At 69.8% G+C, this 56,166-nt stretch carries 53 protein-coding genes and 1 pseudogene (2 of these 54 running past the window's edge); 27 read left to right on the forward strand and 27 right to left on the reverse strand.

Annotated elements, in window-relative coordinates:
* On the reverse strand, window positions 1–175 hold the start of the coding sequence (locus tag NOCA_RS00965; protein WP_158305610.1) for a hypothetical protein. It extends 449 nt beyond the left edge of the window; only the first 175 of its 624 coding nucleotides appear in the window; it begins with the start codon at window positions 173–175; its stop codon lies off the left edge, out of view.
* Window positions 176–384: 209 nt separating this feature from the next.
* On the opposite strand from NOCA_RS00965, the gene NOCA_RS25320 reads away from it, so the two are divergent.
* Both NOCA_RS25320 and NOCA_RS00975 read left to right on the forward strand, forming a co-directional pair.
* Entirely contained in the window at window positions 385–1,533 is a 1,149-nt protein-coding gene (locus tag NOCA_RS25320; protein WP_049774168.1) for a sensor histidine kinase, read from the forward strand.
* Window positions 1,530–2,177 (forward strand): response regulator, encoded by a 648-nt coding sequence (locus tag NOCA_RS00975; RefSeq protein WP_011751603.1) that lies wholly within the window; start codon window positions 1,530–1,532, stop codon window positions 2,175–2,177. Before NOCA_RS25320 ends, NOCA_RS00975 begins: the two co-directional genes overlap by 4 nt.
* Before the next feature lie 478 nt (window positions 2,178–2,655).
* On the opposite strand, the gene NOCA_RS00980 is transcribed toward NOCA_RS00975, so the two are convergent.
* The 4 genes from NOCA_RS00980 to NOCA_RS25330 all read right to left on the reverse strand — a co-directional run bounded on the left by NOCA_RS00980 (window position 2,656) and on the right by NOCA_RS25330 (window position 6,215).
* Window positions 2,656–3,300: a response regulator gene (locus NOCA_RS00980; protein WP_011751604.1), complete on the reverse strand. Its 645-nt coding sequence runs from the start codon at window positions 3,298–3,300 to the stop codon at window positions 2,656–2,658.
* Window positions 3,293–4,768, reverse strand: a complete 1,476-nt coding sequence (locus NOCA_RS25325) for a sensor histidine kinase (RefSeq protein ID WP_011751605.1) — start codon at window positions 4,766–4,768, stop codon at window positions 3,293–3,295. Before NOCA_RS25325 ends, NOCA_RS00980 begins: the two co-directional genes overlap by 8 nt.
* 4 nt (window positions 4,769–4,772) lie before the next feature.
* Window positions 4,773–5,450, reverse strand: a complete 678-nt coding sequence (locus NOCA_RS00990) for a hypothetical protein (protein WP_011751606.1) — start codon at window positions 5,448–5,450, stop codon at window positions 4,773–4,775.
* Between the two features lie 297 nt (window positions 5,451–5,747).
* Entirely contained in the window at window positions 5,748–6,215 is a 468-nt protein-coding gene (locus NOCA_RS25330; protein WP_011751607.1) for a hypothetical protein, read from the reverse strand.
* 160 nt (window positions 6,216–6,375) lie between these two features.
* On the opposite strand from NOCA_RS25330, the gene NOCA_RS01000 reads away from it, so the two are divergent.
* Window positions 6,376–7,527, forward strand: coding sequence for a sensor histidine kinase (locus NOCA_RS01000; protein ID WP_011751608.1), 1,152 nt, complete (start codon window positions 6,376–6,378; stop codon window positions 7,525–7,527).
* Window positions 7,524–8,174, forward strand: coding sequence for a response regulator (locus tag NOCA_RS01005; RefSeq protein WP_011751609.1), 651 nt, complete (start codon window positions 7,524–7,526; stop codon window positions 8,172–8,174). Before NOCA_RS01000 ends, NOCA_RS01005 begins: the two co-directional genes overlap by 4 nt.
* A gap of 268 nt (window positions 8,175–8,442) precedes the next feature.
* On the opposite strand, the gene NOCA_RS01010 is transcribed toward NOCA_RS01005, so the two are convergent.
* The gene (locus NOCA_RS01010) at window positions 8,443–9,486 is read right to left on the reverse strand and encodes a hypothetical protein (protein WP_011751610.1); all 1,044 of its coding nucleotides are present in this window, start codon (window positions 9,484–9,486) and stop codon (window positions 8,443–8,445) included.
* A gap of 380 nt (window positions 9,487–9,866) precedes the next feature.
* Window positions 9,867–10,523 (reverse strand): hypothetical protein, encoded by a 657-nt coding sequence (locus NOCA_RS01015; RefSeq protein ID WP_011751611.1) that lies wholly within the window; start codon window positions 10,521–10,523, stop codon window positions 9,867–9,869.
* 165 nt (window positions 10,524–10,688) lie between these two features.
* Here NOCA_RS01015 and NOCA_RS25335 point away from each other — a divergent pair, with 165 nt between their 5' ends.
* Window positions 10,689–12,125 (forward strand): sensor histidine kinase, encoded by a 1,437-nt coding sequence (locus NOCA_RS25335; RefSeq protein ID WP_158305611.1) that lies wholly within the window; start codon window positions 10,689–10,691, stop codon window positions 12,123–12,125.
* Complete coding sequence (locus NOCA_RS01025) at window positions 12,122–12,739, forward strand: response regulator (RefSeq protein ID WP_011751613.1); 618 nt, start codon at window positions 12,122–12,124, stop codon at window positions 12,737–12,739. The genes NOCA_RS25335 and NOCA_RS01025 overlap by 4 nt, the downstream gene beginning before the upstream one ends.
* 425 nt (window positions 12,740–13,164) lie before the next feature.
* Here NOCA_RS01025 and NOCA_RS01030 read toward each other — a convergent pair.
* Window positions 13,165–13,774, reverse strand: a pseudogene (locus NOCA_RS01030) (recombinase family protein).
* A gap of 291 nt (window positions 13,775–14,065) precedes the next feature.
* Here NOCA_RS01030 and NOCA_RS01035 point away from each other — a divergent pair.
* Both NOCA_RS01035 and NOCA_RS01040 read left to right on the forward strand, forming a co-directional pair.
* A complete protein-coding gene (locus NOCA_RS01035; RefSeq protein WP_011751614.1) occupies window positions 14,066–14,668 on the forward strand; it encodes a DUF1326 domain-containing protein in 603 nt (200 codons plus the stop codon).
* A 4-nt stretch (window positions 14,669–14,672) separates the two neighbouring features.
* Entirely contained in the window at window positions 14,673–15,488 is an 816-nt protein-coding gene (locus tag NOCA_RS01040) for a DUF2182 domain-containing protein (protein ID WP_011751615.1), read from the forward strand.
* Window positions 15,489–15,767: 279 nt separating this feature from the next.
* Here the strand turns inward: NOCA_RS01040 and NOCA_RS01045 are convergent, their stop codons facing one another.
* On the reverse strand, window positions 15,768–17,165 hold the full coding sequence (locus NOCA_RS01045) for an FAD-binding oxidoreductase (RefSeq protein WP_011751616.1): 1,398 nt from the start codon (window positions 17,163–17,165) through the stop codon (window positions 15,768–15,770).
* Window positions 17,166–17,297: 132 nt separating this feature from the next.
* Here NOCA_RS01045 and NOCA_RS01050 point away from each other — a divergent pair, with 132 nt between their 5' ends.
* The 6 genes from NOCA_RS01050 (at window position 17,298) to NOCA_RS01075 (ending at window position 22,567) form a co-directional block, all read left to right on the forward strand.
* Window positions 17,298–17,999, forward strand: coding sequence for a winged helix-turn-helix transcriptional regulator (locus NOCA_RS01050; RefSeq protein WP_011751617.1), 702 nt, complete (start codon window positions 17,298–17,300; stop codon window positions 17,997–17,999).
* 261 nt (window positions 18,000–18,260) lie between these two features.
* Entirely contained in the window at window positions 18,261–19,964 is a 1,704-nt protein-coding gene (locus NOCA_RS01055) for a response regulator transcription factor (protein WP_011751618.1), read from the forward strand.
* 76 nt (window positions 19,965–20,040) lie between these two features.
* A complete protein-coding gene (locus NOCA_RS25340; protein WP_011751619.1) occupies window positions 20,041–20,454 on the forward strand; it encodes an ester cyclase in 414 nt (137 codons plus the stop codon).
* 16 nt (window positions 20,455–20,470) lie between these two features.
* On the forward strand, window positions 20,471–20,746 hold the full coding sequence (locus NOCA_RS01065; protein ID WP_238383330.1) for a hypothetical protein: 276 nt from the start codon (window positions 20,471–20,473) through the stop codon (window positions 20,744–20,746).
* Window positions 20,747–20,918: 172 nt separating this feature from the next.
* Window positions 20,919–21,752 carry an alpha/beta fold hydrolase gene (locus NOCA_RS01070; RefSeq protein WP_011751621.1) on the forward strand — a complete coding sequence of 278 codons (834 nt, stop codon included), beginning with the start codon at window positions 20,919–20,921 and terminating at the stop codon, window positions 21,750–21,752.
* 95 nt (window positions 21,753–21,847) lie between these two features.
* Complete coding sequence (locus NOCA_RS01075) at window positions 21,848–22,567, forward strand: alpha/beta fold hydrolase (protein WP_140404151.1); 720 nt, start codon at window positions 21,848–21,850, stop codon at window positions 22,565–22,567.
* A 21-nt stretch (window positions 22,568–22,588) separates the two neighbouring features.
* Here NOCA_RS01075 and NOCA_RS01080 read toward each other — a convergent pair whose 3' ends face one another.
* Entirely contained in the window at window positions 22,589–24,070 is a 1,482-nt protein-coding gene (locus NOCA_RS01080; protein ID WP_238383331.1) for an HD domain-containing phosphohydrolase, read from the reverse strand.
* Window positions 24,071–24,201: 131 nt separating this feature from the next.
* Window positions 24,202–24,996 (reverse strand): class I SAM-dependent methyltransferase, encoded by a 795-nt coding sequence (locus tag NOCA_RS01085; protein WP_041545939.1) that lies wholly within the window; start codon window positions 24,994–24,996, stop codon window positions 24,202–24,204.
* 111 nt (window positions 24,997–25,107) lie between these two features.
* Here NOCA_RS01085 and NOCA_RS01090 point away from each other — a divergent pair, with 111 nt between their 5' ends.
* The 3 genes from NOCA_RS01090 (at window position 25,108) to NOCA_RS01100 (ending at window position 28,584) form a co-directional block, all read left to right on the forward strand.
* The gene (locus NOCA_RS01090) at window positions 25,108–26,745 is read left to right on the forward strand and encodes a helix-turn-helix transcriptional regulator (protein WP_011751625.1); all 1,638 of its coding nucleotides are present in this window, start codon (window positions 25,108–25,110) and stop codon (window positions 26,743–26,745) included.
* A gap of 464 nt (window positions 26,746–27,209) precedes the next feature.
* The gene (locus NOCA_RS01095; RefSeq protein WP_041545940.1) at window positions 27,210–27,617 is read left to right on the forward strand and encodes a hypothetical protein; all 408 of its coding nucleotides are present in this window, start codon (window positions 27,210–27,212) and stop codon (window positions 27,615–27,617) included.
* A gap of 244 nt (window positions 27,618–27,861) precedes the next feature.
* Window positions 27,862–28,584, forward strand: coding sequence for an alpha/beta hydrolase (locus NOCA_RS01100; RefSeq protein ID WP_041545941.1), 723 nt, complete (start codon window positions 27,862–27,864; stop codon window positions 28,582–28,584).
* 90 nt (window positions 28,585–28,674) lie between these two features.
* On the opposite strand, the gene NOCA_RS27350 is transcribed toward NOCA_RS01100, so the two are convergent.
* Window positions 28,675–28,824: a hypothetical protein gene (locus NOCA_RS27350; RefSeq protein WP_158305612.1), complete on the reverse strand. Its 150-nt coding sequence runs from the start codon at window positions 28,822–28,824 to the stop codon at window positions 28,675–28,677.
* Window positions 28,825–29,131: 307 nt separating this feature from the next.
* Between NOCA_RS27350 and NOCA_RS25345 the strand changes: the two genes are divergently transcribed.
* Window positions 29,132–29,590 (forward strand): hypothetical protein, encoded by a 459-nt coding sequence (locus NOCA_RS25345; protein ID WP_049774171.1) that lies wholly within the window; start codon window positions 29,132–29,134, stop codon window positions 29,588–29,590.
* A gap of 92 nt (window positions 29,591–29,682) precedes the next feature.
* On the opposite strand, the gene NOCA_RS01110 is transcribed toward NOCA_RS25345, so the two are convergent.
* The 5 genes from NOCA_RS01110 to NOCA_RS01130 all read right to left on the reverse strand — a co-directional run bounded on the left by NOCA_RS01110 (window position 29,683) and on the right by NOCA_RS01130 (window position 36,423).
* Window positions 29,683–29,961, reverse strand: a complete 279-nt coding sequence (locus NOCA_RS01110; RefSeq protein ID WP_041545942.1) for a hypothetical protein — start codon at window positions 29,959–29,961, stop codon at window positions 29,683–29,685.
* A 16-nt stretch (window positions 29,962–29,977) separates the two neighbouring features.
* Window positions 29,978–30,391, reverse strand: a complete 414-nt coding sequence (locus NOCA_RS01115) for an ester cyclase (protein ID WP_011751630.1) — start codon at window positions 30,389–30,391, stop codon at window positions 29,978–29,980.
* Window positions 30,392–30,468: 77 nt separating this feature from the next.
* On the reverse strand, window positions 30,469–32,172 hold the full coding sequence (locus NOCA_RS01120; protein WP_049774172.1) for a helix-turn-helix transcriptional regulator: 1,704 nt from the start codon (window positions 32,170–32,172) through the stop codon (window positions 30,469–30,471).
* 464 nt (window positions 32,173–32,636) lie between these two features.
* On the reverse strand, window positions 32,637–33,062 hold the full coding sequence (locus NOCA_RS01125) for an SRPBCC family protein (RefSeq protein ID WP_011751632.1): 426 nt from the start codon (window positions 33,060–33,062) through the stop codon (window positions 32,637–32,639).
* A 10-nt stretch (window positions 33,063–33,072) separates the two neighbouring features.
* The gene (locus tag NOCA_RS01130; protein ID WP_148217929.1) at window positions 33,073–36,423 is read right to left on the reverse strand and encodes an AAA family ATPase; all 3,351 of its coding nucleotides are present in this window, start codon (window positions 36,421–36,423) and stop codon (window positions 33,073–33,075) included.
* A gap of 28 nt (window positions 36,424–36,451) precedes the next feature.
* On the opposite strand from NOCA_RS01130, the gene NOCA_RS01135 reads away from it, so the two are divergent.
* The 4 genes from NOCA_RS01135 to NOCA_RS01150 all read left to right on the forward strand — a co-directional run bounded on the left by NOCA_RS01135 (window position 36,452) and on the right by NOCA_RS01150 (window position 39,358).
* Window positions 36,452–37,225, forward strand: coding sequence for an SDR family NAD(P)-dependent oxidoreductase (locus NOCA_RS01135; protein WP_041546007.1), 774 nt, complete (start codon window positions 36,452–36,454; stop codon window positions 37,223–37,225).
* A 62-nt stretch (window positions 37,226–37,287) separates the two neighbouring features.
* The gene (locus NOCA_RS01140; RefSeq protein WP_011751635.1) at window positions 37,288–37,944 is read left to right on the forward strand and encodes a DUF1326 domain-containing protein; all 657 of its coding nucleotides are present in this window, start codon (window positions 37,288–37,290) and stop codon (window positions 37,942–37,944) included.
* Between the two features lie 41 nt (window positions 37,945–37,985).
* Window positions 37,986–38,726 carry a DUF2182 domain-containing protein gene (locus tag NOCA_RS01145; RefSeq protein ID WP_238383332.1) on the forward strand — a complete coding sequence of 247 codons (741 nt, stop codon included), beginning with the start codon at window positions 37,986–37,988 and terminating at the stop codon, window positions 38,724–38,726.
* An 83-nt stretch (window positions 38,727–38,809) separates the two neighbouring features.
* The gene (locus NOCA_RS01150) at window positions 38,810–39,358 is read left to right on the forward strand and encodes a dihydrofolate reductase family protein (RefSeq protein ID WP_011751637.1); all 549 of its coding nucleotides are present in this window, start codon (window positions 38,810–38,812) and stop codon (window positions 39,356–39,358) included.
* A 296-nt stretch (window positions 39,359–39,654) separates the two neighbouring features.
* Here the strand turns inward: NOCA_RS01150 and NOCA_RS01155 are convergent, their stop codons facing one another.
* Genes NOCA_RS01155 through NOCA_RS01170 form a run of 4 tightly spaced genes read right to left on the reverse strand, consistent with a single transcriptional unit; the run spans window position 39,655 to window position 41,445 of the window.
* Window positions 39,655–39,903, reverse strand: a complete 249-nt coding sequence (locus NOCA_RS01155) for a hypothetical protein (protein WP_011751638.1) — start codon at window positions 39,901–39,903, stop codon at window positions 39,655–39,657.
* Entirely contained in the window at window positions 39,900–40,673 is a 774-nt protein-coding gene (locus tag NOCA_RS01160) for a hypothetical protein (protein ID WP_011751639.1), read from the reverse strand. Before NOCA_RS01160 ends, NOCA_RS01155 begins: the two co-directional genes overlap by 4 nt.
* On the reverse strand, window positions 40,670–41,053 hold the full coding sequence (locus tag NOCA_RS01165; protein WP_041545943.1) for a hypothetical protein: 384 nt from the start codon (window positions 41,051–41,053) through the stop codon (window positions 40,670–40,672). Before NOCA_RS01165 ends, NOCA_RS01160 begins: the two co-directional genes overlap by 4 nt.
* Window positions 41,053–41,445, reverse strand: a complete 393-nt coding sequence (locus tag NOCA_RS01170; protein ID WP_011751640.1) for a hypothetical protein — start codon at window positions 41,443–41,445, stop codon at window positions 41,053–41,055. Before NOCA_RS01170 ends, NOCA_RS01165 begins: the two co-directional genes overlap by 1 nt.
* Before the next feature lie 251 nt (window positions 41,446–41,696).
* Here NOCA_RS01170 and mobF point away from each other — a divergent pair, with 251 nt between their 5' ends.
* The gene (mobF, locus tag NOCA_RS01175) at window positions 41,697–47,639 is read left to right on the forward strand and encodes a MobF family relaxase (protein ID WP_011751641.1); all 5,943 of its coding nucleotides are present in this window, start codon (window positions 41,697–41,699) and stop codon (window positions 47,637–47,639) included.
* A gap of 739 nt (window positions 47,640–48,378) precedes the next feature.
* On the opposite strand, the gene NOCA_RS01180 is transcribed toward mobF, so the two are convergent.
* Window positions 48,379–49,047: a TetR/AcrR family transcriptional regulator gene (locus NOCA_RS01180; protein WP_011751642.1), complete on the reverse strand. Its 669-nt coding sequence runs from the start codon at window positions 49,045–49,047 to the stop codon at window positions 48,379–48,381.
* 64 nt (window positions 49,048–49,111) lie between these two features.
* On the opposite strand from NOCA_RS01180, the gene NOCA_RS01185 reads away from it, so the two are divergent.
* Genes NOCA_RS01185 through NOCA_RS01195 form a run of 3 tightly spaced genes read left to right on the forward strand, consistent with a single transcriptional unit; the run spans window position 49,112 to window position 51,806 of the window.
* A complete protein-coding gene (locus tag NOCA_RS01185) occupies window positions 49,112–50,116 on the forward strand; it encodes an ABC transporter ATP-binding protein (RefSeq protein ID WP_011751643.1) in 1,005 nt (334 codons plus the stop codon).
* The gene (locus NOCA_RS01190; RefSeq protein ID WP_011751644.1) at window positions 50,113–50,940 is read left to right on the forward strand and encodes an ABC transporter permease; all 828 of its coding nucleotides are present in this window, start codon (window positions 50,113–50,115) and stop codon (window positions 50,938–50,940) included. Before NOCA_RS01185 ends, NOCA_RS01190 begins: the two co-directional genes overlap by 4 nt.
* Window positions 50,937–51,806 carry an ABC transporter permease gene (locus NOCA_RS01195; protein WP_011751645.1) on the forward strand — a complete coding sequence of 290 codons (870 nt, stop codon included), beginning with the start codon at window positions 50,937–50,939 and terminating at the stop codon, window positions 51,804–51,806. Before NOCA_RS01190 ends, NOCA_RS01195 begins: the two co-directional genes overlap by 4 nt.
* Before the next feature lie 68 nt (window positions 51,807–51,874).
* Here the strand turns inward: NOCA_RS01195 and merB are convergent, their stop codons facing one another.
* From merB to merA, 5 genes are all read right to left on the reverse strand, one after another.
* Window positions 51,875–52,573: an organomercurial lyase gene (gene merB / locus NOCA_RS01200; protein ID WP_011751646.1), complete on the reverse strand. Its 699-nt coding sequence runs from the start codon at window positions 52,571–52,573 to the stop codon at window positions 51,875–51,877.
* Window positions 52,570–52,881 (reverse strand): hypothetical protein, encoded by a 312-nt coding sequence (locus tag NOCA_RS01205; RefSeq protein ID WP_011751647.1) that lies wholly within the window; start codon window positions 52,879–52,881, stop codon window positions 52,570–52,572. Before NOCA_RS01205 ends, merB begins: the two co-directional genes overlap by 4 nt.
* The gene (locus tag NOCA_RS26910; protein WP_041545945.1) at window positions 52,878–53,165 is read right to left on the reverse strand and encodes a hypothetical protein; all 288 of its coding nucleotides are present in this window, start codon (window positions 53,163–53,165) and stop codon (window positions 52,878–52,880) included. The genes NOCA_RS01205 and NOCA_RS26910 overlap by 4 nt, the downstream gene beginning before the upstream one ends.
* 358 nt (window positions 53,166–53,523) lie before the next feature.
* Window positions 53,524–53,937, reverse strand: coding sequence for a MerR family transcriptional regulator (locus NOCA_RS01215; protein ID WP_140403932.1), 414 nt, complete (start codon window positions 53,935–53,937; stop codon window positions 53,524–53,526).
* A 349-nt stretch (window positions 53,938–54,286) separates the two neighbouring features.
* A complete protein-coding gene (gene merA, locus NOCA_RS01220) occupies window positions 54,287–55,717 on the reverse strand; it encodes a mercury(II) reductase (protein ID WP_011751650.1) in 1,431 nt (476 codons plus the stop codon).
* 97 nt (window positions 55,718–55,814) lie between these two features.
* Here merA and NOCA_RS01225 point away from each other — a divergent pair, with 97 nt between their 5' ends.
* A protein-coding gene (locus NOCA_RS01225; protein ID WP_011751651.1) for a heavy metal-responsive transcriptional regulator crosses the window boundary here: on the forward strand, window positions 55,815–56,166 show its 5' portion. It continues 38 nt past the right edge of the window; the window shows 352 of its 390 coding nt (coding positions 1–352); the start codon lies at window positions 55,815–55,817; its stop codon lies off the right edge, out of view.

Genomic DNA, 56,166 nt, shown 5'->3' on the forward strand with positions numbered 1-56,166 from the left:
CACGCTGGAGGCGCACTGCGACGGCGGAGGCAAACACGATGAGCGCGAAGGTCATCAGGGCAGCCAGATAGAGACCGAGCCGGATCCCCAAGGAGTGCTCCTGGGTTCCGCTTGCGATCACGTCGATCGACTCGCTCGGGATCGGAATCGCCGGAGTGAAGCCGATGATCGCCACAAAGAGGGCCACGTGAGCGATGCCGCAAACGGCGCCCACGCGACTGAGAGTGAGTCTGCCTGCCGGAGTTCGCATGATGTCTCCTCGGATCGGACCGGTTTCGTTCGACGGTAGGAGCCGAATCCGGCGTACGCGTCTCCCGTCTGGGCGAAATCGACCTCTGCCATTCGGCAGATGACGGAGTCCCGACAACGGCAGTACCGTGAATCGTGAAGTGGCTGATGACGGTCCGGCGGCTGCCGCGCGACCACCCTCGCGTGGTCGACCTGGTGATCGCCGGTGGCTGTCTGCTGATCCTCACCGTCGCGCTGCTCACGGACGACGGGTACCTCTCCGGTCCGCGCTGGGCCTACCTCACCACATCGTGCTTGATGACAACCCCGCTGGCCTGGCGGCGGAACGCGCCGCTGACGTCACTCACCATCGTGATGACAGGGCTGGCGGTGCAGGAGCTACTCGTCGACCCGGCACCGACGATGGACGACGCGCTCATCCCGTTACTGATCTCTGCCTTCTCGGTGGCTGCATACGGCACCCGAACGACCGCCGGTCTGGGCCTTGGCATCAGTCTCGGCGCCGGAGCGATATGGGTGGGCATCGATGACATCTTCTTTCCCGTGGTCGCGTTCAGCGGAGCGTGGCTGGCCGGTCGCCTGGTTCACCATCTGCAACAGCAGTCACTGATGGCACGGAACTATGCGGAGGCACTCGAGCGCGAGCGGGCAGCGACCACCCGAGCCGCCCTGGCCGAGGAACGCACGCGCATAGCCCGCGAGCTGCACGACGTCGTGTCCCACACCCTTGGCGTCATGGTCGTCCAGGCGGGTGGCGAACGGCTACACGCTGCGCCCGGGTCCGGCGCCCACACGGCGCTGGCATCGATCGAGGAGTCGGGGCGCCTGGCCATGGAACAGATGCGCAGGCTCCTGTCCATGCTGCGCGAGGAGGCCGACACGAGGTCCCTCGTGCCACAACCGGGTCTCACCCAGCTCGACGAGCTGACCGAGAGTGTGCGCGCCACCGGTCTCGACGTGAGCCTCCTGGTGACGGGAGATCCGCACCCGATCGGCCCCGACCTCGACGTCTCAGCCTTCCGGATCGTGCAGGAGGCCCTGACCAACACCGTGCGACACAGCGGAGCGACCCGCGCCGAGATCCACCTGGACTGGGCATCCAACTCGTTACGGATCGAGGTGAGCGACAACGGGCGCGGACCCTCGCCCACCCCGACACCGGAGGGCCATGGCCTGCTCGGTATGCGCGAGCGGGTCAACCTCTTCGGAGGTGTGCTCAGCACCGGCCGGAGCAACCTCGGCGGCTACCGGCTCATGGCCCAACTCCCGACCCCGACGCCATGAGCGTCCTCCGCGTGGTTGTCGTCGACGACCAGCCCCTGGTTCGAGCAGGTCTGGCCCGGATCATCGAGGCGGACCCGAGCATCGAGCTCGTCGGCGAGGCCGGGGACGGGCAGACTGCGATGGCGCTGGTACTCAGGCTTGAGCCAGAAATCGTCCTGATGGATGTCCGGATGCCCCTCCTCGACGGGATCGCCGCGACGCGGAAGCTCCACGAGGCGCAGAGCTCAGCGCGCATCATCGTGCTCACCACGTTCGGGCTCGACGACTACGTCATCGGCGCCCTGAGAGCCGGAGCGCATGGGTTCGTGCTCAAGGACGCGCCGCCCGAGCGGCTGTTGGAGGCCATCCACGAGGTCGGCGCCGGGCGAGGAGTCATCGACCCAGCAGTCACACTCCCGGTGATCAGGGCGCTGGGCACCAGAGAACTGCGCCCCGAGGTCGCCGCCCGACTGGCCGACCTGACCAGCAGGGAGCGCGACGTGCTGGTTCTTCTCGCGCAGGGGCACTCGAACGCCGAGATCGCCGCGAGACTCGTCGTGGGTGAAGGGACTGTGAAGACCCACGTCGCGCACGTGCTGGCCAAGCTCGGGGTCCGCGACCGGCTCCAAGCCGTCGTCTCGGCGTTCAACGCCGGCGTCGTCTGAGCCGCGGCGCCTGGTTCGATGACCTCGCACAAGGTGAATCACTCCGCGTGCCGAACTGCGTCCTGGCAACCAGCACCCAACTTGAAGTCGCCACTTCAACCATCGTTGTGACCTGCGCCAGTCTTCGGTAGACCTGTATCCGACGAGGCGCCCGGAGGTACTCGCTTACGCAGCGAGTGCTCCCGAGAACCTCGTCGATTCGTGTGCACGACGTGCGGTCTTTCCGCCGGGTATGACTGTCAAGCGCGGGCCGCCCCTGCGCTCGACGCTCTACTCCATTCCGTCCGCAAACGGATCCCCCATTGGTGAAGAACGTGTTGTCGACGGCTGCGAGGCCCGGGCGCAGATCCACCACCGTAGACGGTTCGGCTTGCGGAACGATTCGATGCAGGCGACCCGAAGCCCCGCTGCACTTCGGCCCAGAATGACGCTGCGTTCAGCCCCACATGACTAGCATTCAGCGACGTCGACGAGGCGCTCAATCTCGGCCGAGGCCGGCGTCGCGGGCGCGGGCCACGGCCTCAGTGCGGGTGCAGCCGAGCTTGGTGAGGATGCTCGAGACGTGGTTCTTGGCGGTCTTCGGCGATACGACAAGTGATGCGGCGATCTCGGCGTTCGACCGACCCGCGGCGATGAGGTCGAGCACCTCCACCTCGCGAGCGGAGAGCAGCGGGAACGCCGACACGGAGGCGACGGTGGTACGCCGGCCGGCCTGGGCGAGCACGGCGGCCGCGACCTGCTCGCCGAAGACGACCTGACCGCGGGCAACCGCACGCAACGCGCGCTCGATGTCCTCCGGCTCCGAGCCCTTGACCAGATAGCCCGACGCGCCGGCGCGAACGGCTGCGGTGAGCACCGGCGTCTCCTCCGACATGGTCAGCACGAGGATGGCCAACGAAGGGTTCGCTGACTTGAACAGCCCGGTGGCCTCGATGCCGTCGACACCGGGCAGGCCGAGATCGAGCACGACGAGGTCGGCCGAGGTGACGTGGGGCAGCGCCGCCTCCGCGTCGGCGTACGACCCGATCACCTGCCACCCCTCCATCCCGTCGACCAGGGAGGTGACCGCCTGCCGGTAGAGCGGATGGTCCTCGACGACCAGCGCGCGCACGGGCTCAGTCATGGTCGGCCGCCGGGAGCCAGGCGTGGACGGATGTGCCGGTCGGGACCGCCGCGCTCACCATGAGTCGGCCGCCGACCTCGTCGGCACGGTCCGACATGCCGCGCAGACCGACTCCGGGAACACGGTCTTCGGCGATACCCCGGCCGTCATCAGTCACCTGCGCCGTGACGCCGTCGGCGTACCCGAGGTTGACCTGGACGTGCTGGGCATCGGCGTGGCGTACGGCGTTCGTGACCGCCTCCATCACGATCCGGAACGCGGCGACCTCGACTGCCGGGCTCAGTCGTGGAAGCTCTTCGATGATGAGGGTGATCCGTGGGCCGAAGCGCTGCAAGGGCTCGATCGACTCTGTCAGCGCGCCGGCCAGGCCGAGCTCGTTGAGAGCTGCGGGGCGCAGGCCGTCGCAGATCCGGCGTACCTCCGCGACGGCGCGTTGGACCTCGTCGGCCATCTCGCGTACGCCGTCGCCGCCGCCGGTCTTCTGCTCCAGCTGCCGTAGCCCCAGACCGATGGCGGCAAGTGAGGGGCCGAGCCCATCGTGGAGGTCCCGCCGCAGCGCGACCCGCTCCTTCTCGCGCTCGTTGACGATGAGCCGGCGCGAGGTCGAGAGGTCCCGGACCCGCCGGTTGAGCTTCTCGACGTCGGCGCGCTGGTCGAGAAGGGAGTGGCGGATGACGGCGGTGCCGACCGTGACGGGCAGGGCGGTCACGGTGACCAGCCCGAGCAGCGTGATGCCCAGGTCGTCGGTTTCAGGGATGGAAGCGACAACGACGATCAGCGAACCAGCCAGCATGAAGCCACCGATCTGGCCGCGGATGTCACTGCCGGCCGGAGCTCGCCGGAACTTGACGACCAGCGCGGCCACGCCGAGTGCCGCGCCCGACATGAGGAGCACGAAGCCGACACCCCCGGCCGCATCCCAGAAGCCCCGGTTCCCGAAGCCGGCCGGGTTGTCGAACCTCGGGTGGTCCTCGAGCGCACCCGGTCTGAGCGCCGCGGACGCGGTGAGCGCCGCCATACCGGTGAGGCCGATCCCGGCAGCGGGCCACCACCGGGCACCGGGCAGGCGGCCGTCAGGATAGAGCAGCAGCCCGATCCCCAGGAGCGGCGCAGCACCGAGCGACCACACCCAGTTCGAGACCCAGGCCGCAAGCGCATCGCCGGCGACGTCGCTGCGGGCCCAGCCGTGGGCCGGGAGCGCACACGCGGCACCGAGCCCGACCACGGTGTAGAGCACAGCGAGACGGCGTAGGCCAACGGGGTGCGGGCGAGTCGACCAGATCCCGGCCGCGACCGTGGTGAACCCGAAGGCCAGCGGAACGGTTGTCCAGGCCTCACCCTTGATCCAGTTGCCGTCGGGGTCTGTCAGGCCGAGGGCCAGGCCGGCGCCGACGAGGCCCGTCGACAGAGCGGGCAGCGCGAGCCACGGCCACCAGGCGGCGACCGCGGCTCCACGCGTGGTGCTCACCGACTCATTGTCTGGCAGCGGTGCGGCTGTGGTCGGTGTATGCGACATTCGCCGGTGCGATGCTCGTAGGACGCATCGCACTCGCAATGGCCAGGGGAATCGGCCAGAGGACACAGAGCAGGAAGGGGATCGGCAGGTACGCCTCGGGACGCATGATTCCGATGATGCCCGCTGGGATTCCCAGGGCGCCGGCGACGGTTGCCCACCACGCGAGCCAGCGGGGGAACTCGGTGGCGAGCAGCCCGACTCCGGCTGCCAGGAACGCGAGGCCCATCAGGAACCCGGAGACGACGAAGGCCATGTCGTTGAGGAGGATGAGAGTGTGGGCGGTGGCCGCGTCCATGGTGTCGGCCTCGTAGAGCACGACCATCCAGGGCGCCGCCGACCCGACCTTGACGGCGAGCATCGTCGAGCCGGCGGTGGCCGTGGTCATCGCCGCGACGGGTGCGGCGGAGGACAAGCGGACCACGAGGCAGCTGAAGAACACGGCCAGTGCAGCGAAGCTGAGCAGCTCGAGGGGGAACGATACGTAGCCGATGGCGGGGAGTCCGTCATGGAACTCCTTGATGATCGCGTCGCCATCGCTGGAGTCGGCTCCGGCGTACAGGCCGCTACCGACCATCGAGCCCAGGGCATAGACGAGCCCGGAGATGACGAGAGTGTGGTTGCGTGGTGAGTTCATGCCTTCGACGGTCGTCCCCCGGGACGTCCCGGCGCATGAGCGTGCGGTCCCGTCTTGCCGGGACGCCAGCGATGGTCCAGAGGCGACCCCGCAGGAGGTGCCCCATCGCGGCCGCCGACTGTAACGGCGACTTAGCCGCGAAGCGCGCAGCACATCGCCGCGTATCGACGATGATGCTTGTGCGACTACCGCCTGAAGGCGCAGTCGGAAGCTGCGAGGTTCGCTTCCGTCCACCTTCGCGCACTCGAAAGAACGAATGCTCCGAGGCACTTCTCGGGAGCATTCTTGGGCTGTGGGTCATATGTTGGCGATCCAGATCGCGGCCCCGACGAGTACGCCGACAATGCCGAGCGCGGTGCCGGTGAGGGCGAGCCCGCGGCGGTGCTGATCAGGTGTCCGCCGCAGTCCCTCGGTCCCGAGCGTGAGTGCGAGACCACCGAAGATGATCGGCGCGCTGATCCAGAAAGCGACGATGCCAAGCACCGCGAGCACCCCGCAGACCACGCTCACCGTGGCCGGCCGGTTGCGCGGTGCCCGCCAGGCCAGCCGGCCGACAGTCGCGAAGAGGACCACTACGAAAAGCACGATCAGGGGAATGAGGATCGCCGCCTCGCGGTCGAGCTGCCAGATCTTCTGGTCCTCGTGGAGGACCGCGTTGAGCCGGGGGAACAGCACGGCGGCGAACGCGGTCAGTCCGGCGCCCTTCCACACCGTTGATGTGTCGCCTGCCTCACTCGACCGGGTTCGATTGGTGGTGGTGATCATGATGACTCCTCGGGTTCGGATCGGATCCACCCAGAATCGGCTGTCTGGCACGAGGCACGCATCGGTGTTGAGAGTGGATTCACTCGCGCTTGAGAGCGATTCGCCGCGTCGCTCCCGAGAGGGATGCCGCGGCCGTTCAACGGCATTAGCGTGAGCGGGTATGGATGCGTCCGCGATCGCCGGGAGGTACCGCGACCAGATTCTGGCCGCGGGCCTCGCAGCGTTCTACGCGCTCGAGGTGCTGTTCAGTAGCGAAGTCGAGCACCACCGGGGCTCAGCAGCCGCCGTCGCGGTGCTGATGGCCGTCAGCCTCGTCGTACGCCTCACGATGCCCCTGCTGCCGCTGGTGGCCGTGATCGCCGTCATCCAGCTCAACCACACCGTCCTCCCCGGCTTGGCCGAGGGAGGCGCGTTCATGATCGCCTTGATCGTCACGATTTTCTCCGCCGGCCACTACCTGCACGGGCGGATGCTGGCCCTGGGCGGCGTGATCGTCGCGGGCATCATCCCGCTGGCGGCGCTCGACCCCCGCCAGCCGCCAGCGGTCGGCGACTGGATCTTCTTCATCGTGTATCTCGGTACGCCATTCGTGGCGGGAGTCGTGTTCCGCCGCCGCCGCGAACGCGACCGGGAGATGACCGAGATGGCCCGGCGCGCAGAGGAGGAGGGCGAGACGCGGGCCGGTGAGGCTGTCGCCGCGGAGCGCGCCCGAATCGCTCGGGAACTGCACGACGTGGTTGCTCACGCGATCAGCGTCATCGTGGTCCAGGCTCGCGGCGGACGTCGGGTCCTGGCCGACGACACCGGAGGGGCGCGGAGTGCGTTCGACGTCATCGAGCACGCCGGGGAGCAGGCACTGACCGAGATGCGGCGATTGCTGGCGCTCTTACGAGAGACGGAGCCGGAGGCAGCGGCGTTACAGCCGCAGCCGAGCCTGGGCCGCATCGACGTGCTCGCCACCGAAGTGGCGGCGTCCGGTTTGCCGGTTGAGGTCGTCCGCGAGGGCGACCCGGTCGAACTGCCGCCCGGGGTGGATCTCTCGGCGTACCGGATCGTGCAGGAAGCACTGACCAACGCCCTCAAGCACGCCGGGCCGGCTCGCGCCCGAGTGGTGCTGCGCTACCTGCCGCGGGCATTCGAGGTGGAGGTGCTCGACGACGGTCACGGGACCGGCGCGGGCGGCGGTTCGGGGCACGGGCTGACCGGCGTCCGCGAGCGCGTCGAGGTCTACGGCGGTCAGCTCTCGGCGGGCACTCGGCCCGAGGGTGGGTTTGCCGTGCGAGCGCGGCTGCCGATCGAGATACCGTCATGATCCGGGTCCTCCTCGCCGACGACCAGTCCCTGCTACGCACAGGGTTCCGGATGATCCTCGGCGCTGAGCCGGACGTCGAGGTAGTCGGCGAAGCCCGGGACGGTGAAGAAGCGGTCGCGCTCGTCGACGAGCTGCTCCCCGACGTCGTGCTGATGGACCTGCGGATGCCGAACATGGACGGCATCGAGGCCACCCGCCGCATCACCGCGGCACACGAAGCTGTCCGGGTGGTGGTACTGACGACCTTCGACCTCGACGAGTACGTCTACTCCTCGCTGCGGGCCGGAGCCAGCGCATTCCTGCTCAAGGACGCCAAGGAGGACCAGCTGGTCGCGGCGATCCGGGTCGCCGCGGACGGGGGATCGCTGTTCTCGCCGTCGGTGACCAAGCGACTGATCGGTCGGTTCGCCGCACCGGCAAGTGCGCCGGTTGCAGCGGACCTGCCGGCCCTGACCAACCGCGAACGCGAGGTATGGGAACTGGTCGCTCGCGGACTGTCGAACGCAGAGATCACTGAGCGCCTGGTGATCAGCGAGCACACAACGAAAACCCACGTGGCCAGCATCTTGCAGAAGCTACACGTACGCGGCCGTGTGCAGGCGGTCGTGCTGGCCTATGAAAGCGGCCTGGTGCAGCCCGGAAACTGACCGGCGTGAACCGTTCGCGTTCAGGCACGCCCAGGACCAACCCGAGTTCGTGCGCTCGCCCATAGCGCGACTAAACGCGGTCTTCAAACGCGACCGAAAGTTGCGACACTCCGGCCCCGCGTTTGACCGTCAAGCGATAAACCAGCCGAGGCACGTTCTGGTTTGGCCTTCGTCGTGCGCCCAAGAGTGGAAGGGTGCACTTGCCGCTCAGTCTGGCTGGAGCCGGCGGGGGTGGGCCTCGCGGGTCCCGCCCCCGGAGGCAAGGAGGTCAGGGCTTGCCTGCCGGCTCGACGCTGCTCTTACCCAGCTCCTCGAGCAGCGCGCGCCGGTCGACCAGCCGCTCGAACCGGTGGCTCGGGCTCAGCAGGGCGACGAGCTCCCCGCGAGCCGCGGCCACGGCGCGCACCCGGTCTGACGAGGACCATCCGGAGTTGTCGACCAGCCAGTCGTCGGGTCGCGCGACCGGCGCGAGGAAACCGTCGGTGAGGTCGGAGGCGGTGACCCAGGACGCGTGCTCCCACGTCACGGGCCGGCCCGGCGCCTCAGGTAGCTGGAGCCAGCCGGCCGGCAAGTCGGGCGGGAGGGGCGGCGGCGGTTCCCATTGCATCCTGCTTAGGAACCGCTGGGCCACGTAGAGCGGGTCGACGAATGCCGTGCCCGCCGCGACCTCGCTCCACCACAGGTCCACGTCCAGCGGTACGGCGGCCTCGACGGTCGGCGGGACCCGCAGGGGATCCGCCGCCCCCGGTGTCCCGTCGTCGACGAGCCGGCCGACCTGTTCCGCCTCGGCCTGCAGCCGCGCCAGGCGGAGACGGGGGTCCTGCCCGCCGAGCACACGCACCAGCTCGGCGGCGTGCACGATGCCCAGGAAGGTTCTGCTCGTGTCCCCCCGGGTAGCCACGAAGACGACGGCCTTCACGCCCTTCAGTCGGCTGAGCAGGTAGGTGAACAGGTAGAGCCGCGAGGTGAGCCACTCCTGCCGGCCATCGCTCTTCAGGTCGACCACGATGAAGTCGGCGCTTCCCGGAGCCATCAGCGTCTGCCGGAGGCTGTCGAAATAGGAGTCGTTGACGTCCTGGGCGATGACCAGCCCGCGCACGTCTGCGTCGGCGTGCCGGCTCTGCCACGGTGGCGACGCCTCGGTCGCGACCGCGAGCTCGAAGGAGACCGCGAACACCGAGACGCCGGTGATCCTGCCGGCGATGGCACCGAGGAACTCGCCGATCTGGTGTCGCAGCACCACGGCCACCACCAGGATGGTGACGGGCCAGGCGAGGTGACCGACGAGACCGACCCAGTCAGAGGAATTCACCTGCCCAGTCTTCTACCGCCGGGTACCGGGCGCCAGACAGTCAGTCGTAGCAGCCGCCCTGCGCCGCGAATGCACCTTCAGCCGTCGCTCGTCGGGCAGGACGGGGGCTGCGACCAACGACTCGACTGGTCCCTGCTGAAGCCTCAGCCCTCAAATGTCGAGCGATCCACTTGTCGAGATGCAGCGAAGATTGACGAGCCGCCCGCCGCGAACTTCGCAGAGATCCCCGGATTCGGCCGACGTGGCCAAAGTAGGCGTCGCAGGGAGGGGACGTTCCAGTAGCGGATCCCCTAACGGCCTCACCGTTAGTGGGGCGCCGGCACGGGCGACAGCGTCGGGCTTGGGCCGCTCGCCTTGACAGTCACTCGCGGCGAGATGCGCTACTTGGACGCAGCTACGACCGCTTCGTGGCGCCGGACGTCGAACGCGGGGGCGGTGAGGCCGACCGAGGTGACGATCACCCAGAGGATCCCGAACGGCCACGAGACCGGCGGCAGGGCGATGGCTGCCAGCAGCGGCACGGCCAGCACTCCGCTCGTGATTCGCAGCCAGCGCGGGGCGCCGGTGGCCAGCGCCATACAGATTGCCGCTGGAGCCAGTAGGCACCAGGCGGATGCCGCCAGGTTGCCGTACAGGATCGCCATCACTGGGATGAAGCTCTCGGATTCGAGGTGCTCATCGGGCATCGAGCCGGTGCCACTGAGCACCTGCATGATCCCGGCGACGGCGAGCACGCCGACGGTCAGTTGGAAGCTGGCCCGGGCGGTCCGGGTGACCGGCCGGCTCGCCGACCAGTCGTCGAGTCGTTGACAGACAGCGACGCCGAATGTCAGGACGAGGACGGCGCTCAGGAGGCCAACCACGCCACCGGCCCAGAGTGCGCCGTACGAATCGCGGGCCCAGTCGACGATCTCGGCGTCGTTCATGCGCTGTGAGGGGTCACCGGACGGCTGTAGTACGTGTCCGCCGACGTAGTACAGGACACCGGCGAGGACGCCGGTGGCGGCCAACAGCCGCGATGAGGTGTGAGTGTTCATGGCTCGACCGTGCCGCGCGGGCGTCCCGTCCGTCTTGGGCCGGCCTGTCCTGATCCGGGTGGGTCAGGGATACCCGGGACATTGGGACGCGCCGGGGAGCATCATGACGAGGTGGTGCCACTGAGCGGGGTCGGACTTCGGGTCCTCGTGGTGTGCTTGGCCTGGGTGGCGTTGGCCACCGCCGCCACGATCGCCCTCGAACTCCGCAACGGGTCTGCGACAGCCAACCTGAAGACGCCCTCGGACGTGCTGTTCCTGCTGTTCGCACTGGCGCCCGCTGTGGCCGGAGCGCTCACCCTCACGCTGAGTCGGAACCGTCGGGTCGGCTGGCTGCTGGTCGCGGCGACGACTCTCGGGATCACCGCGTTCCTGTTGCACGCCGTCGTCGTCGCACTCGAACGGACAGGCGACGCGCCAGGTCTGCTGGTCTGGCCCGCGCTGTGGGTGGGCGGACCGGCCTTCGCCCTCCTTGCCCTCGTCCCAGGGCGAGTGCGCAGCCCCTCGCGTCGGCCGTTGCTCGAGCCCGTGGCGGTCTCCGCGATCGGCGCCCTGGCGCTTGCGCAAGCCTTCGGTGCAGACCCGCTGACCGGGGTCGGCGACCTCGACCCGATCGAGAATCCCCTCGGAGTACCAGCCTTGTTCGACGCCGCAAACCTGGCAATCGACGTCGTACCCCTCGTGATCCTCGGGTACGCCGCTCTCGGGCTAGCACTTCTCGCGTGGGATCGGATCGTCCGACGTCAACCAACCGATCCCGATCGTCGACCTTGGGCCGTGCTCGGCTTGCTGTTGCCACTGACGATCGCCATCGGCATCGCCGTCGGCGGCGCTACCGGCCAGGGGCCGTTCGTCGGCGCGTGGGTCGCAGCCGTCGTCACTCCGATTGCCGTTCTGGTCGTCGCAACTGTCCTTGTCGTTCGCGCATGGGCGGCCGAGCGGCGTACGACCGAGGCGTTGCGCCGCGATGCCGAAGCCCGGGAGGTCGAGCGGCATCGGGTGCGACGCGACCTGCACGACGGGATCGGGCCCGCCCTGGCCGGGATGCGGCTGCACATCGAGGTGCTTCGCGACGGCCTACCCGAGGACGCGGCAATCGCCAGATCGGCCGCCGACCGGCTCGAGGAGTCCGTCGACGAGACCCTCAACGAACTGCGTCGCATCGTCGATGGCATGCAACCCTCGTCCCTCGACACCCTCGGCTTCCGCGGGGCACTCGAGGCACTCCGCGCCTCGTTGACTTCGACCTGGCCGGACGGCAGGACCACGGTGGAGGTCGAGGTCGACCGGACCCTGCCCTCGTTGCCACGGCCGGTCGAGGCGGCACTGTTCCGGGTCAGCGCCGAGGCGCTCTCCAACGCGGTGCGGCATGCGGCGCCCAGACACTGCAGCGTAAGCGTCACTTGGCGGGACGGAGCGGCCTGCCTCGCCGTCGTCGACGACGGCACCGGCATCCCGGTCGGCGCAGGTCAGCGTGGCCTTGGACTGCGCAGCATGCGTGACCGGATCGTGGAGGTCGGCGGCACACTCGAGGTCGGTCCCGCGGACGATGGACCCGGGACGGCGGTAATCGCGGTGGTGCCGGTCGTGGGGATCGCGACATGAGAGTCCTCGTCGTCGAGGATCACCCGATCTTCCGCGACGGCCTGCTCGCGGCTCTCGCCTCGGCCGAGGACCTGCAGGTGGTGGCCGCCGCAGGCACAGCGGTCGAGGCTATGGCAGCCCTCGATGCCGCAGACCCCGAGCTCGCGCTCGTCGACCTCGCGTTGCCTGATGGCGCCGGCATCGACGTGATCAGGGAAGCCACCGCACGTGGGGTACGCGTGCTCGTACTCACCATGAGCACCGAGCCGACCCAGCTCGTGCACGCGATCCGGGCCGGGGCCCGCGGCTACGTGGTCAAGGGCGCTGGCAAGCGCGACATCGTCGCCGCGATCGAGGCAGTGGCCGCGGGTGACGCGGTCTTTGGGGCCGAAGTGGCGAACCTGGCCCTGGCCGCGGTCACCCACCAGGACGCGCGTACAGCGGCGTTCCCGACTCTGACCCAACGCGAACACGACGTACTGGAGCTACTCGCGCTCGGGCTGCCCAATGCGGGCATCGCGACGCGTCTCTTCCTGTCGGAGAAGACGGTGCGCAACCACGTCTCGAGCATCCTGGCCAAGCTTGGTGTCGAGACCCGGCACGAGGCCGCCGAGATGGCCCGGTTACGTCGCTGAGATCGAGGGAAATCTGAACGAAATGGCACCCGGGTTTCGTGGAAGGCGCAACAACTTCGCCTCCGGACCCGTCCGGGGCGCCGGACCGGCGGGCCGTCGTTGTAGATGACCAACACCAGCCGGCAACGTTCCGAACGGGACCCGTGGTTGTCGATCCCGATCATCGAGCACTCATCTGTCAACGCCTGTCGACAACCGTCCGCCCTGTGGGTCCTGCTTCGCCATGTCCTCGCATATCGAGCCAACGGGAACGGTGCATTAGGCCTTGACAGTCACAGGCGGCGAAGTGCAGCGGGCCTTCGGGTCGCCTGCATCGAATCGTTCCGCAAGCCGAACCCCGCGAGGGCGTTCTGATCGAGGTTGACGTTGTTGGTCGCCGGCGTCCCGCGGGGGTGTCGGATGCGGGACGTCGGCGCGGTTGGGTGTCAGCGTCTCGATGTTGCTTCCGCGAGGCCGGCCTTGGCAGCGATGCGTTGGCGTTCGATAGCGCGGTAGACGGTGGAGCGGCCGACGCCGAACAGGTCGGCCACCTCGGCGTTGCTGTACTCGCCGCTGTGCACCAGCGATACGAGGTGCGCTTCCTGGCGACGGTTGAGCTTGGGCTGCTTGCCCCGCAGCCGGCCCTTGGCCTTGGCCACCTTCATCCCTTCACGGGTGCGAAGCCGGATTAGGTCGGAACTCGGCCACCATCGCGAGGACGTTGAACAAGAGGCGACCGACGGCGTCGGTGGGGTCGTAGACCGACCCGCCCAGGGAGAGGCTGATCTGCCGGGTGGTGAGCTCGTCGGCGATCGCGCGGGCGTCGGGCAGCGACCTGGCCAGCCGGTCGAGCTTGGTCACGACCAGGGTGTCCCCGGCTCGGCACGCGGCCAGTGCTTCGCGGAGTCCGGGTCGCTCGCGGTTGGTGCCGGTCAGGCCGGGGTCGACGTAGATCCGCTCGGGCTCGACGCCCATGGCGAGCAGGGCGTCGCGTTGAGCAGTGAGATCTTGTTGATCGGTGGAGCATCGGGCGTACCCGATAAGCAGCGCGCTCATGGCGCACCTCCAGAGCTGGGCCCTGTCGTGCCGCGGGACGCGGACGACTCGAGCATCGGGGCAGCCCCCGACTCCGATAGACGCTCCCCAATTTGCGGCTGAGAGGGCGACCGGCCCGCAACGGGATCCCCATGTGGGACGGGGATCGGTCAACCGCGTCAATGGCCGCGGTTTGCCCTAACCGCTGTCGCCTCGGTAAGACACTCCGCACGGTCGCGGCGACAAGACCTTCAGTCCGTTGACGCCGTTCTCAGGGAGGCGGAGACTGGCGGCGAGCGCAAGGAGAGTTCAATGGCTTGGAACTTGGCCGGTAGCTACAGCGAAACCTGCTCGTGCGAGCTCATGTGCCCGTGCAACATGTCATTCGACCATGGGGCCACCTACGACTTCTGTCGCGTGACTCTTGCCTTCAACATTCGCGAGGGCACGGTCGACGGCACGGACATCGCCGGGCGCAAGGTCGTGCTGATCGCTGACACCCCGAAGCTCATGACCGACGGTAACTGGCGGGTCGGGGTGTTCATCGACGACGCCGCCACGGACGCGCAGTTCGACCAGCTCGTCCAGGTCTTCAGTGGCCAGTTGGGTGGGCCGATGGCCGGGCTGGCCCCGCTGATCGGTGAGATGCTGGGTGTTCAGCGCGCGGCAATCGATCTGCAGGATGATGGCTTGCTCCACAGTGTCCGCGTGGACGACGTAATCGATTTCGAGATCGAGGACATCGTCCCGTTCGGTGTGGAGACCGGTGAGCCGGTGAGGTTCTCCGGGATGTTCCACCCGGTGGGGTCGGATCTGACGATGGCCGAGGCGAAGCGGACCCGGATCAGCGCCTTCGGTGTCGAGTACGAGGGGAAGTCGGGCTTGTCGAAGTCGGACTTCTCGTGGGCCGCCTGAGGGAATGACCGACGTCGAGCCGGCCACCGGCTCCGGCCTGGGTCCCGCTCTCGCCGCCAGCCGCGCCCAGTTGGGCCTGGTCGCAGTCCTCTTCGCGCTCGCCGCCGTCGGATGGTGGTGGACCGTCCAGGAGATGCGCGGCATGGACAGTGGCCCGTGGTCGAGCCTGGGGCCATTCGGCTGGTTCCTGGGAGTCTGGGTCGTCATGATGGCGGCGATGATGTTCCCGTCGGTCTCCCCGACGGTTGCGTTGTACTCGCGGATGAGCAGGTCGCGGTGGCTGCCAGTGGCTTTCACCGCCGGTTACCTCGCCACGTGGGCCGGCGCCGGCGTCGTTGCCTTCATGATCGGGATAGCCGGCAGACGTGCGGCAGGGGGCGACCTCGCCTGGGAACACGCAGGGCAGGCCATCGCCGGAGCGACACTCATCGCCGCGGCCGTCTACGAATTTACCCCCCTCAAGAACGCCTGCCTGGGCAAGTGCCGAAGTCCGCTCGGCACGCTTCTCGGGTCATGGCGCGACGGAGGGATGGGGGCGCTCCGCATGGGAGTCGGCAACGGCGCGTGGTGCGTCGGCTGCTGCTGGGCTCTGATGGCGTCACTCTTCGCGCTGGGCGTCATGAGTGTGACCTGGATGGCAGTCGTCGCTGGGCTCATCGCGTTCGAGAAGGTCATTCCGTGGCGCCGAGTGGCGACCTATGGAACGACACTCATCCTCGTCGTGCTGGGCGTGCTCGTACTCGCCGCTCCAGACGCACTACCCGGTTTCCACGTTCCGGGTGACACTCAGATGCCCGCGATGACACCGATGGGGCCCTGAGGGAACGCAGAGACGGCGGGGAAGAGACCTTGGAGCAGCCCCGCGCAGGCTCAGCTCCCGCGGTCCCGTTTGGGTCGCCCAGACGTGTCGAGAGAGAAGCCTCGACACGTGCTGATCACGCATAACGCGAGTCCCTCTGGGTCGCTGACGCCCAATGGGGCATAGCCGCTTCGCGGCGGTATGGCACGGCCGCTTCGCGGAAAGACGGCTCTTCTGATCCGTGGGTCATCGCCGGCCGGGAGGGTGGGGCGGTGCCCGAGTGCGGACCCTGACAATCGTTCACTGCGCAGGCGTACCAGGCTGGATGTTCTTGTTGTTGTGGAACACGTTCTCGGGGTCGTACTTGGCCTTCACGTCGGCGAGCCGCCGGTATGTGTCATCGCCGTAGGCCTCGCGGACGCGGTCCGTGTCGTCGTCGGAGTCGAGGAAGTTCACGTAGACCCCGGCCCGGTGGGACTGCAGGGCGTCGAAGAATGATCGTGCCCAGGCGGTCTCCGCAGCGCGGATGGTGTCGTCCTGCTCCGGTAGCCAGACCGCGTCGATGCTCATCGTGTGCTGCACATCGCGCCCGGAGTAGGCCGTGGCCTCCCGAGGGGCACGGGCGACTGCGCCGCCGATGTGGAAGATCGCCGCATACGACCTGGGCGAGGTGGCGCGGTACGCGTGCTCGGCGACGATGTCGATGGCCTCGTCGGACAGGGCTGCGAGGTTCGTGCCCTTCCAGTAGTAGTGCCAGCCGTGGGGGACGGTGTCGTCGATGCTGCTCTGGTGGTCGAGGTACCGCGTTGGTCCGACGAGGTCGACGAGTGGCGTCCCGAACTGACGAAGCCCACGGACGACATCCTCGCCATCCCCGACGGATCCGGCGTAGCAGCTGGCCACCGCGATGGCCGGCCGGAAATGCAGCGCCTCGTCGACCACCGGCAGCGGCGGGATCGTGCCAAGCCGGATGATGGTCCCGAGCTCGTCGGGCGCATCGGCGACGAAGTCCCGGTAGAACCGCAAGACGTCCGTGGTGTCCTCGGCCGCCCAGAACACCGGTCCGGCCATCACGGTGGGACCGACCGGGTGCAGCGCGAACCGGAACGAGCTGACAACGCCGAAGTTCCCGCCTCCGCCTCGCAGCGCCCAGAACAGGTCGGGGTGATCGCTGGCCGACGCCCGGATGATCTCGCCCCCGGCCGTGACCACCTCTGCCTCGACGAGGTTGTCGACGGTGAGGCCGTGCTTGCGCATGAGCCAGCCGATGCCGCCCCCCAAGGCGAGGCCACCGACACCGGTGTGGCTCACGATGCCGCCCGTGGTGGCCAGCCCGTGCGCCTGTGTCTCGTGGTCGACGTCTCCCCACAGGGCGCCGCCCTGGACCAGGGCCGTGCGCTCGACGGGATCAACCAGGACCGCGCGCATCGCCGAGAGGTCGATCACGATCCCGTCGTCGCAGACCGCGGTGCCGGCCACGTTGTGGCCCCCGCCTCGTACGGCGATGTCGAGGTCGCGGTCGCGTGCGAAGCGCACCGCTGCGGCCACGTCGGCGGTGCCACCGCAGCGGGCGATCATCCGAGGCCGCCGGTCAACGGCGCCGTTCCAGACGGCGCGTGCGCCGCCGTACTCCTCATGGTCCGGGGTGATCACCTCTCCCCGGAACCCGGGGATCCGGATCGTGGTCCGCTCTGTCATGGTGCCTCCTCGCCTCTGGGCCTTATGGGCTCATCGCAACATCCGGGGAGACCGGGGAGAAGGCAGCAATCTGGACTTCACGGTAAGAAATCCGGACTTCACGCCGGTCGGGCGGCGCGGGACACTGCGGCTATGAGGACCTACGGCCAGTACTGCCCTATCGCGCGTGGTGCCGAGATCTTCGCCGAGCGTTGGACGCCGTTGATCATCCGCAACCTGCATCTGGGCTGCGAGACCTTCGGCGAGATCCTCGAGGGTGCGCCCGGGCTGTCCCACACCGTGCTCGCGCAGCGGCTCAGGCAGCTCGAACGCCTCGGTATCGTCGAGGTGACGCCCAAGGCGCAGGGACGCGGTCACCGGTACCAGCTCACGACGTCGGGTGATGATCTGTTCAAGGTCTGCACGACCCTCGGTGAGTGGGGAGCCCGTTGGCTCGAGATCGCCCCCGAGAACCTGGATCCGTACGTCGCGCTGTGGTCGATGTGCAATGCGCTCCGCCCGGAGCGCCTACCCCGCCGGCGCGTGGTCGTTCGGCTGGACTTCACCGGCTTCCGGCCCCACGAGCGGTACTGGCTGCTGCTCGAACACGGAGAGGCCGAGATCTGCAAGACCTATCCCGGTCTGGACGAGGACCTCTTCATCACCGCCGACGCCGAAGCGTTCGTCAAGTGGCACGCCGGGCAGCTCTCCTGGGCGGAGGCCACCCGCGATTCCCGGATCCAGGTCGACGGTCCGTCGTGGCTGGTCCGGGCCTTCCCGCAATGGAACGCACGCAGCATGTTCGCCCACATCAAGCCCGACCCGAGCACCGGCAAGACGCCAGCCGCGTCCTGATCCGTCTCCACCCACAGGCAGCGACAGACCGCGGCGCCGCTGAGGTTCGACAGCAACGTCTTGGTGGGCGGACTAGAGACTTCCGGGAGGATCGGCGTCTGGCCAGACTCGGTCCGGAAGGACGCGGGTGACTCGAGAAGTTGCGTCCTCCCAGTATGGGCTAGCCCGGAGCGGTCACGCTCATCTGCGTGAAGAGCACGTCATCCCCGTTTGGTGTCAGGAAACCGGGAAACCTGACAGGTCAGGGTCCATCATCGGGACATGGACGGAAACGCTCCACTCGCCGCGGGGCGGTCGGCGCTGGGTCGAGGAGACTGGGCGGCAGCGAACGGGTCCTTCAAGGCGGCATGGGACGACAAGGAATCCGCTGACGCGCTTGACGGCCTCGGCCGCAGCATGTGGTGGCTGGGCGACGCGCCGGGTGCGCTGGATGCGCGGTCTCGGGCCTTCGCGCTTCTGCGTCGCGAGGGCCGCGACCGAGAAGCGGCCGCGGTCGGGATCTGGCTCGCCCGACAGTACGCCGGACTCCTCCACCGCACCGCGATGGCCGAGGGCTGGGTCGCCCGAACCCGCTCCCTGGTCGCCGACCTCGCAGACCCGGGCAGCCTCGAAGGATGGCTGGCCTTGGTGGAATCCGAGGCCGCCGCGCTGAATATTGCGATCGCCCACGCCGAGCGCGCGGTTGCCGTCGCGCGTAAGCACCGTGATGTAGACCTCGAGATCGTCGCCCTGGCCCGCCTGGGCGCCTGCCGAGTCGGCACCGGCGCAGTCGCTGCGGGTTGGTCGGACCTGCAGCAGGCGATGACCGCCGCCGTCTCGGGCGAGGGCCACGACGTCGCGTACGTCGGCGAGGCGCTGTGCACGCTGCTGGAGGTCTCGGGCTGGCTCGGCGACCCAGGGATGGTTGAGCCGTGGGCCCAGCAGCTGGCCGAGTTCCGCTCGGCGTACGCGTTCGGCCCGTTGCTCCCGTTGGAGACCACTTCGAGCGCGGACCTGATCTCCGCCTTCTGCACCAGCTGTTGCGGCGGGGTCTACCTGGTCACGGGACGCCTGGACGTGGCCGAGCGGGAGCTTGCCGACGCGGTGACCCAGCTGGCCACCACCGGGTGCCGGCCGCGGTGCCTGCACCCGGTCGCGAGGCTGGCCGAGCTGCGCGTGCTCCAGGGCCGGCTCGAGGAGGCCGAGGCGCTGCTGGTCGGATTCGAGTCCGAGTGGGAGTGCGCGGTGGTGGCGGCGGCCCTGGACCTGGCACTGGGTCGGCCCCACCGCGCGGTGGCCGGGCTCGTCGCCGCACTGGAGCGCCTTCAGGCGGCGGCGGTCGTGTCCGTGCCACTGCGGGCGCAGCTGGTCGACGCCGCACTCGCCGCAGGCGACCGGAGCCTGGCCGAGCGCACCTCGGGAGAGCTCGCCAACGTGGCGGCGGCTACCGGGACGACGCTCCACCGGGCGCAGGCGGACTTCGCCGCCGGCAAGGTTCTCCTGGCCCAAGGTGATCCCGACGCACCCGCGCGGCTCCGGGCGGGCGCCCGGGCGTTCGCGGAGTGCGGAGCCCCGTTGGCGGCCTGCCGCGCCCGACTGGCGCTGGCGAGATCGCTGGCGGACCGGGACCGGGGGGTCGCGGTGGCCGAGGCCAGGAGCGCCCTGCAGGCGTTTGACCGGATGGGGGCTACCTCGGAGGCGGATCAGGCGGCGGCCTTTCTCCGGGAACTCGGGATCAAGGGACGAACGGGCCCCAGGGACGGCGCCGTGCTGAGCCGTCGCGAGCAGGAGGTGCTGGGCCTGGTCGTGGAGGGACTCTCCAACGCCGAGATCGCCGAGCGGCTGTTCATCAGCGTCAAGACCGCGGGACACCACGTGGGCAACATCTTGACCAAGCTCGGTGTCCGCAGCCGCACCGAGGCGACGGCGTACGCGCTGCTCCACCCTGTCGCGCCCGCTCCCGTGGCGAACCGGGCGGCCAAATAGGGAACGCTCCCCATGCTCGACCGGCATCCGATGGTGGAAGGTCATTGACCAAGCAACGTCAACCGAGGAGGACCTCATGGGCACTACCGAGAAGGAAGTCGTCCGCCGCTACTACGACCTGGTCAACGCTGGGTCGCCGGAACGATTCGACGAAGTCTGCTCACCCGACCTCGAGGGCCACGCCGGCGCAGGCGCGAACCTCGCTGAGCTCAAGAGCTCCGTGGCCAGCTTCATCCAGCCTTTCCCCGACCTCACCGCAGAGCTGCGGCACCTGGTCCAAGAGGGCGACCTGGTCAGCGTCTGGATCTCCTACACCGCGACTCACCAGGCCGACTTCGCAGGTGTGCCTGCCAGTGGACGCACGGTCAAGTTCGCTGCCTGGGACCTCATCAGGGTGCGCGACGGGAAGATCGTGGAGATCACCCAGTACTGCGACCTGTTCACGATCCTGTCCCAGATCGGTGCGCTGCCCACCGCGGCGCCGGCGTGACGGGGAGATGGAGACGATGACCACTCTGATCAGGGCCCTCGCCCTCTCAATGACAGCCGCCCTTACCTCGGCAGTCCTCATCACGCCCACGGCAGCGGCCGCGTCGAGCAGTTGCGTCGCCCAGTCGGTTCAGGCCGAGCACGAGCTCTACGCAACCGCATGGGGCCACGACCTGATCGCCTTCCTCGCCACGCACCCGGAGGTACTCGCCGAGTTCGGGTTCCACAACTTGGGCGACCTTTCGTCGCACGCCGCACACCAGGACCCAGCGAACTGCCCACCCGACCTGTAACAAACCGGATCGTCTGCATCCCGGATCGCCTCGACGATCCGGGATGCGTCTAGTCACGATCGGGTGGGCCCTCAAGGCCACGGCGTGGCGCCGGATGGGTAGGTCTGCCGATGCGGCGAAGCTTGCCACCGGACGAGGCTGATGGGAGTTCGTCCTAGAGAGGAGCCGGGCCATGAGCACCAGCAGCGTGGCTTCAGGGGTGTACCACGCGCAGATCAACGGCGTCCGGATCGCCTACCAGGCCGTCGGCAGGGGCGAGCCCCTCGTGCTCGTCCACGGGTCTTGGGGTTCGCACCACAACTGGGACCCGGTCGTCCCGGGCCTGTCGGCCCGTCACCGGGTGGTCAGCTACGACCGACGAGGGCACAGCGAGAGCGAACGGCCAGCGGGGCAGGGCACGTTTGCCGAGGACGTCGCCGACCTGGCTGCACTGGTCGAGACCCTAGACGTCGCGCCGGCGTGGGTGGTCGGGAATTCGGTCGGGGCTGTCATCACCCTGCAGCTCGCCGCGGCGAGGCCGGACCTGCTGCGTGGTGTCATCGTGCACGAGCCGCCACTGCGGGGACCGCTGTCGGAGGGTGGCGCGGACGAGGCCCTCCGGATGGTGCTGGAACTGATCCGCGCGGGCGACCACGCCGGCGCCGCGGAGCGGTTCGTCGATGACGTGGCGTTCGGGCGCGGCGCTTGGGCGCGGCTGCCGGAGCGGATGCGGGCGACGATGGTCGACAATGCGCCGACCTACCTCGACGAGGAGCTGGCGCCGGATTCGCGGACCGTTGACGAGGTCGCCCTCGCTCGTTACCGAGGGCCGGTCCTGGTCACCTCGGGCGGTCAGAGCCCGCCGATCTTCCAGCCGGTCCTCCGGCATCTGGCACGACTGCTGCCGCAGGGTCACCGCCTCCAGTACGCGGGCGCGGGCCACATCCCGCACGCGACGCATCCAGAGGAGTTCGTGAGCACGGTCCTCGGGTTCGTGTCGGATCCCGGTCTCGGGGGCGCGTCGTGACCGGGGACGGAAGGACGGCGGACTCGGACCGGTTCGGCGTTGGGTCGCCCGACGGCACGCAGATCGCGGTGTGGGTCGAGGGCGAGGGACCTGCGATGGTGTTGGTGCACGGTTCGCTACAGGACCACACCATCTCCGCGGCGTTGGTGGCGGAGCTGCGTGCCGGCCTCACCGTGTTCGCCCTCGACCGCCGGGGCTTCGGCGCCAGCGGCGACGGTGCCGACTACGCGATCGAGCGCGAGTTCGAGGACGTGGCCGCGGTTGTCGACGCGGTCGCCGAGCGGGTCGGTGGACCGGTCGCCGTGTGGGGCCATTCCTACGGAGCGAGCGTGGCGATGGGTGCCGCCGCACTGACGGGGAACGTCAGCCACCTCGTGCTGTACGAGCCCAGTCTCGGGTTGGCCTACCCGGAGGGCTGGATCGACGCGCTCGAGAAGATGCTGGGCGAGGGTGACGACGAGGCGGCGCTCGTCCTGGTGCTGCGAGACGTGCTGGAGTTCACCGACGAACAGATTGAGGTGATGCGTTCCGGAGCGGAGTGGGCGCGCCGGGTCGCCGTGGCGCCGACCGTGGCCAGGGAGGCTCGCGCGGAGGATGGATGGGTGTACCGCCCAGGCCAGTTCAGCGGGATCACCGCCCGGACGCTGCTGCTGTCCGGGATGGAGAGCACGCCGGCGATCAAGCAGGCCACGGACGCGGCCGCGACGGCGATCGTCGGAGCGAGGATCCACGTGCTCGAGGGTCACGCGCACATCGCCCATCGGACCGACCCGGCAACGGTCGCGACCGTGATCCGCGAGTTCCTGGCGGGCTGAGCCCGGCATGCGGGAGGGGCGTCAGGGGCGCAGCAGGTCGTGCTCCATCGCATATAGGGCCGCTGCGGCCCGCGTGGAGGTGCCGATCTTGGCGTAGACGTGCTGGACGTGGTGTTCGGCCGTGCGTCGCGAGATCACCAGAGTCTGAGCGACCTCCTGGTTCGACAACCCTTTGGCCACCAGCCGCAGTACCTCCACCTCCCGGTCGCTGAGGCCGCTGGGCCAGTTGCCGCGGACCGGTGCCGGTTGCTCCCCGGCGGCCTCGACCACGGCTCGCACACTGTCGGTGTCGAACCGTCCTGCCCGCGCCTCCTCGGCCAGGCGCTCCGCGGCCCGTTCAGGAGGGTGGGCGGCACGGTGGGGGCGGTCCTGCGTCAGGGTCTGGAAGGTGTCGGCCGCCGCAAGCACGCGTGCCTCGATCGGGATCGCGGCCGCGGCGAGGCCGTGGTGGTAGCCGCTGCCGTCCAGGCGCTCGTGGTGCAGGCCGGCGATCCGGCCCAGTGGCGCGAGCACCGGCGAGCAGGCCAGGATCCGCTCGGTGTGGTACGGGTGCAACCGCACCTGCTCCAGTTCGCTGCGGGTCAGCGCACCCGGCTTGTCCCAGATCCCGCTGGACACCCCGACCCTGCCCAGGTCGTGCAGCAGCGCAGCCCGGCGGAGGTTGCCGACTGCAGGGTCATCGAGGCCGATCGCGCGTCCGGCGAGTTCCGCCAGTTCGGAAGTCCCGCTCGAATGCCCCAAGGTGTAGGTCGACTTGAGATCGACCATGTCGGCGAAACACCGGGCCACCCGATCGAGCTCGCCCGAGCGGATGCGGCGCACCGGCGCCGGTTCGACCTCCAGCACCTCCTGCCACGGGTCGACGGTGTCGTTGGCGCGAAGCAGATCCGCGCCGTGCCGCGCGCACGCCTCGACCACGGAGGGGTCGAACCAGCTGCCGGACCGATCCCGCAGCATCGACATGACGGCGTCGACACCTGCCTCCTGGTGGACCAACAGTGCCTGGGTCGCGACCTCACTGACCCGCGCCGCGAGGGTGATCTCGACTCCTGCCAGCCCGCCAGGTCCACCCGTGCCGTCCCAGCGCTCGAACTGCTGGGCAATCGCGACCGCGACCCCCTCACCCAGCCCGAGGCGCCCGGCCAGCAGCGCCCCCGCCTCGCAGACGGACGCGAAGATCTCGCGCCCATGCAGGAGGTCGCCGGCCACCGCCCGCCCGACCTCCAGTGGACGCCGCAGTCCGCTGCCGCGGCCCGTGCTGACGAGGAGCGCGAGCATCTCTCGACGACTCCCGAAGTCGGCGCGCTCGGCCGCGCGCCGCGACGCCAACTCGTCACCGCCGAACCACCTGGCCTCCGACGACGCCGTCGCCGTGCAGCCAAGGTGCCGCAGCAGCGAGGCGAAGTACACGTCGCGGAGCTCCTCCTCAGTCAGGCCGAGGGCCCGCCCAAGCCCCGTCGCCAACAAGCAGGACCGGACCGCCTTCTCCGGGTGCTGTCCCATGCCCAGGTCCGTCGCCACCGACAGCGCGGCAAGCACGTCTGACAGCCGCAGATCAGCTGGCGGGTCCATTCCCCCATCTGACCACGATCGAGAGCCCGCCGGACGACCGAACAGCAGCCGCTGTGCCCTTACTAGCCTTTCCGCGCTGCGAGCAGAGTGGCCCGGATCGGGACGCGCACGAGGCCCGACTCGTCGGCGTACCCGCCGAGCAGTTCCTCGGTGTCGGCGACGATCCGCGCATACGTCTCTGGCGTGATCCGCTCGGCCAGCGGCGTGGCTTTGATCTCCGTGTCGGCGACCGCGGCCGCGGACGGGAAGACGGCTTCCCCGAGACTGGAACGCGACTCGACCAGCGACAGGCCGGCCGCCGAGGCGAGCTCGAGCAGGCCGTCGAGGGCGCCTTGGGACCAGTACGTGCCGAGCAGGACTCGCGCCTCGGGACCGGCGTGCCCGGCGACGAGCTCGACGAAGGGACCGTACGCAGGCTGCTCGGCCAGTGGCGCGTAGGTCTGCAGGGCGACCACGCCGCCGGGAACGACCACGCGCACCATCTCGGCCACCGCCCGGCCCGGATCGGCGAAGAAGAACAGTGCGGACTGGCAGAGCGCGACGTCGAACTCGGCGTCCTCGAACGGGAGGTCCTCGACGTCGCCGTGCACCCACTCGAGGTCGGGACGCGCCTCCTGCGCCACCTCGAGCATCGCGGAGTTCAGGTCGACACCGACGACCCGGCCGCCGGGTCCCACGAGGTCCCGGGCCGCCCGGGCCACCACCCCGGTGCCGCAGGCCACGTCGAGCACGGACTGGCCGTCGCGTACCCGAGCGCAGTCCACCAGCTGGGGTGCCCATTGACCGAATAGGGCAGGAACGAACAGGTCCTCGTAGGCCTGCGCCTGCTCTCGGCTGAGCTGGAACGTCTCGGTCATCGAAGCCACCTCCTGGAGTCGGGTATCCCCTTCAGCATCGGCCGGGGCGCGCGCTCGGCACATCGGTCAGCTGACCTATCCACAGGCGCGTTGGGTGGCGATCATGGACGAGTGGCAACGATTGAGCGCCTCGCAACCGCGCGTGCTGCCGCCGAGGCCGGACGGTGGGAGGAGGCGCGGGCAGCGTTCGCCGCGGCGGCTGCCGTGGAAGAGTCCGCGGACGCGGTCGACGGACTGGGCCGGGTGTGTTGGTGGCTGGGCGACGTGCGCTCCGCGATCCGCCACCGGGAGCGTGCCTTCACTCTGCTGCGCCAAGCGGGCCGTGACGACGAGGCGACCATCGCGGCCCTCGACCTGTGCATCTGGTACCTCACGAACCTCGAGAACGAGGCGGCCGCCGGCGGCTGGCTGGCCCGCGCCGCACGGGCCGCCGAGCACACCACGGACCCGATGGTCCGGGGCTGGCTGGTATTGATCGGCGCCTACCTGTGCTCCGACGCCACCGCGCGACGTGCCGGGCTCGAGGAGGCCCTCCGGATTGCGGCCGAGGCCTCTGACGACGGGCTGCACGCGATGGCGCTGGCCGACCTGGGTGTGCTCCTCGTGGCTGGCGGCGAGGTGGAGCACGGGATGGCGCTCCTCGACGAGGCGATGGCGACCACCCTGGGTGGCTTCGGCGGCCGGCTGGAGGTCGTGGTCTGGTCGAGCTGCAACATGCTCGCCGCGTGTAGCCTGGCCCAGGACCTGCGACGCGCGACGCAGTGGTGCCGGGTGGCCGAGGAATTCACCCAGACTTACGGCTGCCCTTTTCTTCAAGCCAGGTGTCGAGCCCACTACGGCTCGGTCCTGGTCGCCGCCGGCACCTGGGATCTCGCTGAGCCCGAGCTCCGGCGGGCAATTTCCATGTCGGAGGACGTCGGGCGCCAGCCCCTGCTCGAGGCGAGGACCGCACTTGCCGCCCTCCGGCTCCGGCAGGGTCGGCTCGGCGAAGCCACCGAACTCGCCGAGGAGCTCGATACGAACTCCCCCGCCGCCGCCCTCGTATCGGCCGAGGTGCGGCTCGCCGCCGGCAGGCCGGACGAGGCCGCGGCGCTGCTCCGCGCCGCGCTCGGGCTGCTCCATCCCGACGATCCGCAGAGCGACCCGCTCGCGGCCGCCCTGTGTGAGGCGTACCTGGCCACCGGCGACATTGCGGGTGCCGAGGCGGCGCTGGCGGGCAGCCGGGCCGAGCCGCCGAGGCCCGCACTGCCCCGAGGGAGTGCTCAACGGACCCGCAGCGCGGGGCTGGTCGCGGCGGCATCGGGCGACGCTGCGACCGCGGTGCGACGGCTGGCCGAGGCGCTCGCCGCCTTCGAGCGGCACGACCTGCCCTTCGAGGCGGCCCGGACCCGGCTGGATCTGGCCAGGGCCCTCGCCACGCACGATCCCGAAGCCGCCGCGGGCTACGCCACCGAAGCGCTTCGCGCCCTCAGGCGGCTGGGCGCAGCCGGCGAAACGGCCGCAGCGGCCGCGTTGCTCCGCCAGCTCGGAGTCACCCCCGGGCCGGAGCCCCGGGACCCCGGGGTGCTCACCAGGCGCGAGCACGACGTGCTCACCCTGCTCGCCGACGGACTCAGCAACCCGGAGATCGCGCAACGCCTATACCTGAGCCGCAAGACCGTGGCGCACCACGTGAGCAGCATCCTGACCAAGCTTGCCCTCCGCTCCCGCGCCGAGGCCGCCGCCTTCGCCACGCGGACCCGGGGGTGAAGTCCTACGGCGCTCACCTTGGAGATGGTCACCCTCGCCTGCTCAACGCTTTCGTCCCTCGACCGATGCTGAGACGAGGGCCCCGCTAAGGGGCTCCGACCGTGCCTCGATCTCACCGGCTCGACCGTGCCCAGCGCGACCGTGGTCGTCCGCTCGAGCGGCGCTTCCTGGTCCCGACCTTCGACTGGGCTCGATGGAGAATGGGGCCCCGCGTGTTGAGATGCCCACACGGTCCTGCCCACTGACCGGATGTGCCGGTCGACGAATGCCCTACGGCGACGATCCGGGCGCAGCAGCTGAGGAGCCGAGGCCGTACCGGAAGGGATCCGCTTGCGGGAGCAGAGCGCCGAGCGCAGGGCGGCCCCGGGCTTGACAGTCATACGCGGCGGATTGACGCACCGTCTCGAGCGCACCGACCGCGTTGGTCGAGTGCGTTGCGGCTCCGTGAGTAGCACCATGGATGGATGCAGAATGTCGCAGCCGAGTCCCATCCCATCGTGTACGTGGATACGTCCGAGGTTCGCAGTGGGCGGTTGGAGGAGCTCAAAGCCGCGATGGACGACTTGACGAAGTTCGTTGAAGCCAACGAGCCACAGTTGCTCGCCTACAACGTGTACTTCAACGACGCCGGGAACCGAATGACGGTCATGCACATCAATCCCGATCCAGCTTCGCTCGAGTTCCACATGAACGTCGCCGGACCCAAGTTTCCACCGATCGGCGAGTTCATCAACATGCTGGCGATCGACGTGTACGGCGATCCGGGAGAGGCGCTCGTCGCCCGCCTGAGAATGAAGGCCGAGATGCTGGGCAGCGGCTCGGTACGCATCCATGAACTCCATGCCGGGTTCGCTCGCCTCGTAACGTGGTAAGCCAGAGAGTGCAGGAACCGGCTCAACGCGCCAGCGCTCGCGTGGCGGTATGACACTGTCGCTGTCGCGGCGGATAGACGCGCCCGGACCGCGGCGACCATTGCTAGTCTGCTGGAGTCCGTGCAGGAGAACGAGGAGGTGGTACCCGTGAACGTATCGACGTGGGTGCTCTTCCTTGGGGCCACGGTCGGGCGATAGGTCGTCCGGGAGCGCCGTTCAACGCGCACTCCCGAAAGGCACGACCATGCACTTCACTTCCGAACAGCGCCTCGACGACGACAGCCTGGAACGCGAATTCATTCTCGGCGAGATCCCCGGCATCCTGTGGACGCCCACCTCCGCTCCAGCGCCGCTGATCCTGCTCGGCCACCCCGGCGGACTGCGCAAGATGTACCCGCGGCTTGCGGGGCGGGCCCGGCACTCCATGGCGAACGGCTTCTCCGCGGCCACCATCGAGCTCCCCGGGAGCGGTGACCGGCCCCGATCGGCCGACGCCGAGCGGGCCCGCGCCGATCTGCACCGGGCGCTGGCGGCCGGAAAGCCGGTCGACGAGATCGTCGACCGGCTGGTCCTCCCGCTGGTCGAACAGGCAGTCCCGGAATGGCAGGCCACACTGGACGCACTCCTCGCACTGCCAGAGATCAGCGGGCCGGTCGGGTACTCGGGCGGGGTGATCGCCATCGGTATCCGGCTGGCGCTGGTCGAACCGCGCATTGTGGCCGCTGGTCTCTTCGCCGGGAGCTTCGTGCCCCGCGCCATGTTCGACGAGGCCCGCCAGGTCACGATTCCGCTTCACGTCCTGCTGCAGTGGGACGACGAAGGAAACGACCGGCAGATGGCACTGGACCTGTTCGACGCCTTCGGCTCCGAGGAGAAGTCGCTGAACGCCAACATGGGCGGGCACACCGGCGTCCCGCAGTTCGCGGGAGAGGGGCCCGACGGGTTCTTCGTCCGGCACCTGCGCTAGCCGGCCCCGAGACCCGATGCAGGCGCCCCTCAGGCGGCGTTAAGACGCTGACACGCGCGCGAACCGTGTGTCCTTGCCAGCGCGGACGAATCAGTTCCTCCCAACCCGCTGGTAGGCAGCTTTCCGAGTGGTCTTCAGCGTCGCGCCGATGATCGCCCAGGAGTCGCCTACGTCGCGTGCCGCTGCGACGGCGGTCCAGAGCACGACATCCTCGCCCTCGTTGAAGGTGCCGATCGGCACCAACGTTCCCTCCTCGTCGCAGCCGGGCCTGGTAGTACTCTCCGCCCGTGGTTGTGTTCTGTGAGTCACGCTGTGCTCACATGGGCATCGTTTCGTGTAGTCCGGGCAGCACTTCGGGGTGGGTAGGCACGAAGGCAGTGAAGGCGAGCTCTACGCCGAGGGAGCGCGTCCGGTGGCATTGGGGGTACGCCATCCGGCTGGCGCCTTGATCTCGACGCCGACCGTCCGCGTCTCGACGAGTCCGAGTCGTGGACAGACGCGCGGACCGATGGCTGCGACCAGTCTGACCGGTGGACCATCTGGAGGTATGGACTATCGACACCACCTGCGCGCCGTTGTCGCGGCCAGCGCGGCTCCGTACGGCTACACCCTGACGCTGTGGACCGCCGGCGCGGTCGCCAGCCATGCCGAGGGATTGCCATCGGCTCTGGATGCACTGCTCCTCCTGACCGGCGCGGTGACAGCTTTCGGCGTCGTGGGTGGCTACGCGTTTGGAGGTATCAACGGGGTCCTGGCTCCGGGCACTCAGGGGGAGATCCGGGTGTGGGGTGGGGTGCACCTGCCCTCGGTCGGGTCCAGCATCCTGCTGGTCAGTCTGATCACCGAGACCTTGCATGGGATCTGGGTCTGGCCGGTCGTCGGGTTCGTCGCGACCTCGACGTACCTGCTGGTGATCGGTGTGCAGTTCTGGATGGCCACTCATCGTGGTCATGTCCCCGAGCCGGTGGACGTCGAGGGCTTCGCCGATGGGCCGGAGACCTCCTAGCGCGCAACCAACGCCTCGACGAACCTGCGCACGGCGGAACGTTTGAGCGCGGCAAGTCCGGTCGGCCCTCGAGAAGGGACCGACCGGACTGTCTAGAGGTCGGCCGGGCAGTTCGCGTTGTCCTGGTGCGCTGAGTACGACGCAAGGTCACCGAAGCTGTCGAACCCGAACTCCGCGAGCACCTCAGGGTGCGAGGCGAGATACGCGATCAGGTCCCGACCCCATGCGCTTCCGAAGACCTCGTGCTCTGCCTGAACCGACTGCGCGACACAGCTGGACGCGGACGCAGACGCTGCAGTGGGCGTGATGAGGACTGCCCACGTGAGGCCGGCTGTCAGTGAGAGTGCGAGGGCCCTGACTCTGGTGGTCATCTTCTCCACCTCCCCGTCACGCCGGCGCCGCGGTGGGGAGCGCGCCGATCTGGGACATGATCGTGAACAGGTCGCAGTACTGCGTGACCTCCGCGATCTTCCCGTCGCGCACCCGAAGCAGGTCCCAGGCGGCGAACTTGACCTTGCGCCCGCTCGCCGGTACGCCCGCGAAATCGCCCTGCTGGGTGCCCGTGTAGGTGATCCACACGCTGACCAGGTCGTCCTCCTGCACCATGTTCCGCACGTCGGCGGTGAGGTCGGGGAATGGCGCCAGGAAGCTGGCCAGGGAGCTCTTGAGCTCGGCCAGGTCCGTTCCTGCGCCGGCGTGACCCTTCAGGTCGGGCGAGCAGATCTCGTCCAGCCGTTCCGGCGATCCGGCGTTGATGATCTCGTAGAAGCGGTGTACGACTTCCTTCTCGGTTGTCTCCATGAGGTCCTCCTCGGGACGAAGTTGGGTGATGCCTCGACATTCCACCTTCCGAGCCGGTCGAGCATGGGGAGCGCTCCCTATTTCGCTGCCTGGGTTGCCGAGGGCCCGGGTGCGGCGGGATGGAGCAGCGCGTACGCCGTCGCCTCGGTGCGGCTGCGGACACCGAGCTTGGTCAGGATGTTGCTCACGTGGTGTCCCGCGGTCTTGACGCTGATGAAGAGCCGCTCGGCGATCTCGGCGTTGGAGAGTCCCTCGACGACCAGGCTCAGCACCTCCTGTTCCCGGCGGCTCAGGACAACACCGTCCCTGGGGCCCGTGCGGCCCTTGATCCCCAATCCGCGCAGAAAGGAAGCAGCCTGGTCGGCCTCCGACGTCGCTCCCATCCGGTCGAACGCCTGCAGGGCGCTCCTGGCCTCGGTCACGGCCACACCCCGGTCGCGGTCCGCCAGCGACCTCGCCAGCGCCATCCGGGCGCGGCAGGCCGCCAACGGGGCTCCGCACTCCGCGAATGCCCGCGCGGCCGCCCGCAGCCGCGCGGATGCGTCGAAGTCACCTTCTGCCAGCAGGACCTTGCCCGCGGCGAAATCCGCCTGCGCCTTGTGGAGCGTCGTACCCGTGGCCACCGCCACCTCGGCAAGCTCTCCAGCGGTGACCGCGGCGAGGGTCAGGTCAGATACCGCGAGTGCGGCGTCGACCAGCTGCGCCCGCAGTGGCAGGGACACGACCGTCGCGGCCCTGAGGCCCTCGAGTGCCGCGACAAGTCCGGCCACCGCCCGATTGGGTCGACCCTGCACCAGGTCCAGAGCCGCCGCCACCAACGCGCACTCCCACTCCGACTCGAATCCGACCAGCAGCGCCTCCGCCTCCTCGAGCCGGCCCTGGAGCACCCGCAGCTCGGCCAGCCTCGCGACCGGGTGGAGGCACCGCGGCCGGCACCCGGTCGTGGCCAGCTGGGTCACCGCGTCGGCAAGTTCTCGCTCGGCCACGTCCAGGCGTCCGGTGACCAGGTAGACCCCTCCGCAGCAGCTGGTGCAGAAGGCGGAGATCAGGTCCGGGCCCGACGTGGTCTCCAACGGGAGCAACGGGCCGAACGCGTACGCCGATCGGAACTCGGCCAGCTGCTGGGCCCATGGCTCCACCATCCCTGGGTCGCCGAGCCAGCCCGAGACCTCCAGCAGCGTGCACAGCGCCTCGCCGACGTACGCGACGTCGTGGCCCTCGCCCGAGACGGCCGCGGTCATCGCCTGCTGCAGGTCCGACCAACCCGCAGCGACTGCGCCGGTGCCGACCCGGCAGGCGCCCAGGCGGGCCAGGGCGACGATCTCGAGGTCTACATCACGGTGCTTGCGCGCGACGACCACCGCGCGCTCGGCGTGGGCGATCGCAAGATTCAGCGCGGCGGCCTCGGATTCCACCAGGGCCATCCATCCTTCGAGGCTGCCCGGGTCTGCGAGATCGGCGACCAGGGAGCGGCTCCGGGCAACCCAGCCCTCGGCCATCGCCGTGCGGTGGAAAAGGCCGGCGTACTGTCGGGCGAGCCAGATGCCGACGGCGGCCGCTTCGTGGTCACGGCCCTCGCGACGCAGCAGGGCGAAAGCCCGCGACCGCACATCCAGTGCACCCGGAGCGTCGCCCAGCCACCACAGGCTGCGGCCGAGGCCGTCCAATGCGTCCGCGGATCCCTGATCGTTCCAGGCGGTCTCAAAGGCCGCCTTCGCTGCCACCCAGTCCCCGCGAGCCAGCGACGACCGCCCCACGGCGAGTGGACCGTTGTCGTCCATGTTCCGATGATGAACCCCCACACGACATGTTTCCTAGCTTCCCGGCACCAGCCGCGGCAGACGGGCTCTTCACGCAGAGACCATCGAGACCGCCCCGGGGCTAGCCCATTCTGGGCGGTAGGCAGCAGGTCTCGGTTCGCCTGCGCCGGAACCATCCCGTATGACGAACCCCTTCCGGGATCACCAAGCGCCGGCGGGGAACCTTTCCCGGATCGGCGTCTGAGCGCAAGCCTCGCAAAGTACAGAGCGTGCACTCGGTAGCGCTCGGACAGCATGAGCAGTCGGAACCGCGGGCGGGCGGAGAGACGCGCTTTCTGTCGAGCGCAGCCAGCCATCATGCCTGGGAGTGTTTGGCGCGGGAGTCTCTGGCTGCGCCAGCAGTCTCCGGGTCGTGTTCCTCGGCCGTCATCGGGCGAGCCTCTCAGCGATCCGGCGCAGCCCGGCTGCCGCACGGCCGTCGCTGGTCAGGCTCCTGAGTCTGAGGCGGCCTCTGCCGCAAGTGCCGCCAGTTGCGCGAGAGACTGTCTGATCACGGTCTTCTGGGTGGCGAGTCGGTGCGCCTCTTCGGGCGGGATGTCGACCTCGACACGGATCCGGGTGTCGCCGCTGGCGAGAGGCTCGAGCAGCCACCGGAAGTGCAGGTCGGACACGAGGCAGGAGACCACCACCCGACGATTGTCGCGGCTGGTCTCCAGAAGCTGCGGCATCGGGTAGTCCGGATAGCCGCTCGGGTAGTAGGTGAAGCGGGCGGCATGTCCCTCGTCGCCGGGTTCCGGCTCCACTGTCTCGATTCCGGCCCACCACTCGGGGAACCGTGCCGGGTCGTAGAGAAGCTTCCAGACCTCCTCGACCTGGGCGTTGCTGACGGCGCTGTCCTCGAATCTGGGCACGGTCTCCTCCTCACGCAGTCTCGACTTCGGAGTCCAGTGACTTGATCTCTTCGAGTACCCGATCGAGCTCTCGCAGTGGCTCGATCAACCCCTCCACCGGGGGGCGTCCGAGGTCGGCGAGGTTCACGACGTACTCCTCACCGTGTCCCTGAGCGGCCGAGGAGTATCGGCGCCATGACTCGGCCGCCTCGCCCAGGCGCTTGCGGGCGAGGACGCGATCACCGCGGGCCGCGGCCAGAAGACCCTGAACGCGCGTCAGCCGGGGCACGAGGGTGTGGGGGAAGTCGCTCTCGGTCACCGGCTCCAGCACGGTCTCGCGCAGTTCCTGCTCGGCCTCCTCCAAACGTCCGACGCTCACCAGCGCCTCGGCGCGGACCAGGCGCGCCCGGGGACGGCTCACCGGCGCACCCCGCGCGAGTGCCGCCGCCAGAAGCTCTGCGGCGCGGCCCGGGTCGCCGGAGGCGAACGCGACCATCCCGGCGTCGTGCTGTGCTGTGGCCACCAACTCCGGCCGGTCCAGTCGGTCCGCCAGCTGCCGCTCAGCGTCGGCCGCTGCGGCAGCCTCGTCGAAGCGGCCGAGCCGGGTCAGGATGTGCGCGCGGGCGGCGAGCAGGTGAAGCTCTCCGGTCGGCAGCACCCGTTGGACAGCCGCGAGCCCCTGGTCGGTGAACTCCAGGGCACGCTCGAAGTCGCCGGCGCAGGCTGCGGCCGAGGCGGCGTTCGCCCAACAGCCGTAGGCCATGTCCGGTCGTCCGGCGGCTTGCGCGGCCTCGCCGGCGGCGATCGCCGGTTCGTAGCTCTCTTTGAAGCGCCCCCTGCGGATTAGGCAGAAGGCTCGGGCGGCGCCGATCTCGTAGGCGTGGATACCGGTGTCCGCACTGGAAGGGGCCGGTGCGGACAGCCGGTCGAGCAGCGGCTCGACGGCGTCGAGGTCGCCGGCGACCGCCTCGGCCCACGCCAAACCGGCCAGCGCTTCGGCACGTGCCTCCGGTGCCGGGGCAGGGATCGAGCCGAGGGCCGCTTCTGCCGCGCGGTAGGCGTCACGGGCGGCCCGCGGCGCGCACAGCGCTCCTCGCAGCCACCGGCCGCGTCTGAGCCACGCGTCCGCCAGCCGGTCCGAGTCGCCAGTCGGGATCAGGCCGATGGCGCGGTCGAACGCCTGGTCGGCCTCGGCGCGGCGTCCCAACCATGCCTGGATCTCGGAGAGGTCGAGCAAAAGCCGGTCGTCGTCAGGGGCGATGCCGGCCGCCTCGATCAGGAACTCGACTGCTTCGGGCAGTGCGGCGACCGCGCGTGCGTCGGCCGCGGCCCGCACCAGGTGCCCGACTGCGAGTTCGTCCCTCCCGGCGAGTCGCAGGTGTCGCGCCACCTCGGCGGCCCTGCGTCGCGTTCGTCTGGCCTCGCACGACTGCAGTGCGGCAGCGAAGGTCTCGTGCAACCAGGCGCGCCTCGGCGCCGACATGTCGGCGTAGACCGCTTCCCGAAGCAGGGCGTGCCGGTACTCCACCCGGCTCGCGTCGGCCACGAGCAGACCGCTCTCCACCGCCGCGGTGGCAGCCTCGGTGCCGCGGTCGAGTGGGAGTGCCTCCCTCTCCTCCCTCTCCAGTGGCCGCCCCGCCACGGCCGCGAACTCGGCCAGGAGCCGGGCGTCGGGACCGAGGCCGCCGAAGACGGCGCGGACGTTGCCCCGCAGGCTCGCGGGCGGTGTCGTCTCGGCACGGCCGCGGGCACGCGCGGACTCGAGGGCGAGGAACGGGTTCCCGTCCGAGACGGCGACGACCTTGTCCACCTCAGCCTCCGGCAGGCCCGCGACCGTCCGGGCAAGGGAGGCGATCTCGTCGTCTCGCAGGGGACCGAGCTGGATCTCCTGCAGGAGGACGCCGCGGGACCGAAGGGTGTCCTGCAGTGCATCGGCGTCGGTACGCCGAGGCAGCTCCCGTCTGGTGAGGGCGACGAGCAACGGGAGCGTCCGAATGCGGCGGGCGACGTACCCGACGAGCTGCAGGCTGGGCGCGTCGGCCAGGTGCACGTCCTCCATCACGACCAGCAGCGGCCTGTCCCGGCAGGCCCACTCGACCAGCTCGACGATTCCTTCGAACAGCAGGGTCCGTTCCAGGTCCGGGGACGCGATCTCGAGCGAGGGGGCAGCCACGCCCAGGCGAGGGGCCAGGTCCGGGAGCAGACGGGCGAGGATCGTGGCGCGGGACGCCTCGAGCCGGGGCGGCTGCAGGTCCCGGTACACCTCGCGCAGCAGCTCGGCCCAGAGACCGAAGGGCGCGCTACCGGACAGGTCGACGGCGGCGCACGTCGCGGACCGTGCACCCTCGTCGCGTGCCCGCGCGGCGAGCTCCTCGACCAGTCGGGTCTTGCCGATGCCGGCCTCGCCGCTGAGGTGGACGACTCCTCCGTGACCGGTCCGGGCGGTCCGCCACGCCTCCTCGAGCAGGGCCATCGATGCGCTCCGGCCCACCATCGGGAGGCCCCGGACCCCCGAGCCTCCCTCGCCGGACGGCCGCCCGGCCGGTTTGACCGGTCCGGGGGCCGGATCCGCCGCACGGAGGGACGCTGCCAGCCGTCGGGTTCCCGCCGACGGCTCGAGGCCCAGCTCGTCCCGGAACCGGTCGCGGAGCCGACGGTAGGCGAGCATCGCCGCGGCGCGGTCACCCGAGGCCGCGAGCCGGCGGATCAGGTCGGCGTGTACGTGTTCGGTGAATGGGGCGAACTGCAGCTGGCGGCGCGTCGCAGCGACAGCGGCGGCGAGGTCACCGCGCTTCTCCTCCTCCGCCGCCAGCGTGCCGAGGGCAGTCGCGAGTCGGTCGCGGTGCTCCTCGCGGGCCTCGTACGCCCACTCGTCCTCGAGGCCCGCAAGCACCTCCCCACGGCAGAGTTCGACAGCGCTCTCGACATGACCGGCGTCGAGCAGCCGGCCGAACTCCGCCACGTCGGTCCACAGTTCCCCTGGCGCCAGGCCCACGTGGTCGCGCGACGACGTCAGACAGCGACCGCTGTCCGGGCCGAGCGCCTGCCGGAGCGACCAGATCGCGGTGCGCAGGCTGGCCCGCGCACTGGTGTCGAGAACGTCCGGCCAGAACCGGGCCGCAAGCACGACGCGCGGATGCGGCCCAGGGTTCAGTGCGAGCCAGGCCAGCAGTGACCACGCCCGCCGGCTCTCCGGCGGGGACACCGGGACGCCGTCCAGCTCGACCGACAGCTGGCCGAGCATCTGCACGCGCAGCATAAGGCGAGGGTAGGCCCGGTCGGGCTCGCTGTCCCGGCCCACAGCAAGCCGTTGTCGCACAGCCTGGTTCCTTGACGGACCTTCGACGGTTCTTTGACGGGTGGTGCGGAAGGTGGGGTTCACGACCTGTCACGCACCCCCGGAGGTGGTCATGGACTCGAAGCTGTTCGCCCTCGACGGACGGGTGGCCCTGGTCACCGGTGGCAACGGCGGGCTCGGCCGCGCCATCGCGCTCGCGCTCCGCGATGCTGGAGCAACGGTCGCGGTCACTGGCCGGGACGAGCGCAAGAACGCGGCCGTTGCCGCCGATCTCGGCTCGGCCGATGCGGTGTTCCCCGGCGACGTCCGTGACGAGTCGGCGGTGTCGGCGACCATGGCACAGGTGGTCGAGCGGTTCGGTCGCCTCGACATCCTGGTCAACAACGCCGGCAACTACGTCGGCGGGTCGGTGCTCGACCTGACCGAGTCCGGGTGGCACGCGGTCGTTGACACCCACCTCACCGGCTCGTTCCTGTGCGCCAAGCACGCCGCTCAGGTGATGGTCAGTCAGCGCAGTGGCGGCAAGATCATCAACATCGGTTCGATGTACTCGCTCTTCGGCCCGCCTGCCGCGATCGGCTACGCGGCCGCCAAGACCGGGATCATCGGGCTGACCCGCGCCCTGGCTGTCGAGCTCGCCGAGCACGACATCCAGGTGAACGCGATCCTGCCCGGCTGGTACGAGACCGACCTCACCCGGGGCGCGCCCGGGAGTGAGTGGGGGGAGCGGATCCGCCACAAGACCCCAGCCCAGAGGTGGGGAGACACCGACGACCTTGCCGGGCCGGCCGTGTTCCTTGCCTCCACAGCCTCGGACTTCGTCACCGGCGTCGCGCTGCCCGTCGACGGTGGGTACGCCGTCGCTGACCGGCTGCTGCCCGAGTAGTGGCCCGACCGGCGCCGTCCTGGAGAGAACACGAGAACCAAGAGAGAGGGAAGGCAACGACGATGAGCACCACCACTGACCAGACCAAAAGCGACCTGGTCTACGCGCTGCACGGGACACTCCTCGAAGCATGCTCATGCGAGGTCCTGTGTCCCTGCTGGATCGGCGAGGACCCGGACCACGGAACGTGCGAGGCGTTCAACGCCTACCACCTGGACTCGGGCGTGATCGGCGGCGTCGACGTCTCGGGTCTCAGCTTCGTCACGGTCCACCAGGTCCCCGGCAACATCCTGCAGGGTGACTGGCGGGCGGTCTGGTTCATCAGCGAGGAGGCCAGCGACGACCAGTTCGACGCAATCCACGACGCCTTCGCCGGGCGACTTGGTGGGCCGTTGGCAGACCTGGCCGACCTCTTCGGCGAGGTGATGGACGTCAAGCGCGCCCCCATCACCCACGCGACCGTGCAGGGGAAGGGCAGGTTGCTGATCGGGGACGTGGTCTCGGGGGAGATGGAGCCCTATCGGTCGCCCGACGGACAGACCATCACCACCCTGCGCGACTCGCTGTTCTCGACCGTGCCGGGGTCGCCGGCGTACGTGGCCAAGGCCAGCCACAACCGGGTGGATCTCCCGGACTACGACCTGGTCTGGTCCTTCGAGGGGCGCAACGCCATCCAGTCGGACTGGACGATCGAGCATCGGGCTGAGGCCGTCGCATGACGACAGTCGTCCTTCCGCGTCGGCTCCGGTTGCCGGTCGCGGTGCCGGTCGCGATCGGATCCGCCTGGCTGCTCGCGCTCGGGGCCCAGGTCACCGGGTACGGCGGCTCGCTGCACCATGACCAGCTGATCGAGGAAGGTCCGCCGATCTGGCTCGCGCTGGCGATGTTCCTGCTCGCTTGGCAGGTGATGATCGCTGCGATGATGGTGCCCACGAGTCTGCCCCTGGCCCAGCTGTTCGACGCCGCTTCTCGGCGACAACCCCGTCCGGGAATCGTGATGGCGGCGTTCCTGGGCGGCTACGCGCTCGTCTGGAGCGCCTTCGGGCTGACCGCCTTCGTAGCAGACGTCGGCGTCCATCAGCTCGCGGACCGCAGCGCCTTCCTCGGCTCGCACGAAGCGCTCATCACCGGCGGCACCCTGGCGGTGGCTGGAGCGTTCCAGTTCACACGGCTCAAGAAGCGCTGCCTCACCGAGTGCCGGCATCCGGTCGGCTTCCTCGCCGCGCACTACCAACGCGGCGTGGGTGGGGCGTTCCGCCTCGGCCGGAAGCACGGCACCTTCTGCGTCGGCTGTTGTGCCGGCCTCATGCTGGTGATGTTCGCGGCGGGTATCGCGAACCTGCTGTGGATGGCCACCCTCACCGTCTTGATGGCCTATGAGAAGAACGGTCATGCCGGGAGCCGGCTCGTGTCGGCAGTGGGTTGCGCACTCCTTCTGTGGGCTGCGGCAGTTCTGGTCGCCCCTTCCTGGCTGCCGCCCCTCTTCGCCGGCGAGCTCTGATCGAGGCCCGATCAGGTCAGGGTCCCAAGCGGGTCCGTAGGGCTGGTGCTCCCGATAAGGTCGGGTCGGGTGGCCGCCAGGACATGCCCGGGATGACCAACCGGCCGTCCTCGTGGCCACGGCGGCCCGTCCGCAAAAGGCCCCGTTCACCGGACCACATCACCGGGCGGGCTAAACGGACACTGGCCAGAGGCGCGGGCCTGGCGCTGTACGGGCGCAAACTGTGGGAGACGATGAGCTCCCACTGGCCGACCGCCGACCAGCAGCCTGGCGCCACACCGGCGCAGATCGAGTTCGCCCGCCGCTGGCGGGACATGCCGAAGGTGGTGTTCTCCTCGACGACCAGCGCGGTCGACTGGAACGCCCGCCTGGTCACCGGCGACGCTGTCACCGAGATCACCCGGCTCAAGACTGAGGATGGCGGTCCCATGGACGTCGCCGGCGCCACCCTCGCCGCGGCGGCCATGCGGGCCGGGCTGATCGACGAGTACGCGATCGTCACCCACCCGGTCCTGGTGGGCGGCGGCACGCCGTTCTTCACGGCCCTGGACAACTGGGTGAACCTGAACCTGGTGGAGACCCGGACGTTTCCCGACGGCGTGCTCCTGACCAGGTACGAGACCAGGCGCTGAATACCCGACCTCGGATCGGCGCGGGCTCGGGCCACCCAAGGATCTCGTGGCCGTTAGGGAACCACAAAGGGTGAACGTACAGGCCAGAGGCCATCCCGGGCCCGACAACCCGGCGGACGTCCGTAGGAGCCGTCCGGCCTCCGTCACCGGGACGGGTGCGTCTTGTGACACACCCACAGCGGCCAGTCAATCCCGTTACCTACCGCGACCGTCCGTTTCGGTGGTCCCGGGTGCCGACTACGACAGCTTCCGGTGCCCACGGGGCGCGACAGGTCCAATCCCGACACCAGGCTTGACTAATGAACGATCCCGAGCAACCGCACCCGTACGTCCCGCCCGTCGCGAGTGGCGACCTGGACGGTGTCCCCGTCGAGGACGTAGGTCACCTCGCCGAGGGTGCGCTCGCCGCGGCTCTCGGACCGGGCGGGAGAGTCGAGGAGATCGCCGCCGAACGCGAAGCCGCCGACGATCGCGCGGATGCCTGCGATGACGACCAGGGCCACGATCGCCAGGGACAGCAGGCGGACCGGCTTGCTCGCGATCATCGGGCCACCTCCGGCCGGCCCGGCGGGGCGCAGCCTGCCTGGTGGCGCTCCTGTCCGCTCCCCGGCTGCGGGGTCGGTGGGCGCAGTCCTGGCCGCGGGGTCGCCTTGTACTGGTCCGCGACGAGCTGTGCCGGCTCAGCTGTGCCGGTCGGCGACGCAGTGTCGCGAACGGTCGGTCCGAGCTGCTGGTCCTCGAGGAGCTCGAGGAGGTCGCCGGCCTCCGTGCCCGCGTCGGCGTCGAGCGCCCGGTCGTGCAGCTCCAGGCGTTCGGCGTCGAGAGCGGCCCGGCGCTGCTGCCAGGCCGGGAGTACCCCGCTGGCCTCGAACGCCGCGTGCTCGCGTACGTAGGCCTCTTGGCGCGGCGTGAGCGGCTGGCCGGGGATGACCGGCCCGCACCCGACCGCGTCCGCGCTGGCCGCGAACCGCGGATAGGCGGACTGGTGGCCGCGCCACCGGTCACGGAACTCGACGAGCTCGTCGTGGAGCTCGTCGGGCACCGCGCGGGCGATCGTCTCGATCTCCGGCCATGGGATGACCTCGGCAGGGTTGTGCCAGGACTCGTCGACACCGAACCCCAGGCCGGCCGTCGTCCCGACGATCCGCTCCCCTGTGCTCGGGTCGTGGTGGTGGGTGCCTGCCCAGCCCCCCTCACGCACGTGGGCTACCTCCGCCGGGTCGAGGAGGATCGAGGTCAGCGGCCATCCCGACCAGGACCTCAGCAGCTCCTGCTGACGTCGCCGGCTCGTGACGATCGTCGGCTGCCCGCTCAAGACGGAATCCCGGGTCCGGGTGCCGAGTGGCCCGCCGACGGCGTGTCCCGCTCCTCGGGCCGATCCGAACGCATGCCCGGCGGCCTCAGCGCCGGTCGAGCGGCCACGACTCGCTCGCGCGAGGCGGCCAGCTGCTCCTGGACAACAGCGGACGGCTTCGGCCGGTCCGACGTGTTCGACGCACTCGGCGGAGCCGCCGGCTCCTCGAGCGGCTCACCGCGCCGCTGCAGCTCGGTCACGAGGACCGCCTGCTCGCGCCGCGCCTCCTGGGCCGCCCCGACCGACAGTGCGTCGAGCCGACGGTCACCGGCCTCGACCAGCATCCGCCGCAGCTCCGTCGCGGAGACACCCTCGAACGGGTCCGCTGTACCGCCTGCCATCACGCCACCTGGACGCCGGCGGCCTCAGCAGCGCCGCCGGCGTCCCTGACGGTGCCGTCGTCGGAGTCGTCTCCGGTGTCGGTCTCGACCTGACGCAGACGGCGTACCGTCGCCTGGTCCAGCCCGGTCAGCTGCACGACGTCCTTGATCGCGAGCTTCTCCGCCATGAGCCGCTCGATCGCGGCCGCGGCCGCGATCTCCGCGTCCGTGACCGCCTGCTCGGCCTGCGCCCGCTGCTCCCAGGCCACCTCGACGTCGACCGACGCCTCGTCGATGCGCCGCTCCCGAGCCAGCTGATCCGGGTCCAGCTTCAGTCGCCGCTCCCGCGCCGCCTTCAGTCGGGCATCCCGAGCCCGATCCCGACCTGCCTGTGCCTGCGTCGCCTTCCCCATCGGGGATCACCTCTTCCTTGATCGTCACGTCACGGAAATCCACCGCGACCCTTCACAAGCAAGAAGCAACCTCGACCGACCCGGATCGGACACCTCGACCCCGTCGAATTTCGAACACCACCAACCCCAGCCCGAAACTCGACTTTCAGATTTCCCAGACTCACCAGGAACCTCGCACCCCATGCACTGTCGGAAATCGGTGCCGGGCAGGTGTCCGAAACCGGCTCGCCGCGGTTGCTTCTCCAGGTGTGATGGGTGTGCACAAGCTGACCGCGGGAGACGGGTACACGTACCTGACCCGTCAGGTCGCCGTGCACGATGCAACCGACCGGGGGCACGCGGGACTGGCCGACTACTACGCCGAGAAGGGCGAGTCGCCGGGCCGTTGGTTCGGCGCGGGGCTCGGTGCGCTCGACCTCGAGGTGGGCTCGCAGGTCACCGAGACCCACATGCGGAATCTGTTCGGCGAGGGTCGCCACCCGGACGCGGAGCGGTTGGAGAACGCCGTCCTGGACGCGGGGAAGAGCGTTGAGCAGGCCAAGAAGGCCTCTCAGCTCGGCCGCGTGTTCGCCCGCTACCTGGGCAACCAGCCGGAGTTCATCCAGGAGACCGCCAAGCGCTACATCGCCTACAACCTGGCCCACGGGGAGCACTGGAAGACCCCGGTGCCGGCCGAGGTGCGGGCGCAGATCCGCACCGAACTGGGCAACGAGCACTTCCTCCGCGAGCACGGCCGCGCCCCGATCGACGACCGCGAGCGCGGCTCCTTCATGGCCAAGGCCACCCGTCAGCAGACCACCGCCGTGGCTGGCTACGACCTCACCTTCGCTCCGGTGAAGTCCGTCTCGACGCTGTGGGCACTGGCCGACCGGGACGTCGCCAAGGAGATCGAGGCCGCCCACCACTCGGCTGTCGAGGCCACCCTTTCGTGGCTGGAGAAGGAGGTGCTGTTCACGCGCCGCGGCCGCGGCGGCCTCCAGCAGGTCAAGGCCAAGGGGCTGATCGCGGGCATGTTCACCCACCGCGACGCACGCTCCTCCGACCCTCACCTGCACACCCACGTCGCTGTCAGCAACAAGGTCCAGGACGAGACCGGACGCTGGCTCGCCGTCGACGGACGGGTCCTGTTCAAGGCCAACGTCACCCTCGCGGAGATGTACAACACCCTCATCGAGTCCGAGCTGATCGCCCGGCTGGGGGTTCGTTTCGAGAACCGCCGCAGCGGTTTGGCCAAGGGTGTCGACAAGCGGCCCGTGCGCGAGATCGTCGGCGTCGACGAGCGTCTTGCCAAGACCTGGTCCAAGCGGCACAGCGCCATCGAGGCCCGGCGCCGCGAACTGGCAGCAGCCTTCCAGACCGAGCACGGGCGGCCGCCGACCGAAGGCGAGGCCGTCACCCTCGCGGAGAAGGCCTGGGACCAGACCCGGCAGGCCAAGCACGCACCCCGCGCCGAGGCCGACCAGCGCGCCGCCTGGCTGACCGAGGCCGCCGCCATTATCGGCAGCGAACAGGCCGTCCGCGACATGGTCGAGGGCTGCCTCGGACACCGTCCGGACTCCCAAGACGTCACTGACGAGTGGGTCGCCGAGACCGCGCAGGATGTCGTCGAACGGGTCGCCGAGGATCGCGCGACCTGGCAGGTCTGGCACCTGCACGCTGAAGCACAGCGCCAGGCCCGCGCCCACCGCGTCCGGCTGCCCGACCTCGACGCCGCCGTTGACCGCGTCGTGGCCACCGCGATCGCCGACCACTCGATCGCCTTCAACGCCCCCGACCCGCTCACCCACGCCGCCACCGCGGCCGAGCAGGACGTGACGATCCCCGAGCCGTTGCAGCGCACCGAGCACGGGGTCAACGGCGAGGAGATCGTCAGCGTCTACAGCCTCGCCGGCGCCCGCCAGTACACCTCCCAGGCCGTCATCGACGCCGAGCGGCGCATCGTCGAGTCCGCCCGCCGCACGGGAGGCCGCACCATCAGCGAGGTCCGCGTCGGCATCGCGATCGCCGAAGCCGCCGCCAACGAGCTCCAGCTCAACGCCGCCCAGCAGTCCCTGGTCCGCGAGATGGCCACCAGCGGCCGCGCCGTGCAGCTCGCGCTCGCGCCCGCCGGCACCGGCAAGACCACCGCCATGCAGGTCCTCACTCGCGCCTGGCAGGACTCCGGCGGCACCGTCATCGGCCTCGCACCTTCCGCAGTCGCAGCCCAGGAACTCGGCGCCTCCATCAACCCCGAGACCGGTGACGCCGGCGTCGGTGCCGGGGGCAAGGCCATGGGCCTGTTCCAGGGACCCTGGCGCCCGGGTCGGAAGAAGGTCCGCGCCGACACCCTGGCCAAGCTCGTGTGGCACGCCGAAAAGGGCGGAGCGCCCTCGTGGGTGGAGAGGATCAACCCCAAGACCCTCGTCCTGATCGACGAGGCAGGCATGGCCGCCACCACCGATCTGGCGGCCGCGATCGACTACATCACCTCCCGCGGAGGCCAGGTGCGGCTGGTCGGTGACGACCGGCAGCTAGCCTCGGTCGCCGCCGGCGGCGTCCTGCGCGACATCGCCCACCAGATCGGCGCCGTCACCCTCAGCGAAGTGCACCGCTTCCGCAACCGCGACGGCAGCCTCAACCACGCCGAAGCGGCCGCCACTCTGGCCCTGCGTGAAGGCGACCCGTCGGCGATCGCGTTCTACGCCGACCGTGGCCGCATCCACGTCGGCGACCTCGGCGCCTGCGCCGACCAGGCCTACGCCGCGTGGGCCGCCGACCGAGCCGCCGACACCGACTCAGTCCTCATCGCACCCACCCGCGCCCTCGTTGCCGAACTCAACACCCGGGCCCGCAACGACCGCCTCGCCGGCCTCGACGAGAAGGAGATCGGGCGCGTACTGACGCTGGCCGACGGCTCGAGGGTCTCCGAAGGTGATCGGATCATCACCCGCGAGAACGACCGTCGCCTGCGGATCAGCCGCACCAACTGGGTCAAGAACGGCGACCGCTGGCACGTCAAGAAGGTCAACGCCGACGGCTCCCTGCGGGTGGTCCACGACCAGCTCGGCAAGACCATCACCCTGCCCGCCGACTACGTCTCCAAGACGGTCCAGCTCGGCTACGCGACCACCGTGCACGGCGCGCAGGGCATCACCACCGGCACCTGTCACGTCGTCCTCACCGGTGACGAAGACCGCAATCTGCTCTATGTCGCGCTCTCCCGCGGCAAGTTCGCCAACCACCTCTATCTCAACGTCGCCAGCGACGGTGACCCGCACAACCTGATCCGGCCCGAGGCGCTGATCCCGCCGACCGCGCTCGACCGGATCGCCGAGATGCTGCGCCGCGACGGCTCGCCGGTCTCCGCGACGACCACGCTGCGCGAGCAGACCAACCCGCACCAGCTGCTCGGGGACATGGCCTCGCGTTACCACGACGCGGTCACGGCCGGCGCCGAGAACCTGATCGGCACCACGGGCATGGACAAGATCGACGCGCACGCCGAAGCACTCCTGACCGGGCTGACCGAGGCCCCCGCGTGGCCGACGCTGCGCTCCCACCTCGCGCTCGTCGCGCTCGACGAGCACAGCCCCTTGAAGCTGCTGACCGCAGCCGTGGGCGTCGGGTCGCTGGCCGACGCGCGCGACCCCGCCGCGGTGCTCGATGCCCGGGTCGACGACCTGGTCGCCGAACTCACCGCCGCCCGGCCACACGATCGGGACACTCCCCCGCCGGCCGACGGACCGCTGCCCTGGCTGCCCGGCATCCCCGCCCGGCTGGGCGAGGCCCATGACTGGGGCCCGTTCGCGGCCGCCTACCACCAGCTCGTGCGTGAGCAGATCGACGCCGTCCGCGAGCAGGCTCGGGGATGGACCGGCGCCACCGCACCCGTGTGGGCACAACCTTTCCTCGAGGACGAGGACGCCGACCTGCGGGCCGATCTCGCCGTGTGGCGGGCAGTGGCCGGGACCGACGAGAACGACCTGCGCCCCACCGGCGACCGCAACATCGGCGCCCCCGGCGCCTACCAGGCCAAGCTCAACCGGGCCGTACGCGCGGCACGTCCGAGCTACCCCTTCTCCCAGCGCACCTGGTACCAGGTGCTGCCCGAGGTCGTCCGCCAAGACCCGTGGATCACGCCGCTGTGCCAGCGGCTCGCCCGGCTCGAGCGCGCAGGGCTGCCCGTAACCGACTACATCAAGGAAGCGCTCGCCACCGATCCCTCCCTGGCCGGCGGCCAGTCCGGCACCGACACCGACGCACCGCAGAGCGCGGAGGTCGACCCGCGGCCGCTGCCTGACGAACAGCAGGCCGCCGCCCTGTGGTGGCGCCTCGTTCCGCACCTCGGGCCGGCTGCACTCGGCGCCGACGAGCACTCCGCGAACCTGCTGCAACCCGCATGGCGGACCGCACTGGCCGAACTCGTCGGCACGACCAAGGCCGACTACCTCCAAAAGTCACCCGCCTGGCCCGCGCTCGTCGCCGCGGTCGACGAAGCCTGCGAGCACCACGGCTGGACCCCGGCCGAGATCCTCTCCAGGGCACTGGCCGGCGTCCCCCAAGACGGGTCTCTCACCGGCGTCGAAGTCGCCGACGCGCTCGTGCTCCGCATCGCCATGCTCACCGACCAGCCGTCGGAAGCGCCGCCGCCCAGTGACGACGAGGCACCGTACCCCGAGGCCGACGTCCCCGCGGACCCCGACCTGCTCCCACCCGAGGACGCAGACGAGTTCATGGCCGCCTTCTACCGGGACCAGCCAGACGACAACAGCGCCCCTGTCTTCCACTCCCCCGCCCCGGGTGAGTACGACGCTCTCGCAACCGAGCCTGTCGACCGGGAACCGCCACCGGACGAGCACGACCCGACGTACGACGACGTCGCGATCGGCGACTACCCGTACGTGGAGGACCCGTACGCGACGACCCTGCCCTGGGAACAGGCCGAGGAGGTCACCGCCGAGAACGCCTTCCCCGACCCGAACCAGATCCCGGCCGAGCGGATCCACGAGCTCAACCAGCAGGCCCTGGCCTACTTCGAGTCCTGCTACCCGCGCTCGTGGGCGCCGGACTACCTGCGCGAGCGGATGGGGACCGACCTCACCGACCAGCCCAACTACGCCCTCGGATACGCACCCGGCGGCGGTCGCAGCCTGATGCGCCACCTCACCGACCAGGGCGCCACCCTCGACGAACTCACACAGGCCGGCCTTGTCTCACAGCGTGAACGCGACGACGGCACGACGTACTGCCGCGACTTCTTCCGCGACCGACTGGTCTTGCCCATCCGCGATCCCCACGACCCCACGAGCGAGGCCATCCTCGGCTTCGTCGGCCGCCGCAACCCCACCAAGACCGACGACGACTTCGCCGGACCGAAGTACCTGAACACCCGCAACACCAGCATCTTCACCAAGGGCGAGGCACTCTTCGGGTACGCCGAAGCCCGCGAACTCCTCGCCAACGGCGCGCTCCCGGTCATCGTCGAAGGCCCCATGGACGCACTGGCCATCACCCTGGGCAGCAACGGCGCCGCCGTCGGCCTCGCCCCGATGGGAACCGCGCTCACCATCAACCAGATCAAGCTGCTGCGCGCCAACATCGAGATGGTCAACGGCCGCGACCGCATCGCCGTGGCCACCGACTCCGACCCCGCCGGGTGGAAGTCGGCGCAAAAGGCCTTCTGGCACCTGACGGCCGCGGACCTCGACCCCACTCAGCTCGAACTACCCGACGGCCTGGACCCGGCCAAGCTGTTCGAGACCGAGGGTGCCGACGCGATCGCCGCCGCCATCGAGAACCGGTCCCCACTCGGCGACGCAATGATCGACCACCTGCTGCGCACCGCCGGCCACTGGTCAGAGACCGACGTCCGCCAGAAGCTCATCCACCAGGCCGCGCGCATCCTCGGCTCCCGAGGCTCCGAGAGCTGGCTAGACGGCTTCGAGCGCCTGCGCCACAAGCTGCACCTCGCGCCCGGCATCCTCGAGCACCAGACCGTCACCGAGAGCATGGAGCGCGACCGCAACCGCCCCGCTTACGCCCAGGCTCGAATCGATGAGATCAACGCCGAAGAGCGCAAAAGGACGGCCAAGGCCGATCCTCAGTCCCGCCGCCGGGCAGCCGAGCAGCGGCTCGCAGCGGCAACCACCACGCCCCGCCGACCCGGCCTCGACGTGCCGCCAACAGGTCCCGATCACGCGGGTCCTGCCCGGTGACAGAGCTTCGCTCAGAATCGCTCTGAGCGAAGTCCGGGCGGCATGTGCTCGAAATGGGGGCCGTTTCGGGCCCCGAGAGCGCGTCAGGAAGCCTTCTGAGCTTCTTCCGCGACGACATTCACCGACCCAGAGGCGGGTTTCCTCGCCGCGACGCGCTGCTGCTGCTGTCGAGATGCAGCCAATCTTGGCCAGCTTGAAATTTGGCCAAAGAACATTGGGTCGGTTGACATTGACGGCGGGAGGTCGAGAGGGACCGACTGACTACGGTGGCCACGTGAGCAATCGGGCCTACAACCCAGCCGCACTACAAGGACACGATCCCAGCGTGGGCGCTTCACTAAGCGCAGCCGGATACCTCGCCCGGGCGCGCGAGGCGCTGGGCGGACTACGGGGATCTGCAACCTCGACGTACGGCTTTGCGGCCAGTCCCGGCCCCGACGTGGACCCGATGTGGTCATAGAGCGAGTCTCCAGCGCGAGCCGGGCGCTCCCGAGGACACTGCCGCGGATCCTTCCACTGCCAACTCACGACGAACTTGGACATCGACTCGCCCCCTCGGGTTCGAGCGAGCTCGTGGCGCCAGGCCCGACTCCCCGGCGTGGACCGGGGACCTCCCTCGCGCGGAGACGAGCACGTGCCCGCCGAGGTGTGGGAAGAGCGGCTCCGTGAGCTCGCTGCCCATCTGCCCAGTTCGATGATGCCGCCTCGCGCCATGCGGACTTCAGGCCAGTTGGGTCCGCTACGGCTTGTCGGATGTCGGACCGGGGCTTTCGACGCCGCGGAGCATGAGGTCGAGCCCGAGCCGGAACTGGGAGTCCATGTCTGACTGGCCGCAGAACACGTCGGCGACGAGGGCGAGGTCCTCCGGGGTTCCGGGGCGCAGCAGCTGGCGGACATCCACCGCGCAGCCGGGCTCGGCGGTGGCCCAGGTGATCTCGGCAAACGCCGACCCGAAGGCGTAGGACCAGATCGTGCGCAGCAGGTCGTAGGCATGCTGCTCATCAAAGCCCGCCACGGCGAGCATTCTCACGTGGGCCTGGACAACCCGCAGAGCCGGCTCGGGCATCAGCTGCTGGCTGTAGATCAGCGGCGCGGCATTGGGGTGTCGCCGAACCATGTCGCGCACCGCCTTGGCGAGCGACTCGACGCCCTCACGCCAGGCGACCCCCGCGGGGGCGGCCTGCTCGACCTCCGCCCACAGGGCCTCGACCACTCCATCGAGCAGGTCGTCCTTGTTGGCGACGTGATGGTAGAGCGACATCCCCTTGACCTCGAGCGCGGCGCCGAGCTTGTGCATGCTCAGCGCACTCAGCCCGTTCTCGTCGATGTAGCGCAGCGCCCGGTCCACGATGCGGGCCCTGGTCAACGACGCCTTGTGGCCGCTGGCGGGCAGGGATTGCGTGCTCACCCTTGAAACCTTACGCCATAAGATCTAGGGTCTCCAGTGAATCTTACGCCATAAGGGAGGCGTGATGGAACCGACGACCACCAGCCACGAGGCCAGCGGTTCGGCGATCGAGCTGACCGGGCTGGCGAAGACTTACGGCCGGGGCGCCACGGCACGTCCCGCGGTACGGCCGACGAGCCTCTCTCTTCCCTGGGGCCAGGTCCTCGGGCTCCTCGGCCCGAACGGCGCCGGGAAGACCACCCTGATCAAGATGATCTGTGGGCTGGTGACGCCCACCGCGGGAACGGTCCGGGTCGGGGGCTGGGACCTGGCGGCGGACCGCAGCCGGGCGGTGCTGCAGATCGGCGCGGTACTCGAAGGCTCGCGGAACGTCTACTGGCCGCTGTCGGCCTGGGAGAACCTGCTGTACTTCGGGCGGCTGAAGGGGCTGCGGGTCGCCGAGGTCAGGCCGCGGGCCGAGCGCCTGCTCCGCGACCTGGACCTCTGGGAGCGACGGCAGGAGCAGGTCGGCTCCTACTCGCGCGGCATGCAGCAGAAGGTCGCCGTGGCCGCCGCGCTGATCACCGACCCGCCGATCCTGCTGCTCGACGAGCCCACGCTCGGACTCGACGTCGAGTCGGCGCGCATCTTCAAGGACTGGATCGCCCACCTCGCCCGCGACGACAACAAGACGATCCTCTTGACCACCCACCAGCTCCATGTCGCCCAGGAGCTGGCCGGCCGGAGCGCGGTGATCCGGACCGGTGAGATCATCGCCGACCTGCCCACCGGCGAGCTGCTCTCCCGGCATGCCGAGAATCGCTGGGAGATCCGCCTCGCCGGCTCGATCGACAGAATCGCCGACGCGCTGCCGGGCGGCGCCGTCACGTCCACCGAGCATGACCAGACCCGGGTGCTGCTGCCCGACGACACCACGACGTTGTACGCCGCGCTGGACCGACTACGCGCCGCCGACGCCCGGCTGGTCTCGGTCCAGAAGGCGCAGCCAACTCTGGAGGAGGTCTTCCTCCGCGTGCTGCGCGACGACGCCGCACCGTCGCGGATCGCGGAGGAGGTCGCTTCGTCATGACCACGCTCACCCTGGATACGACGATCCCCACCCCTACCGGCCGCCCACTCCAGGTACGGCTGCTGGGCAACGAGATCGCCAAGGGTCTGCGGCTGGCCTGGCACCGCAAGGGCATGATCGTCGTCGGGACCGGGCTGGGCCTGCTGAACTACCTCGGCATCAACCTGTTCATCGGCGGCGGTCACATCGTGACGGGCCTGATGACGCTCACCCTGCCCGCGCTGCTGGCCCTCACCGTGGCCCAGGCCGCCGCGATCAACGGCAGCGGCGGCATCGCGGAGGAGATCAACGGCGGCACCCTCGAGCAGACCCGGCTCAGCCCGGCGTCGGCGTATCTCCAGGCGACCGGCCGTATGGCGGCGCTGGCCGTCGAGGGCCTGCTCGCCGCGGCGGTGCTCGCAGCGATCCTCACCGCGTGGTTCGGTCTCGACTACTCCGGGCACGCATCCGCCGTGGTGCCGGCGGCGCTGACGATGCTGAACGCACTGGCCTACGGCCTGCTGATGACGGCGCTCACCCTCCGGGTGGCCAGCATCGGCGCCATCACCCACGTCTTCAACATGGCCATCATGGTCTTCGGCGGCATGCTGGTCCCGGTCACGGTGTTCCCTGGCCCGATCGAGACCGTCAGCCACCTGGTGCCGACCGCGCTCGGCGTCCAGGCGTTCAACACCACCCTGGCCGACGGCCTCGGCCAGAGCTGGACCGACGGGACGCTGCCGTGGCTCCTGGTCCACACCACGGTGCTGCTCCTCGCCGGGCTGGCGACCTACGGCGCCGCCCTGCGTCGCGCGCTGCGGGAAGGAGCGCTGAGCCCCCGATGACCCACCACAGCGCCGCCCCACCACTGGCTCCCCCACCACTGGGTGCCCGCGCCTACCTCGGCGCCGTCGGCAACGAGATCCGCAAGGGGTTCCGCTTCGCCTGGTCCGAGCGGCTCCAGATCCTCATCGAGCTTCCGATGTTCGCCGCGTTCGTGCTGCTGCTGGGGCCGTTGCTCGGACAGGGCGATCGGCTCGTCGAGGGCTCGACCAGCTGGAGCCTCGACAGAGAGACCACCTCGATCATGGTGGTGTGGTTCGTGCCGTTCATGTTCTTCTACATGCAGGTCGTCAAGATGTTCTGGCGGCTGCTCGCCGAGATCCAGGCAGGCACCATCGAGCAGGTCTTCCTCTCGCCGCTGCCGAGCTGGCTGGTCGTGGCCGTCGGCCGGGTCGCCGCAGCGTTCCTGGAGACGGTCTTCGTCGCGGCCGCCACCTACGGCATCGTCTCGGCGTTCGTGCCGCTACAGATCGATTGGAACGCCGCCGCCCTACTGCCGCTCGCGTTGGGTGTGCTGGCCGCGATCGGCGTCTCGCTGATGGTCGCCGGCGGCACCCTGGTCTGGAAGCGCATCCAGCTGGTCAACGACGCCATCTTGATCGTAGTGATGATCTTCAGCGCCAGTGCTCTACCGCTGATCGCCGTCCCCGGGTGGTGGGCCAACCTCAGTCACTTCCTGCCACTGACCGACGTGATCGGGAGCCTCTACCGCGCGCTCTTCACCGACCGGCCGGTCCTCGTCGCCTGGGGCATGGGCGGATTGGTTCCGATGCTGGCTGCCTCACTGGGCTACCTGGCCGCCGGGATCGTGGCGTTCAAGCTCGGAGAACGTGTCGCCAAGAGCCGCGGCACCCTCGGCCGCTACTGACTTTTCGCGAGCTGCCGACGACCGGTGCCGTGGACACGGAGGCCGGTCCCCGGCGCGAGGGGTAGAGGTCAGAGGATGGTTCGGCCGGCCTGCCCGGGATGGTGTTCGGCCGCCTCTCGCATCTCGGCCCATACCTGCTGGCCTTGTGCGGCGAGACCCGCCAGGGAGTAGGCCCGGCCGGCCGGGTCGTTGGCCTCGCCGCGCCACCGCTCCAGGTGGTCGCGGCCGCAGAACAGGTTCGCCTCCGGGCAGAAGTCCTCCTGCACGTTCGCGCAGGGCCGCTCGGGCAGCCAACCCACTAGGGGACTGTCGGCTGGCGGCTTGCCCTGCGGCAGCGCGACCTCGAGGGCGGTGCCGCAGACCGGGCACTGGGTGATCGCGAGGGCGTCGACGCCGAGCGCCGCCGGGATGCCGATGGCGTCAAAGGCGCACCAGGTCCACAGATCGACGCCTGGGAGTCGCAACCGATGCGCTGCGGGCACCACGCTCAATCCACCGGCGGCGACCACGTCTCGATCGACCACCGTCGCGGTGCCGACGGCGACCAGCTCGGTCAGCGCGGCGCGGACCGCCTCCACCGGGAGCCCGGTGTCCTCGGCGAGCGTCGCCTCCGGCGCCGGCCGGCCGCGGCGAAGGTGGGTGAACGCGGCCCGGCGTACCAGCGCAGCCTCCTCCGAGGATCGCGCCAAAAGATCGACGGTCGGGTCACAACACGCCGCCTGGCTGGTCTCGGGTGTTGTGGAGGGGGTGGCGGGCCGCCGGGTCATGGGGTGAACCGTCCGACCCAGCGCAGCACGGGCCCGATGATGGGGAGCCGGTGCCACCCGTGGTCCACCACTTGGCGCCGGCCCGCCCGCATCACGTCACGGAGTCGGCCGGTCAGCGACGGCCGCAGCTGGTCACGCCGCTCCCCTGCGCGCAGCGCCAGGTAGCTCGCGCACGCCAGGCAGAGGTCGACCTCGGGGTGGTCGTTCAGCTGGAGCAGCCGCGCGGGTGGGTTCGGCGTACCGCAGCACCAGCAACGCCGTTCGTCTTCGGTCTCCCCGACGGCCGCCGGGATGGATGTCGAGGTCATCGCGGGCGCCTCGGTTGCGACTCCCAGGCGTCGATCGCCGAGAACGGCAGGCACACCAGGTAGTCGCTGCGGCGCAGGAGGAGGTTCGGCACGGCGAGGACCTCGCAACCGCCGCGGCGCAGAACCGCGAGCAGCAGCAGGGTGGCACCGATCCAGGTCAGCACGGCAACGGGGAAGAACTGGGCGAGTGCGACCACGCCGGCGGTGACGAGCCACGCGGCCCCGTGGCCCAGACGCAGCGGCGGCGCGGACCGTCCCCGCAACACCACCAGCAGCGTGACCAACAGGGGGAACAGGACGAACCCGGCCAGGCTCCCCCAGGCGCGCGACTCGGCCAGCGGTAGGTCGAGCAGCGGATGCTGGTGGGGAACCGCCAGCCCCCAGGCGAGCGCGCCGGCACCGACAACCGCGCGAGTCCCCGTCCCCCACGGGCCGGTGTGAGGACCGGTGCCGCCGGAGTTCGTAGTCCCCGGAGCGCAGGCAGCCTCGGGCCGTGACTGTGCCGTGGCGCTGGCGGTCAGGCCGTCAGCGTTCCGGTCAGCACTGGCTGCTGGACGTCGTGTTGTAGCCACGGTTCTGTTCCCTTCCTTCTTGTCCTTGGTCCATTTCCCTTGAACGTAGGCCTTGCCCCCGGGGGGAGGGTCAAGGCCTAGGGTCACGCCCGCGCGGGTCGCCTGCCCAGGCTCGAGCCGCGTGACTGCGTAGCCGGTCCCGATTCGCCGCCACGAAGTCGTCGATGCGCCGCCGGACCTCTTCCAACTCGGCGATCTGCTGCTCGACGCGGGCCCGTGATCTCTCAAGCATCTGCGCAAGCCGCGGACCGATCGGTTCCCCCTCCCGGGCGAGATAGCCGGCACCGAACTCGCGGATCTCCGCCAGGGTGAGACCCAGCTGCCGAAGCTCGGTGATGGCGGCGACACACCACAGTGCCTCGGCGTCGTACAGGCGGTAGTTCGCGCCGGTGCGCCCGACCGAGTAGACCAGGCCGGCATCGGTGTAGGCGCGCAGGTTCTTGGCAGGGACGCCCGTCCGCCGCGACAGCTCCCCGACGGTCATCAGACCCGACCGGGATGACGCCGCAGTCATCCCCGACCCCTCCGTGTGGGGTCAACCCGGGGCCGCGAGGCTCGACCCCGGACCACCCGGATCCACAAGACCGCGCCGACCAGCAGCAGCACAGCAGTGACCGCGATGACCCAGGACCCGGAGAGCAACCCTCCAAATGCGCCGAGCACCCCGCCCGCGACCAGCAGCGGGCCGAGGCAACACAGCGTCACCACCATCGCCACCCCGATCGCTGTCCAAGCATCGCCCGCACCCGCTTCATCGGGCCGACCGTCGAGTCGACGCCGCCGGAGTGCCCGCAGCAATACCCCGCACCGCGTCGTGACCGAACGTGAGGTGGTCATGTGGCGCAGCAGGACAGCTTGGAGACGTCGGTGGTATAGGACTGGCAGGCGATCTTGATGCCTTCGGCCATGGTCAGATACGGCGCCCAGGCGTGGGCGACCTGTTGCACCGTCATTCCACCCTCGAGGAGGTAGACGCCGGCGGCGGCGAGCTCGCCGGCGTCCTTGGCCACCGCGGTCAGGCCGAGGATCCGGCCGGTGTCGGCGTCGGCGACGACCTTGATGAAGCCGCGGGTGTCGCGGTTCACCAGCGCGCGGGGCACGTACTGCAGCGGGAGCACCCGGCAGTCGCACCGGTAGCCGGCGGCGACCGCGTCGGCGTCGGTCATCCCGACCGACCCGACCGCAGGGCTGGTGAACGTCACCCGCGGCAGGCGGGCGTAGTCCACCGACCGCTCTGCTCCGCTGAAGGCGTTGTCGACCACGACAGCGCCGTGGCTGGCGGCGACGTAGACGAACTCGCGGTGCCCGGTGACGTCCCCGGCCGCCCAGATCCGCGGGTTCGAGGAGGCCAGCCGGTCGTCGACCACGATCTCCCCGAGGTCGCCGGTCTTCACCTCCACCGCGTCCAGGTTCAGACCCTCGGTGACCGGGCGGCGACCCAGCGCCACCAGCACCCGCTCGGCCCGGAACTCCTGCTCGCCGCCGGACACGGCCGCGGTGGCCACCACCTGACCGGTCGTCTCGTCGAGCGTGACGGAGGTGACTGCAGCCCGGCGCACGACCCGGATGCCCTCGTCGGCAAAGACCTGCTGCAACGTGCTCGACGCCTCCGGCTCCTCCCGGGATGCGAGCCGGGACCGCACCAGCATCGTGACCTGGGACCCCAGCCGGGCGAACAGCTGCGCCTGCTCCAACGCCACGTAGCCGCCGCCGAGCACCAGCAGTGACTCCGGCACCTCGGTCAGCTCCATCGCGGTTGTCGAGGTCAGGTAGTCCACCGCATCGAGCCCGTCGATCGGCGGGACCCAAGGTCGGGATCCGGTGGCGACCAGGTAGTGCTCCGCCTCGATCGTCTCGACCGTGCCGTCGGCCGCGGTCACCTGCAGCACCGGCGCGTCCGGCGTAGCATCGAAGCGCGCGTCCCCGGGCAGCACCGGCCAGCCGTAGGACTCAGCGAGGTCGACGTACCTCTCCGCCCGCAGCGTCTCCACCAGCGCCTGCTTGCCCCCGATCAGGGCGGGCATGTCCACCGGGCCCGCGGTGGCCGCGATCCCAGGGAACCGGCCGGCATCGGCAGCGACATGGCGAGCTTCGGCGGCCGCGATCAGCGCCTTGGACGGCACGCAGCCGGTGTTCACGCATGTCCCGCCGATGGTGCCGCGTTCCACCATCACCACCGACTTCCCCAGTGTGGTGGCGTGGATCGCCGCGGCATAGGCCGCGCCACCCGAGCCGATCACCGCGAGGTCGGCCTTCCTCGGCATCCGATACCTCCGCACTTGTTGGGCAAGACCCGTCGATGCAGCCATACTGGACCTTCCAGTACAGGGGAAGGTCAAGCCCGGACAGGGAGGCGCCGCCATGCGGATCGGAGAACTGGCCCACGCCGCCGGCACCACCACCAAGACGCTGCGGTTCTACGAGGACCAGGGCCTCCTGCCAGCCGCGGAACGCACCCCGTCCGGCTACCGCGACTACACACCCGACGCGCTCGCACGGCTCGACTTCATCCACCGTGGCCAGGCCGCCGGCCTGACCCTCGCCCAGATCCGGCAGATCCTCGGCATCCGTGACAGCGGCACCCCGCCATGCGGGCACGTGCACGACCTCCTCGACGAACGCCTCACCGACCTGGACGCCCAGATCGCCCAGCTCGTCGCGCTCCGCGCCAGCCTCGCCGAACTCCGGGACCAGGCCGCACATGCCGATCCCG

It is taken from the genome of Nocardioides sp. JS614 (genome assembly GCF_000015265.1).
Taxonomy (GTDB): Bacteria; Actinomycetota; Actinomycetes; order Propionibacteriales; family Nocardioidaceae; genus Nocardioides.

What these genes read in the sequence shown, in the direction of transcription:
- NOCA_RS00975 (WP_011751603.1), top strand. Translation starts at nt 1,530, where the DNA reads ATGAGCGTCCTCCGCGTGGTTGTCGTCGACGACCAGCCCCTGGTTCGA.
- NOCA_RS00980 (WP_011751604.1), bottom strand. Translation starts at nt 3,300, where the DNA reads ATGACTGAGCCCGTGCGCGCGCTGGTCGTCGAGGACCATCCGCTCTAC.
- NOCA_RS00990 (WP_011751606.1), bottom strand. Translation starts at nt 5,450, where the DNA reads ATGAACTCACCACGCAACCACACTCTCGTCATCTCCGGGCTCGTCTAT.
- NOCA_RS25330 (WP_011751607.1), bottom strand. Translation starts at nt 6,215, where the DNA reads ATGATCACCACCACCAATCGAACCCGGTCGAGTGAGGCAGGCGACACA.
- NOCA_RS01000 (WP_011751608.1), top strand. Translation starts at nt 6,376, where the DNA reads ATGGATGCGTCCGCGATCGCCGGGAGGTACCGCGACCAGATTCTGGCC.
- NOCA_RS01005 (WP_011751609.1), top strand. Translation starts at nt 7,524, where the DNA reads ATGATCCGGGTCCTCCTCGCCGACGACCAGTCCCTGCTACGCACAGGG.
- NOCA_RS01015 (WP_011751611.1), bottom strand. Translation starts at nt 10,523, where the DNA reads ATGAACACTCACACCTCATCGCGGCTGTTGGCCGCCACCGGCGTCCTC.
- NOCA_RS01025 (WP_011751613.1), top strand. Translation starts at nt 12,122, where the DNA reads ATGAGAGTCCTCGTCGTCGAGGATCACCCGATCTTCCGCGACGGCCTG.
- NOCA_RS01035 (WP_011751614.1), top strand. Translation starts at nt 14,066, where the DNA reads ATGGCTTGGAACTTGGCCGGTAGCTACAGCGAAACCTGCTCGTGCGAG.
- NOCA_RS01040 (WP_011751615.1), top strand. Translation starts at nt 14,673, where the DNA reads ATGACCGACGTCGAGCCGGCCACCGGCTCCGGCCTGGGTCCCGCTCTC.
- NOCA_RS01045 (WP_011751616.1), bottom strand. Translation starts at nt 17,165, where the DNA reads ATGACAGAGCGGACCACGATCCGGATCCCCGGGTTCCGGGGAGAGGTG.
- NOCA_RS01050 (WP_011751617.1), top strand. Translation starts at nt 17,298, where the DNA reads ATGAGGACCTACGGCCAGTACTGCCCTATCGCGCGTGGTGCCGAGATC.
- NOCA_RS01055 (WP_011751618.1), top strand. Translation starts at nt 18,261, where the DNA reads ATGGACGGAAACGCTCCACTCGCCGCGGGGCGGTCGGCGCTGGGTCGA.
- NOCA_RS25340 (WP_011751619.1), top strand. Translation starts at nt 20,041, where the DNA reads ATGGGCACTACCGAGAAGGAAGTCGTCCGCCGCTACTACGACCTGGTC.
- NOCA_RS01065 (WP_238383330.1), top strand. Translation starts at nt 20,471, where the DNA reads ATGACCACTCTGATCAGGGCCCTCGCCCTCTCAATGACAGCCGCCCTT.
- NOCA_RS01070 (WP_011751621.1), top strand. Translation starts at nt 20,919, where the DNA reads ATGAGCACCAGCAGCGTGGCTTCAGGGGTGTACCACGCGCAGATCAAC.
- NOCA_RS01075 (WP_140404151.1), top strand. Translation starts at nt 21,848, where the DNA reads ATGGTGTTGGTGCACGGTTCGCTACAGGACCACACCATCTCCGCGGCG.
- NOCA_RS01080 (WP_238383331.1), bottom strand. Translation starts at nt 24,070, where the DNA reads ATGGGACAGCACCCGGAGAAGGCGGTCCGGTCCTGCTTGTTGGCGACG.
- NOCA_RS01085 (WP_041545939.1), bottom strand. Translation starts at nt 24,996, where the DNA reads ATGACCGAGACGTTCCAGCTCAGCCGAGAGCAGGCGCAGGCCTACGAG.
- NOCA_RS01095 (WP_041545940.1), top strand. Translation starts at nt 27,210, where the DNA reads ATGCAGAATGTCGCAGCCGAGTCCCATCCCATCGTGTACGTGGATACG.
- NOCA_RS01100 (WP_041545941.1), top strand. Translation starts at nt 27,862, where the DNA reads ATGCACTTCACTTCCGAACAGCGCCTCGACGACGACAGCCTGGAACGC.
- NOCA_RS25345 (WP_049774171.1), top strand. Translation starts at nt 29,132, where the DNA reads ATGGACTATCGACACCACCTGCGCGCCGTTGTCGCGGCCAGCGCGGCT.
- NOCA_RS01110 (WP_041545942.1), bottom strand. Translation starts at nt 29,961, where the DNA reads ATGACCACCAGAGTCAGGGCCCTCGCACTCTCACTGACAGCCGGCCTC.
- NOCA_RS01115 (WP_011751630.1), bottom strand. Translation starts at nt 30,391, where the DNA reads ATGGAGACAACCGAGAAGGAAGTCGTACACCGCTTCTACGAGATCATC.
- NOCA_RS01120 (WP_049774172.1), bottom strand. Translation starts at nt 32,172, where the DNA reads ATGGACGACAACGGTCCACTCGCCGTGGGGCGGTCGTCGCTGGCTCGC.
- NOCA_RS01135 (WP_041546007.1), top strand. Translation starts at nt 36,452, where the DNA reads ATGGACTCGAAGCTGTTCGCCCTCGACGGACGGGTGGCCCTGGTCACC.
- NOCA_RS01140 (WP_011751635.1), top strand. Translation starts at nt 37,288, where the DNA reads ATGAGCACCACCACTGACCAGACCAAAAGCGACCTGGTCTACGCGCTG.
- NOCA_RS01150 (WP_011751637.1), top strand. Translation starts at nt 38,810, where the DNA reads ATGCCCGGGATGACCAACCGGCCGTCCTCGTGGCCACGGCGGCCCGTC.
- NOCA_RS01155 (WP_011751638.1), bottom strand. Translation starts at nt 39,903, where the DNA reads ATGATCGCGAGCAAGCCGGTCCGCCTGCTGTCCCTGGCGATCGTGGCC.
- NOCA_RS01165 (WP_041545943.1), bottom strand. Translation starts at nt 41,053, where the DNA reads ATGGCAGGCGGTACAGCGGACCCGTTCGAGGGTGTCTCCGCGACGGAG.
- NOCA_RS01170 (WP_011751640.1), bottom strand. Translation starts at nt 41,445, where the DNA reads ATGGGGAAGGCGACGCAGGCACAGGCAGGTCGGGATCGGGCTCGGGAT.
- mobF (WP_011751641.1), top strand. Translation starts at nt 41,697, where the DNA reads ATGGGTGTGCACAAGCTGACCGCGGGAGACGGGTACACGTACCTGACC.
- NOCA_RS01185 (WP_011751643.1), top strand. Translation starts at nt 49,112, where the DNA reads ATGGAACCGACGACCACCAGCCACGAGGCCAGCGGTTCGGCGATCGAG.
- NOCA_RS01190 (WP_011751644.1), top strand. Translation starts at nt 50,113, where the DNA reads ATGACCACGCTCACCCTGGATACGACGATCCCCACCCCTACCGGCCGC.
- NOCA_RS01195 (WP_011751645.1), top strand. Translation starts at nt 50,937, where the DNA reads ATGACCCACCACAGCGCCGCCCCACCACTGGCTCCCCCACCACTGGGT.
- merB (WP_011751646.1), bottom strand. Translation starts at nt 52,573, where the DNA reads ATGACCCGGCGGCCCGCCACCCCCTCCACAACACCCGAGACCAGCCAG.
- NOCA_RS01205 (WP_011751647.1), bottom strand. Translation starts at nt 52,881, where the DNA reads ATGACCTCGACATCCATCCCGGCGGCCGTCGGGGAGACCGAAGACGAA.
- NOCA_RS01215 (WP_140403932.1), bottom strand. Translation starts at nt 53,937, where the DNA reads ATGACCGTCGGGGAGCTGTCGCGGCGGACGGGCGTCCCTGCCAAGAAC.
- merA (WP_011751650.1), bottom strand. Translation starts at nt 55,717, where the DNA reads ATGCCGAGGAAGGCCGACCTCGCGGTGATCGGCTCGGGTGGCGCGGCC.